General features: G+C 66.6%; 51 protein-coding genes (2 of these 51 cut by a window edge). 25 read left to right on the top strand and 26 right to left on the bottom strand.

The features are described 5' to 3' along the window. The 7 genes from hisE to HZF03_RS23710 form a co-directional block, all read left to right on the top strand. On the top strand, positions 1-155 hold the 3' end of the coding sequence (gene hisE, locus HZF03_RS23680) for a phosphoribosyl-ATP diphosphatase (protein ID WP_119019859.1). The gene continues 241 nt to the left of window position 1, outside the view; 155 of the gene's 396 nt are visible here — the last part of the coding sequence; the start codon falls outside the window, past its left edge; the stop codon is at positions 153-155. Between the two features lie 101 nt (positions 156-256). After that, positions 257-838: a YqaA family protein gene (locus tag HZF03_RS23685; RefSeq protein WP_011160238.1), complete on the top strand. Its 582-nt coding sequence runs from the start codon at positions 257-259 to the stop codon at positions 836-838. Positions 839-890: 52 nt separating this feature from the next. Beyond that, positions 891-1,553: a hypothetical protein gene (locus tag HZF03_RS23690; protein WP_119019860.1), complete on the top strand. Its 663-nt coding sequence runs from the start codon at positions 891-893 to the stop codon at positions 1,551-1,553. Between the two features lie 145 nt (positions 1,554-1,698). Continuing rightward, entirely contained in the window at positions 1,699-2,667 is a 969-nt protein-coding gene (locus HZF03_RS23695; protein ID WP_012497832.1) for an NAD(P)H-dependent flavin oxidoreductase, read from the top strand. A gap of 157 nt (positions 2,668-2,824) precedes the next feature. After that, positions 2,825-3,598, top strand: a complete 774-nt coding sequence (locus HZF03_RS23700; protein ID WP_119019861.1) for a thioesterase family protein — start codon at positions 2,825-2,827, stop codon at positions 3,596-3,598. 188 nt (positions 3,599-3,786) lie between these two features. Further along, the gene (locus tag HZF03_RS23705) at positions 3,787-4,041 is read left to right on the top strand and encodes a hypothetical protein (protein WP_107346244.1); all 255 of its coding nucleotides are present in this window, start codon (positions 3,787-3,789) and stop codon (positions 4,039-4,041) included. Between the two features lie 125 nt (positions 4,042-4,166). Continuing rightward, positions 4,167-4,895: a hypothetical protein gene (locus tag HZF03_RS23710; RefSeq protein ID WP_119019862.1), complete on the top strand. Its 729-nt coding sequence runs from the start codon at positions 4,167-4,169 to the stop codon at positions 4,893-4,895. Positions 4,896-4,948: 53 nt separating this feature from the next. On the opposite strand, the gene HZF03_RS23715 is transcribed toward HZF03_RS23710, so the two are convergent. After that, on the bottom strand, positions 4,949-6,697 hold the full coding sequence (locus HZF03_RS23715) for a tetratricopeptide repeat protein (protein WP_119019863.1): 1,749 nt from the start codon (positions 6,695-6,697) through the stop codon (positions 4,949-4,951). A gap of 244 nt (positions 6,698-6,941) precedes the next feature. Here HZF03_RS23715 and HZF03_RS23720 point away from each other — a divergent pair, with 244 nt between their 5' ends. Further along, positions 6,942-7,913, top strand: a complete 972-nt coding sequence (locus HZF03_RS23720; RefSeq protein ID WP_119019864.1) for a S8/S53 family peptidase — start codon at positions 6,942-6,944, stop codon at positions 7,911-7,913. Here HZF03_RS23720 and HZF03_RS23725 read toward each other — a convergent pair. The 5 genes from HZF03_RS23725 to HZF03_RS23745 all read right to left on the bottom strand — a co-directional run bounded on the left by HZF03_RS23725 (position 7,886) and on the right by HZF03_RS23745 (position 12,373). After that, positions 7,886-8,476 carry a DUF2478 domain-containing protein gene (locus tag HZF03_RS23725; RefSeq protein WP_011160246.1) on the bottom strand — a complete coding sequence of 197 codons (591 nt, stop codon included), beginning with the start codon at positions 8,474-8,476 and terminating at the stop codon, positions 7,886-7,888. The two genes, HZF03_RS23720 and HZF03_RS23725, sit on opposite strands and share 28 nt — an antisense overlap. A 147-nt stretch (positions 8,477-8,623) precedes the next feature. Beyond that, entirely contained in the window at positions 8,624-9,745 is a 1,122-nt protein-coding gene (modC, locus tag HZF03_RS23730; RefSeq protein WP_119019865.1) for a molybdenum ABC transporter ATP-binding protein, read from the bottom strand. After that, a complete protein-coding gene (gene modB, locus HZF03_RS23735; protein WP_119019866.1) occupies positions 9,742-10,428 on the bottom strand; it encodes a molybdate ABC transporter permease subunit in 687 nt (228 codons plus the stop codon). Before modB ends, modC begins: the two co-directional genes overlap by 4 nt. Positions 10,429-10,662: 234 nt before the next feature. After that, positions 10,663-11,436, bottom strand: a complete 774-nt coding sequence (modA, locus tag HZF03_RS23740; RefSeq protein ID WP_011160249.1) for a molybdate ABC transporter substrate-binding protein — start codon at positions 11,434-11,436, stop codon at positions 10,663-10,665. Between the two features lie 145 nt (positions 11,437-11,581). After that, complete coding sequence (locus tag HZF03_RS23745; RefSeq protein ID WP_011160250.1) at positions 11,582-12,373, bottom strand: TOBE domain-containing protein; 792 nt, start codon at positions 12,371-12,373, stop codon at positions 11,582-11,584. Positions 12,374-12,471: 98 nt separating this feature from the next. Between HZF03_RS23745 and HZF03_RS23750 the strand changes: the two genes are divergently transcribed. Continuing rightward, positions 12,472-12,681 (top strand): TOBE domain-containing protein, encoded by a 210-nt coding sequence (locus tag HZF03_RS23750; protein WP_011160251.1) that lies wholly within the window; start codon positions 12,472-12,474, stop codon positions 12,679-12,681. Positions 12,682-12,725: 44 nt separating this feature from the next. Here HZF03_RS23750 and HZF03_RS23755 read toward each other — a convergent pair whose 3' ends face one another. Beyond that, positions 12,726-13,295, bottom strand: coding sequence for a DUF2478 domain-containing protein (locus HZF03_RS23755; RefSeq protein WP_119019434.1), 570 nt, complete (start codon positions 13,293-13,295; stop codon positions 12,726-12,728). Between the two features lie 482 nt (positions 13,296-13,777). On the opposite strand from HZF03_RS23755, the gene HZF03_RS23760 reads away from it, so the two are divergent. The 5 genes from HZF03_RS23760 to HZF03_RS23785 all read left to right on the top strand — a co-directional run bounded on the left by HZF03_RS23760 (position 13,778) and on the right by HZF03_RS23785 (position 26,959). Next, entirely contained in the window at positions 13,778-18,766 is a 4,989-nt protein-coding gene (locus HZF03_RS23760; protein WP_119019435.1) for a 2-oxoacid:acceptor oxidoreductase family protein, read from the top strand. After that, positions 18,763-21,597 (top strand): sulfide/dihydroorotate dehydrogenase-like FAD/NAD-binding protein, encoded by a 2,835-nt coding sequence (locus HZF03_RS23765; protein WP_011160254.1) that lies wholly within the window; start codon positions 18,763-18,765, stop codon positions 21,595-21,597. The genes HZF03_RS23760 and HZF03_RS23765 overlap by 4 nt, the downstream gene beginning before the upstream one ends. A 238-nt stretch (positions 21,598-21,835) precedes the next feature. Beyond that, positions 21,836-25,165: a DNA polymerase I gene (gene polA / locus HZF03_RS23775; RefSeq protein ID WP_165858157.1), complete on the top strand. Its 3,330-nt coding sequence runs from the start codon at positions 21,836-21,838 to the stop codon at positions 25,163-25,165. A gap of 324 nt (positions 25,166-25,489) precedes the next feature. Further along, the gene (gene pyrE / locus HZF03_RS23780; protein WP_012497843.1) at positions 25,490-26,053 is read left to right on the top strand and encodes an orotate phosphoribosyltransferase; all 564 of its coding nucleotides are present in this window, start codon (positions 25,490-25,492) and stop codon (positions 26,051-26,053) included. 102 nt (positions 26,054-26,155) lie between these two features. Further along, positions 26,156-26,959 (top strand): DUF2865 domain-containing protein, encoded by an 804-nt coding sequence (locus HZF03_RS23785; protein WP_234832301.1) that lies wholly within the window; start codon positions 26,156-26,158, stop codon positions 26,957-26,959. 275 nt (positions 26,960-27,234) lie between these two features. Here the strand turns inward: HZF03_RS23785 and HZF03_RS23790 are convergent, their stop codons facing one another. Beyond that, on the bottom strand, positions 27,235-27,666 hold the full coding sequence (locus tag HZF03_RS23790) for a hypothetical protein (RefSeq protein WP_011160258.1): 432 nt from the start codon (positions 27,664-27,666) through the stop codon (positions 27,235-27,237). Between the two features lie 282 nt (positions 27,667-27,948). On the opposite strand from HZF03_RS23790, the gene HZF03_RS23795 reads away from it, so the two are divergent. The 4 genes from HZF03_RS23795 to HZF03_RS23810 all read left to right on the top strand — a co-directional run bounded on the left by HZF03_RS23795 (position 27,949) and on the right by HZF03_RS23810 (position 34,485). Beyond that, positions 27,949-30,495 carry a glycogen/starch/alpha-glucan phosphorylase gene (locus HZF03_RS23795; protein WP_165858158.1) on the top strand — a complete coding sequence of 849 codons (2,547 nt, stop codon included), beginning with the start codon at positions 27,949-27,951 and terminating at the stop codon, positions 30,493-30,495. A gap of 279 nt (positions 30,496-30,774) precedes the next feature. Further along, positions 30,775-31,608 carry an acyl-CoA thioesterase gene (locus HZF03_RS23800; protein ID WP_011160260.1) on the top strand — a complete coding sequence of 278 codons (834 nt, stop codon included), beginning with the start codon at positions 30,775-30,777 and terminating at the stop codon, positions 31,606-31,608. 55 nt (positions 31,609-31,663) lie between these two features. Further along, positions 31,664-32,647 (top strand): arginase, encoded by a 984-nt coding sequence (gene rocF / locus HZF03_RS23805; protein WP_119019438.1) that lies wholly within the window; start codon positions 31,664-31,666, stop codon positions 32,645-32,647. A gap of 218 nt (positions 32,648-32,865) precedes the next feature. After that, positions 32,866-34,485, top strand: a complete 1,620-nt coding sequence (locus tag HZF03_RS23810; RefSeq protein ID WP_011160262.1) for an ABC-F family ATP-binding cassette domain-containing protein — start codon at positions 32,866-32,868, stop codon at positions 34,483-34,485. A gap of 147 nt (positions 34,486-34,632) precedes the next feature. Here HZF03_RS23810 and HZF03_RS23815 read toward each other — a convergent pair whose 3' ends face one another. Then, positions 34,633-35,826 carry a DUF2125 domain-containing protein gene (locus HZF03_RS23815; RefSeq protein ID WP_119019842.1) on the bottom strand — a complete coding sequence of 398 codons (1,194 nt, stop codon included), beginning with the start codon at positions 35,824-35,826 and terminating at the stop codon, positions 34,633-34,635. Positions 35,827-35,986: 160 nt separating this feature from the next. Between HZF03_RS23815 and HZF03_RS23820 the strand changes: the two genes are divergently transcribed. Beyond that, a complete protein-coding gene (locus HZF03_RS23820) occupies positions 35,987-36,565 on the top strand; it encodes a gamma-glutamylcyclotransferase (protein ID WP_119019843.1) in 579 nt (192 codons plus the stop codon). Positions 36,566-36,581: 16 nt separating this feature from the next. On the opposite strand, the gene HZF03_RS23825 is transcribed toward HZF03_RS23820, so the two are convergent. The 4 genes from HZF03_RS23825 to ftsE form a co-directional block, all read right to left on the bottom strand. Further along, a complete protein-coding gene (locus HZF03_RS23825) occupies positions 36,582-37,391 on the bottom strand; it encodes a lysophospholipid acyltransferase family protein (RefSeq protein ID WP_011160265.1) in 810 nt (269 codons plus the stop codon). 13 nt (positions 37,392-37,404) lie between these two features. Beyond that, complete coding sequence (locus HZF03_RS23830; protein WP_119019875.1) at positions 37,405-38,130, bottom strand: YdcF family protein; 726 nt, start codon at positions 38,128-38,130, stop codon at positions 37,405-37,407. A gap of 155 nt (positions 38,131-38,285) precedes the next feature. Beyond that, positions 38,286-39,272, bottom strand: a complete 987-nt coding sequence (locus HZF03_RS23835) for a cell division protein FtsX (protein ID WP_012497851.1) — start codon at positions 39,270-39,272, stop codon at positions 38,286-38,288. Then, complete coding sequence (gene ftsE / locus HZF03_RS23840) at positions 39,265-39,924, bottom strand: cell division ATP-binding protein FtsE (RefSeq protein WP_011160268.1); 660 nt, start codon at positions 39,922-39,924, stop codon at positions 39,265-39,267. Before ftsE ends, HZF03_RS23835 begins: the two co-directional genes overlap by 8 nt. Before the next feature lie 143 nt (positions 39,925-40,067). On the opposite strand from ftsE, the gene HZF03_RS23845 reads away from it, so the two are divergent. Together HZF03_RS23845 and HZF03_RS23850 are read left to right on the top strand one after the other, a co-directional pair. After that, complete coding sequence (locus HZF03_RS23845; RefSeq protein ID WP_011160269.1) at positions 40,068-40,964, top strand: MJ0042-type zinc finger domain-containing protein; 897 nt, start codon at positions 40,068-40,070, stop codon at positions 40,962-40,964. 59 nt (positions 40,965-41,023) lie between these two features. Next, positions 41,024-41,404: a response regulator gene (locus HZF03_RS23850; protein WP_119019876.1), complete on the top strand. Its 381-nt coding sequence runs from the start codon at positions 41,024-41,026 to the stop codon at positions 41,402-41,404. 198 nt (positions 41,405-41,602) lie between these two features. Here HZF03_RS23850 and HZF03_RS23855 read toward each other — a convergent pair whose 3' ends face one another. Continuing rightward, positions 41,603-44,164 (bottom strand): TIGR02302 family protein, encoded by a 2,562-nt coding sequence (locus HZF03_RS23855; protein ID WP_119019877.1) that lies wholly within the window; start codon positions 44,162-44,164, stop codon positions 41,603-41,605. Between the two features lie 158 nt (positions 44,165-44,322). Here HZF03_RS23855 and HZF03_RS23860 point away from each other — a divergent pair, with 158 nt between their 5' ends. Next, complete coding sequence (locus HZF03_RS23860; protein WP_119019878.1) at positions 44,323-44,703, top strand: carboxymuconolactone decarboxylase family protein; 381 nt, start codon at positions 44,323-44,325, stop codon at positions 44,701-44,703. Between the two features lie 235 nt (positions 44,704-44,938). On the opposite strand, the gene lysA is transcribed toward HZF03_RS23860, so the two are convergent. From lysA to argH, 3 genes are read right to left on the bottom strand one after another with little or no spacing between them, the layout of a single operon-like run. After that, positions 44,939-46,204 carry a diaminopimelate decarboxylase gene (gene lysA / locus HZF03_RS23865; protein WP_104512956.1) on the bottom strand — a complete coding sequence of 422 codons (1,266 nt, stop codon included), beginning with the start codon at positions 46,202-46,204 and terminating at the stop codon, positions 44,939-44,941. Positions 46,205-46,212: 8 nt separating this feature from the next. Then, on the bottom strand, positions 46,213-46,494 hold the full coding sequence (lptM, locus tag HZF03_RS23870; RefSeq protein ID WP_012497857.1) for an LPS translocon maturation chaperone LptM: 282 nt from the start codon (positions 46,492-46,494) through the stop codon (positions 46,213-46,215). 54 nt (positions 46,495-46,548) lie between these two features. Beyond that, positions 46,549-47,946, bottom strand: a complete 1,398-nt coding sequence (gene argH, locus HZF03_RS23875) for an argininosuccinate lyase (RefSeq protein WP_011160275.1) — start codon at positions 47,944-47,946, stop codon at positions 46,549-46,551. A gap of 95 nt (positions 47,947-48,041) precedes the next feature. Here argH and tlpA point away from each other — a divergent pair, with 95 nt between their 5' ends. Next, positions 48,042-48,728 (top strand): thiol:disulfide interchange protein TlpA, encoded by a 687-nt coding sequence (tlpA, locus tag HZF03_RS23880; protein WP_119019879.1) that lies wholly within the window; start codon positions 48,042-48,044, stop codon positions 48,726-48,728. Positions 48,729-48,872: 144 nt separating this feature from the next. Here the strand turns inward: tlpA and HZF03_RS23885 are convergent, their stop codons facing one another. Continuing rightward, the gene (locus HZF03_RS23885) at positions 48,873-49,061 is read right to left on the bottom strand and encodes a hypothetical protein (protein WP_012497859.1); all 189 of its coding nucleotides are present in this window, start codon (positions 49,059-49,061) and stop codon (positions 48,873-48,875) included. Between the two features lie 108 nt (positions 49,062-49,169). Next, entirely contained in the window at positions 49,170-49,970 is an 801-nt protein-coding gene (locus tag HZF03_RS23890) for an NAD(P)H-dependent oxidoreductase (RefSeq protein WP_119019894.1), read from the bottom strand. Positions 49,971-50,064: 94 nt separating this feature from the next. Here HZF03_RS23890 and HZF03_RS23895 point away from each other — a divergent pair, with 94 nt between their 5' ends. Further along, the gene (locus HZF03_RS23895) at positions 50,065-50,979 is read left to right on the top strand and encodes a LysR family transcriptional regulator (RefSeq protein WP_119019880.1); all 915 of its coding nucleotides are present in this window, start codon (positions 50,065-50,067) and stop codon (positions 50,977-50,979) included. A 22-nt stretch (positions 50,980-51,001) separates the two neighbouring features. Here the strand turns inward: HZF03_RS23895 and HZF03_RS23900 are convergent, their stop codons facing one another. The 5 genes from HZF03_RS23900 to HZF03_RS23920 all read right to left on the bottom strand — a co-directional run bounded on the left by HZF03_RS23900 (position 51,002) and on the right by HZF03_RS23920 (position 54,667). After that, entirely contained in the window at positions 51,002-51,883 is an 882-nt protein-coding gene (locus tag HZF03_RS23900; RefSeq protein ID WP_119019881.1) for a 3-hydroxybutyryl-CoA dehydrogenase, read from the bottom strand. A gap of 165 nt (positions 51,884-52,048) precedes the next feature. Then, positions 52,049-52,993, bottom strand: a complete 945-nt coding sequence (locus HZF03_RS23905; protein ID WP_119019882.1) for an electron transfer flavoprotein subunit alpha/FixB family protein — start codon at positions 52,991-52,993, stop codon at positions 52,049-52,051. Next, positions 52,993-53,742 (bottom strand): electron transfer flavoprotein subunit beta/FixA family protein, encoded by a 750-nt coding sequence (locus HZF03_RS23910; protein WP_119019883.1) that lies wholly within the window; start codon positions 53,740-53,742, stop codon positions 52,993-52,995. The genes HZF03_RS23905 and HZF03_RS23910 overlap by 1 nt, the downstream gene beginning before the upstream one ends. A 105-nt stretch (positions 53,743-53,847) precedes the next feature. Next, entirely contained in the window at positions 53,848-54,420 is a 573-nt protein-coding gene (locus tag HZF03_RS23915; protein WP_119019884.1) for a cob(I)yrinic acid a,c-diamide adenosyltransferase, read from the bottom strand. A 52-nt stretch (positions 54,421-54,472) separates the two neighbouring features. Beyond that, entirely contained in the window at positions 54,473-54,667 is a 195-nt protein-coding gene (locus tag HZF03_RS23920; RefSeq protein ID WP_012497865.1) for a twin transmembrane helix small protein, read from the bottom strand. Positions 54,668-54,805: 138 nt separating this feature from the next. On the opposite strand from HZF03_RS23920, the gene HZF03_RS23925 reads away from it, so the two are divergent. Further along, complete coding sequence (locus HZF03_RS23925; RefSeq protein WP_011160284.1) at positions 54,806-55,699, top strand: YihY/virulence factor BrkB family protein; 894 nt, start codon at positions 54,806-54,808, stop codon at positions 55,697-55,699. On the opposite strand, the gene HZF03_RS23930 is transcribed toward HZF03_RS23925, so the two are convergent. Both HZF03_RS23930 and gluQRS read right to left on the bottom strand, forming a co-directional pair. Beyond that, the gene (locus tag HZF03_RS23930) at positions 55,626-56,843 is read right to left on the bottom strand and encodes an ATP-binding protein (protein ID WP_119019885.1); all 1,218 of its coding nucleotides are present in this window, start codon (positions 56,841-56,843) and stop codon (positions 55,626-55,628) included. The two genes, HZF03_RS23925 and HZF03_RS23930, sit on opposite strands and share 74 nt — an antisense overlap. A gap of 99 nt (positions 56,844-56,942) precedes the next feature. Next, positions 56,943-57,460: the 3' portion of a tRNA glutamyl-Q(34) synthetase GluQRS gene (gluQRS, locus tag HZF03_RS23935; protein ID WP_119019886.1), read on the bottom strand. The gene runs 364 nt beyond the window's last position; 518 of the gene's 882 nt are visible here — the last part of the coding sequence; its start codon lies off the right edge, out of view; the stop codon is at positions 56,943-56,945.

Genomic DNA, 57,460 nt, shown 5'->3' on the forward strand with positions numbered 1-57,460 from the left:
CTGAGGACGTCTGGGCCGAAATGCGCCGCCGCGAGAACCTGCTCGGCATCGCCGAGAAGCTGCCGAAATCGCGGATCGGCAAGCCGGCCGCGCCGCACGCGACGCGACGTCCCGTGATCCCGCAGGACACCCGCGCCGTGCGCAAGCATCGCTGAACTCACTTCCTCTCGCCCCGCGGTTTCCGGCATCCCGTTCTCCAGCATCTGTGCCTTTTGCGCCATGGACAAACCGGCGACGGAATGGTTGATCGCGCCCCATGCTGCGCAAAATCTACGACTGGTGCATCGACGCCGCCCACAAGCCCTACGCCCTTTGGATTCTGGGGATGGTCTCCTTCGCGGAGAGCTCATTCTTCCCGATCCCGCCGGACGTGATGCTGATTCCGATGTCACTGGCGCGGCCGCAACGCGCCTGGTTCTACGCGGCGCTGTGCACCGTCACCTCGGTGGCCGGCGGCGTCGTCGGTTACGCGATCGGCGCACTGCTGTACGACTCGGTTGGGCACTGGCTGATCCAGCTTTACGGCTATGGCGACAAGGTCGAGGCGTTTCGCGCCGGCTACGCCCAATGGGGCGCCTGGATCATCCTGCTCAAGGGCCTCACCCCGATCCCGTACAAGCTCGTCACCATCACCTCGGGCTTTGCCGGCTACGACATCTGGCTGTTCATCCTGTTCTCGATCATTGCCCGCGGTGGCCGGTTCTTCATCGTCGCGGTCGTGCTGAACCGCTATGGCGTGGTGATCCGCGAGCAGATCGAAAAGCGGCTCGGCCTGTGGGTGACGATCGGCGCGGTGGTGCTGGTCCTCGGCTTCGTCATCGCCTTCAAGCTGGTCTAGCGGGGACGGCGAATAGCCTTCTCTCCGCCGGCGCATCGGCGTAGGCTGGGCCATGCCTATCTCGAACCGCAGGTTGCGCCGGCGTCTCGTGCCGCGCCGCGTCGGCATTTTCACAGCCGCGATGCTCGCGACAGCCCTGCTCGGCATCCCCGCGCTGGCGCAGAATTACGCGCCCCCGCCGCCGGCCGACCGGCCGCCGCCACCTCCACCAGCGCGCACGGACAATCCGGGCCTGGTCGATGAAATCCAGAAGCTGCTGAAGACGCCGTCGTCGCTGCTGCCGTCGTTCGGCAGCGACAGCAAGGACGCGCCGCCGCCTCCCCCGCCGACCCCTCCGCCACCGCCCCAACAGAGTCCGGCAGGACCACCTGCATCGTCACAGACTGCTCCACCACCGCCTCCGCCGCCTATCGGCGGCAGGCCGCCGTCACCTCCGCCTGCGCCGCCTCCTCCGCCTGCTCCGGCCGCATCATCGGCACCGATCGTGCCGTCGATGGTCAGCGGAAGGCAGGTTTGTCCCGCGGCGCCGGGCAGCGGCGCCGACTGCCAGGCCGCGGCCGACATCCTGTGCCGGTCGAAAGGCTATGGCGGCGGCAAAAGCCTCGGCGTCGATGCGACCGAGAAGTGCTCGGCCAAGGTGCTGATCCCCGGACGGCCGCGCGAACCAGGCGATTGCCGCACGGAAAATTTCGTCACACGGGCATGGTGCCAGTAGTCGGCGGCTGATCACTGCGACGAAACGTGCGCTTGCGTCGAAAGGCTACGAATTCGCCAAATCCCACCTTGCAGGTCGGTTCCTCGCTTGCTTTTGTGTCGCCGCGGCCGCGCCGCCAAACACAACAAACAAGGAGAAACTCGAAATGCCCATGCCTGCGTTGTTCAAGGGCCGCCTCTCGGTCCCGGTGATCGGCTCACCGTTGTTCATTATTTCGGGTCCCGAGCTGGTGATCGCGCAATGCAAGGCCGGCGTAGTCGGGTCGTTTCCGGCGCTCAACGCGCGTCCCGCCGCGCTGCTCGACGAGTGGCTGCACCAGATCAAGGAAGAGCTCGCGGCCTACGACAAGGCGCATCCCGAGCGTCCGTCGGCGCCGTTCGCCGTCAACCAGATCGTGCACAAATCCAACAACCGGCTCGATGCCGACCTCGCGCTTTGTGAAAAGCACAAGGTCCCGATGCTGATCACCTCGCTCGGCGCCCGTGAAGAGCTGAACCAGGCCGCGCATAATTGGGGCGGCATCGTCTTCCACGACGTCATCAATCAGAAGTTCGCCCATAAGGCGGTCGAGAAAGGCGCCGACGGCCTGATCCTGGTCGCGGCCGGCGCCGGCGGCCATGCCGGCACGCAGTCGCCGTTCGCCTTCGTCACCGAAACCCGCGCCTGGTACAACGGCCCGATCGCTCTGTCCGGCGCGATCGCTAACGGCCGCGCGATCCGTGCCGCCCGCGTGCTCGGGGCCGACTTCGCCTATATCGGCTCGGCCTTCATCGCCACCAAGGAAGCCAATGCGGTCGACCGCTACAAGGAGATGATCACCACCTCCGGCGCCGACGACATCGTGTATTCCAACCTGTTCACCGGCGTGCACGGCAACTACCTCAAGCCGTCGATCGTCGCGGCCGGCATGGACCCGGACAATCTCGAACAGTCCGATCCGTCGAAGATGAACTTCGGCACCGACGAGTCCGGCGAGCGCGCCAAGCCGAAGGCCTGGAAGGAGATCTGGGGAGCGGGCCAGGGCATCGGCAGCATCGACGCAGTGCTGCCGGCCGGCGAACTGATCGCCCGCTTCAAGAAGGAATACGACGAGGCGATCGACCCGCCGCTGTGAGGCAATAACCGTCGTCTCCTCTGCTAACCCCGCTCATTGCGAGGGGTGAAACGACGAAGCAATCCAGCTCCGTGCACCGCGCTCTGGATTGCTTCACTTCGCTCGCAATGACGGGGAAAGCTCCGATCTCGCCAGCCCAGCTCGTGGAAGTCACCGCATGGACTCCATCTATCGCATCGACGGCATCAATATCGAAACCAGCCCGAACGCGGCGGGGCCGTGGGACCCGACGATGCAGCACGGCTCGCCGCCGTCTGCCCTGGTCACTTATCTCGCCGAGCAGATCCCGACGCCGTCGCCGATGCAGATCTCACGCGTCACCGTCGACCTGTTGCGGCCGGTCCCGGTGGGACCGCTGACCTACCAGACTGAAGTACTGCGCGAAGGCCGCAAGATTCAGCTCTGCGCCGTGCGGCTACTCTCGAAGGGCGTCATCGTGGTCGGCGCCACGGTGCTGAAGATCCGCGTCGCCCCACCTGATCTGCCGGATGACATCGAGCATCCGCCGCTCGACGTGCCGCATCCCGACGACTGCCCGGTCCTCGACCCCGGCTTCACCCGCAATCCGTTCGTCGGCGGCATGTCGCTGCGGAAGGTCTATGGCGGCTTCGGCGAGATCGGCCCCGGTGCCACCTGGTATCGTGCCGACCGCGCCCTGGTCGAAGGGCAACCGACCTCGCAGGCGATGCGCGCGGTGGTCGCCGCTGACTTCAGCAACGCGACCTCGTCGATCCTCGACTTCAAGCACTGGACCTTCATCAACGCCGACCTCAACGTGTTCTTCGCGCGGCAGCCGGTCGGCGACTGGGTACTGCTGAACTCCGAGATGTGGCTGGGGCCGGACGGCGCCGGGATCGCCTCGTCGAAGCTCGCAGACGTCCACGGTTATTTCGGCCGTGCGATCCAGAACCTCGTGGTCGAACAGCGCTGAGCTGATCACACCGGCCTGTGGATAGCAGGGATCACTCCAGGTATTTCAACGAGGCGACCAAGCCCTCAGAATCAGTTTAACACCGCATTAACCATCCTCGGCACATCAATAGGGCCGCCGCGATGCGGGCCCGTTCGATGACCGATCCTGCATCGTTGGCGTACACCACAGCCGAAGTGGACCTCGCCATGCTGCATGTCGAAAAGACTTCCGCGACCCTCGACGAACTCCGCATCCGGGTCGCGCACGCGCTGCATCGCCATCCGCTGTGCCGCGACGTGCGCTTCGAAATCGTCGGGACGCCGCGCACCCGCAAGGGCGGCAACTGGACAATTAGCATCCAGTCGGTCGCCCCCGACGCGCTGTGGGAAGCTTCCGAAATCGTCGCTGATATTCAGGAAGCCTATGAGCTGGCCGAGATGCCGATGTACGCGGCAGCCTGATCGACAGCCTCGGGCACCGGAACCAAGCACCCCGCGGAACTGCTCATAGTTACCACTAACAGCCATATTTCCTCTGCATTCTTGCGCGATACGAACATCCATTCGTCGCCGCGACGGAGATCAGCTTGACCAAAGCCGTCACTCTTTCTGCGCTGGTGTGCGTGCTCCTGGCGAGTGCGTCCGCCGCCAGCATTCTGGCCCGCGCCAGCGTTCCCGCCGCGGGACTGGCCGGCGTGGCCGCGGTCGAGCGTCCTATCAGCAACCGCGAATTCAAGGCCGACAAGCTCGAAGTCGCGCTGCAGCCGGACGAACCTGAAGTTCAGGCCGCGCAAGACCAGCCCGCCGACGATCAAGCCGCGACCACCACGGCGGACGCGACCGTGCCGGCCAAGCCGCTACAGCTCGCTTACGCGACCGATGATCTGCCGGTTGCCGCAATCCCGGAAGCGGCTCCTTCGGACCCTAGCGTCGCAGCGCCCAAAGCGGTCACCACGCTGCCGCCGGTGATCGCTACAACTCCGCTCCAGAAGCCGAAGCCCAAGCCTGCCGCGAAGGAAGCGCTGCTCAGCGACGGCCAGATCGCACAGATCAAGACTCGCCTCAATCTGTCGTCGTCGCAGGAGTATTATTGGCCGTCGGTCGAGCAGGCACTGCGCGCGATCGGCCGCAAGCTGCATGCGACTGCGCGCGGCCGCGACAGCAGCGCACCGCCGATCGATCCGGACAGCGCCGAAGTCCAGCAGCTCAAATACGCCGCGATGCCGCTGCTGTTTCAACTGCGCGAGGATCAGAAGCAGGAAGTCCGCAAGCTCGCCCGCGCCATGGGCCTCGAACAGGTCGCGCAGCAGATCTGACGCGCATAGCAGCAGGCGCGAATGCGCCTCTGATCCTGTTAGCCGGATCGATGCTACGCAGCGGTTTCGTGGGTTTCCCGCTCCGGCCAATCTGACGGCCGTCCCGGCACCATCTTGAGCCCCTGGACGAAGTGATCGACCCAGGTGCGATCGACGAACGGCAGCCAATCCAGAAATCGTTTGGAGAAATTCGGCTTGATGGCGAGTAGCTCGTCGCAGGCGATCCGTGCCGCGTCGAGCTGCCCGATCCGCGCCAGCGCGTTGATCTTCAGAACATGCGCGTACCAATAGGCAGGGCGCCGCGCCAGCGCCAGCGTGGCGTGCTCGATCGCCTCCGGCCACTGCCCCAGCATCGTATAGGCGAGCGCCAGCTCGCCCAACGAATAGAAGATGTTGGGATCATTCGACGACAGCCGCATCGCGGTCTTGAGCTGAACGATCGCCCGATCGGGCTCGCCGGCGAGGTTGAAGCAGCCGCCGAGCTGAGCGTGCGCCAGCGCCAGGCTCGGGGTGAGCGTGATCGCCTGCCTGAGCAGGTTCTTCGCCTCGAGCGGATGGCGCAGCCACATCTCGGCGATGCCGGCGAGCATGAAGCCGCGACCGTCATCGGGATCGGCCAGCATCGCCTGTTGCGACAGCTTGCGCATCCGCTGGACCTGATCCTGCGGCTGGCGGCCGGCCCAGATCGACCACGCCAGCGCCGCCGTTGCCTGGATCAAGGCTTCGGGCGAGTCCGGATCGAGCGCCAGGGCCTCAGCGAACAGCTTCTGCGCCATCTCGGAATCCGCGCGCGTCAGCCGGTTGAGATGCCAGCGGCCGCGCCAGATCAGATCGCAAACGCCGAGCTTGTCCTGGCGCTTGCCGCGGATACGGATCTGCTCGGCATGCTCGATCCGGCTTTCGAGTTGCGCCACCAGTTCGTTGACGAACTGCACGAGCTCGTCATGCGCCGCCGGGGATTGCAGCGTGAACCGCCGCGACCACAGCGAATAGCCGGTGATCGCCTCGGCCAGGGAGGCCGACACCCCATAGGAGTCGTAGGCGCGATACAGCCGGCCCTCGACGAGGTACTGCGCGCCCAGCCGCTGGCCGATCAGCTTGCGATCGTCGCTCTCGGTGAACGAGAAGCTCGAGTTGCGCGAGATCACCGGCAGCCAGCGGATGCGCGACAGCCCGACGATCAGCTCCTCGCCAATGCCTTCGGCCACATAGTCCAGCGTCTCGTCGCCGGTGGCGTTGGCGAATGGCAAGACCGCGATCGCGGGACGGCCGGCGAAGCCCACCGGCGGGGTCGAGATGTCGACGATGTGAGTCGGCAGCGTACCGGCGCCGCCCGTCACCGCCGAAACCACAACGTCTTGGGCCGGCGGCACCAGCGCATCGCGCTGCTCCCGCAGCCATTCGCCGAAGCCGCGCTCGCTCGAAATATCAAGTCCTTCGAGGAATTCGCCGTTTGCGCGGCCGGAGCGCGCCACGAACAGATCGATGTCGATCAGATCTGTACGGAGACGTACGCGATCGCGATCGCTGAGCAGCAGTTCGGCGCCGCCCGTGTTCAGCACCTTGCGCAGGTTCGACAGCTCGCGGCGCAGGCTGCCGGCGGCTTCCGCCTTGCGCCGACTACCCCACAGTCGATCCTGCAGCCAACCGCGGCTGCGCGCACCGTCGCGCGACAAGGCGAGCATCGCGACGACGGCGATGCCCTTCTTGCTGGTAATCTCGACCCGGCGCCCGCCGGGCGCCGTAAGCTCGAAGGGCCCAAGCAGCCGAAGCGCATATCGCTCCGAGTTTGCCGCCGTCATCCCGTATCCTTCCTGCCTCTCCGCTCAAACTAGCACTTTTCACGCGTCTATCACGCCATTTTCACGCTGGAGGCCGATCGATAAGGAGGCGGAACTAGACCCAATAAGGGAATATGCAAGATGTCTCTTGACCGATTGAAAAATTGAGGAACAAAGAGACATATACCGTCGGTTGCAGCGGGCGAGCGTGGCAACGATATGCGAGCGAATCGCATGTGAAACGGCGGAAGATACGGGCGGGGTTATGGTTAGCGTGTCTGGAAGCGAGCTCCACCAGGAGCTTCTGTTCGCGTTCGGCGGCGGCGAGCGCGATGTTACCGTGGCGTTGCTCGACGGATTGGTCGACCGCACCCATGACTGTTTCATCGGCGCGCCCCTCAAGCCCATCAACACCGCAGCCGCCCAGCGCGCCGGCGACGACGCCCCAGCGAGCGCGCAAGCCACCCATTTGGCCAGCCTCCTGTTCGGGCAGCCCTGCCGGTCGGTAGAGGGCCTCGCCCCGATGTGCAGCGGTTTGCTGGCGCCAATCTTCAGCCAGAACCGATCGGTGTGCGGACAAGCCGATCTTGCCGACGCGATCACGCGCTCACTCGATTTTGGTGCCGACATCATCTTGATTGGTGCCGGAGCATTCGAACGACCCTGGTATCCGGGCTTCGCGCTGGCGGACGCGATCGCCAAGTGCAACGCCAGCAATGTGTTGATCGTCACCAGCGCGGGCAGCAAGGGCTGCACCACGCTGCTGCGCCGTTGCGGCACCTTGAACTTGCTGCCGGTCGCAGCCCTCGACAGCGTCGGCCAGCTCCTCGGCGGCCAATGCCGCGACCTCGGCGATATCGGCATCGCCATTCCCGGCACCAGCGTATCGGGCGCGGCCCTGGAAGGCCGAGTGGTGCAGCGGAGCAACCCAAATGTGGCGGCGGGGATTGTGGCGGGGGCGGCTGCGGTGCTGTTGGGCGTGCTGTGCCGGGTGGGCGCCAGGCGCGATCCCGGCGCCGTCGCCGAGGCGATCCGGATGACCGCGACACCGCGGGGCGCGCTCGGCGGATCCGATTACCCGGCGACCTGGACCGGCCGCAAGAGCCTGGAGACGGCAGCCGCCTACCTGACGGGGCGCTACGAGAGCGCCTACGCGTCAAGCCTGTTCGAAACCTGGTATCGCGCCCGAGCGGGCGCGACCCGGTCGGATCACGCCGCGTTCCGCCCGCGGGCGTGATCGCGCCACCACGCTTCCAGCGCATCCGCCTCCGGCGGCAGCGACACCGACAGCCCCTGGGCGAAGTCGTTCCAGACGTCCTCGGCCTTCGGCGTCACCACGCACGCCACCGGCACGCCGGCCGCGATCGCCGCCTGAAACGCCGACATCAACCCGCCGCGCACCGCCTCCTGGCCGCCGAACCGGCTCAGCACCACCAGCGCCGGCTTGCGCGCCACCGCGCGTTCGACCGCCCCCGCCGCGAGCGCCAGCGACGACGAATTGAGATTGCAGGCCTGCGATCCCGAGCCGAGGTCCTGATGCATCGCGTAGCGGTCGCCGGTCGCGATATCGATCAGCTCGCTGCGGCACTCGCAGCCTTCGTGACCGCCGCCATGACCTTCACCATGCCCGTGTCCCTGATGACCGCTGCCGGCATCCTCCGGCGGCACGATCACGCCGACGACGTCGATGCCTTCGGCCTTGCGACGCAGCGCGAACGCGGTGAGCACGTCGGCGGCCGGCGTGCCGGGCCCGCCGCGCAGCGCCGCGATCGGCATCAGTTGATTGCTCTCAAACGACATTGTCGACTCTCCTCCATCAGATACGGACGCACGTCGTCGCTGACCCGACACGACTGGTAGTCGCGTAGTCGCCAGCGCCGCCGTGGCAGCGATCAGAATGGAGAATGCGAAGTTCGTGCCGACTCGCGGCGCGTCGTAGCCCGCCAACTACGCGTGGCCGTCGCGTCCCGGTGCAAGCGCGACGCCCTTGATCTGCGCATAGACGTCGACGCCCTCGGCCAGTTGCAACAGATCCCATGACCGCCGGCTCAGACGCGCCAGCAGCCGGCCGCCATGGCCTTCGCGCCCGAGCGCCAGCACCACCAGCATCTCGTTGGCACCGACCGGCGACGTGGTCACGATCCGCGCCGCGATCGCGTTGAGGATCGAGCTCGCCTGCGGCAGCTCGCGCGCCAGGCTGACGTCGCTGGCGGCGATGCGAACCCGGCGGAGTTCGCCGGTCGCGACCGGCGTCGATGGCACCAGCAATCGCCCGCCGTCGATCTGCAACCTCACCAGGCCGTAGTCGGCGTCATAGCTTTCGACCTCGGCATCGAAATTCACCGCCGCATCGCGTGCGATCGCCAGCGGCAGTTTCGGATCGCTCTGCAGCTCGGTGAGCGGACCAACCGCCAAGACCCTGCCTGATTGCATCAGCACCAGATGATCGGCGAGCCGCTCGATCTCGGTGATGTCGTGGCTGACATAGATCACCGGCAGCGACAGCCGCGCGTGCAGCCGTTCCAGGAACGGCAGAATCTCGTCCTTGGTGAGCCGGTCGAGCGCCGACAGCGGCTCGTCCATGAGCAACAGTTTCGGTTGCGACAGCAGCGCCCGGCCGATCGCGACGCGCTGGCGCTCGCCGCCGGACAGATTGCGCGGCGAGCGTGCCAGCAGCTTCGCAAGCCCGAGCAGTTCGATCACTTCGTCGAACTCGACCTCGTCGGCATGGGCCTTGCCGGACTCGCGCGGCGCGCCGTACAGCAGATTGGCCTTCACCGACAGGTGCTGAAACAGGCTGGCCTCCTGGAACACGTAGCCGATCGGACGATGATGCGGCTTCAGGAACGTCGCATCGTCCTGCCAAACCTCGCCGCCGACTTCGCAGCTACTTCCGGGCAGATGCTGCAGGCCGGCGAGGCAGCGCAACACGCTGGACTTGCCGCAGCCGGACGGCCCGAACAGCCCGGTGATGCCGGTGGCCGGCACCGTGAAAGCGGCATCCAGCGCAAAGCCGCCGAGCTGGCCGCGAAACGCTGCACGAATCGTGGGAGGTGTCAGCGCCCTCATGTCCGGATCCGCGCGGTTCGCTTTTCCAGCATCATCATCGTCAGGATCACCACGAAGGCGAACGCCGCCATGCCGCCGGCCAGGATGTTGGCCTCACGCCACTGCGAGGTCTCGACGTAGTCGTAGATCGCCACCGACAGCACCTTGGTGCTGCCAGGAATGTTGCCGCCGATCATCAGCACGATGCCGAATTCGCCGACAGTATGAGCAAAGCCGAGCACCGCGCCGGCCAGAAAGCCCGGCCGCGCCAGCGGCATCGCGACGGTCCAGAACGCCTTCAATGGCGAGGCGCGCAACGTCGCGGCGACTTCGAGCGGACGATCGCCGATCGCGTCGAACGCGTTGCGGATCGGCTGCACGACAAAAGGCATCGAATAGATCACCGAGCCGAACACCAGACCGCCGAAGGTGAAAGCCACGGTGCGACCGCCCCACAGCGACGCCAGCGCGCCGCCCGGTCCGTCGGGGCCCATCAGCACCAGAAGATAAAAGCCGAGCACGGTCGGCGGCAGCACCAGCGGCAACGCCACCACCGCCGCAATCCCTTCCTTCCACCACGCTTTCGACCGCGCCAACCACCATGCGATCGGCGTGCCGACGATCAGCAGGATCACCGTGGTAATCGCCGCCAGCTCGATGGTCAGCCGTACCGGCTGCCAGATATCGGGGGGAAGACTGGTCATGGGCGAGCCCTGCTTTGCGCGAGGCGCGCCGGACGAACCTCTCCCCGCGTGCGGGGAGAGGTCGACGCGCATCGCAAGGTGCGCGTCGGGTGAGGGGGCGCTTCGGCGCGGCCGAGAGGCTCAGGCTTGAGGAGAAGCCCCCTCACCCCGGCCCTCTCCCCGCACGCGGGGAGAGGGAGCAGTTGCCGCACAGCTCGAGTCATTCGCGAAACGCTCCGTCTCATGCGGATTAGTTCAGCTCGCCTTCGGCGTGGTGACTTCGTAGCCGAACTTCTCGATGATCGCGCGCGACTCCGGGCCCTTGAGGAAGTCGAGGAACGCCTTGGCGGCGGCGTTGGCTTCGCCCTTCTTCAGCAGCACCGCGTCCTGGGTGATCGGCTTGTACAGATTCTGCGGCACCATCCAGCGCGAGCCGTCCTTGTCACCGATCACCTGCGACAGCGCCACAAAGCCGATCTCGGCGTTGCCGGTCTGCACGAACTGATAGGCCTGGGTGATGTTGGCGCCTTCGACCAGCTTCGGCTTCAGGTCGTCATACAGCTTCAGCGCCTGCATGGTCTCGACCGCGGCGGCGCCGTAGGGCGCGGCGGCCGGATTGCAGATCGACACCTTGGCGATCGAGGCCTGCTTCAGGGTCTCTTCACCCTTCACCACGCCCGGCGACTTGCTCCACAGCACCAGCTTGCCGACCGCGTAGGTGAACACGCTGTCCTTCACGCCGAGACCTTCTTCGGCGAGCTTCTTCGGCCGCGCCGAGTCGGCCGACAGGAATACTTCGAACGGCGCGTCCTGAGTGATCTGGGTGTAGAACTGACCGCTGGCGCCGAACGACAGCACCACCTCGTGCCCGGTCTTGGCCTTGAACGCCGCGGCGATCTCTTTCACCGGCTCGGTAAAATTCGCCGCGACCGCGACCTTGGCGGAGTCGGCGAGCGCCGGAGCGGACGCGAGGCCGGCAGCGAAAGCTGCGCCGAACAGAGCGAGCTTGAGAGTGGCAATGGCTTTCAAGGGAAGTCTCCTACTGGTTGAAGCACGCATTGATCGTGATTGCGGAAAAAGGCGAGCGGCGCGACGCGGCCCCGCGCCTCGTTTGGTGATGATGTCGCTCCGCTCGGAAGGATGAGATCGGGACGAACATGGTCGGTGCATCGCGTCAGTCGATCGCGACGATGACGTGAGCGGCGTCGAACACCGCGCAGGCCGGATCACCGGGAGCGAGCTTGAGGTCGTCGGCGCTGCGCGCCGTGACCGAGGCCGCGAGCGTCTTGTCGCCGCCGATGTCGAGCACGATCTCGGCATTGACGGCGGAGATGTCGGCGCGGCGCACGATGCCGCGCACGCAATTGCGCGCCGACACCAGCGGCGGCTGGTGGCCGGGCGCGATCATCACGAACGGCGCCTTGATCAGCACAATCGCCTCGCGGCCGACCACGAGGCCGAGGCTGCGCACGCTCTCGGCGGTCAGCAGCGCGTAGATCGTCGTCTCGGGCGACACCGTCACGGCAACTTCGGCGCTGAGGGTATCGGCCTTGATGTCCGTGATGACGCCGCGAAGGGCGTTGCGGGCGCTGGTCTTCATAAAGAATCCGGAGACGAGATTGATCGGGGTGATGCCGCTGCCGGCGAGTTCGGGTTCGAGGTTGCGAAACACCCGTGCCATCTCGGCCTCGAGCCGGCCGAACGCTTCGATCACCTTGACGCCGGTCGGCGTCAGCTGGGCGCCGCCGCCGGCCTTGCCGCCGGTGCGGGTTTCCAGCAGCGGACGGCCGAACAGGTTGGTCATCGCGTCGAGCGCGTCCCAGGCGGCCTTGTAGCTGAGGCCCGCCGCCTTGGCGCCGGCCGTGATGCTGCCCTCGCGCGCCACCGCCTGGAGCAGCCGGATGCGGTCGCGACCGACCCCGGAAATCTCCTTGGTCTTCAGCGTGACGGTTGCCTCTATGGACATTCAGGCAGCCTCGTCATTTGGTCGGACTGGTCGTCATATATAAGAACTATATAACGGTAAACTCAATCCGGCCAACCTCGACTAAGGAGACGACAGCCATGAAAATCAGCGCCCGCAATCAGCTCAAGGGCACCATCGTCGACGTCATCAAGGGTGCGACGACCTCGCATGTGCGCATCGATATCGGCGGCGGCGCGATCGTAACCGCTTCGATCACCAACGAATCCGCCGAAGAACTGAAGCTCGCCAAGGGCCAGCCGGCGATGGCGCTGATCAAGGCGTCCGACGTGCTGGTCGCCGTCGACTAAGCGGTTCGCGACCGATCCAAGCGACAACAGGTCGCGCCCACCCATTACTTCAGCGCCTCGCAGATGCTGACGTGAGGGTGGGCGGGACGGCGAAAGCTGCGACCATGCAGCTTGCCCCACCATTGATCGAGCGCGCGCCGCTCGCACTTCAGCCGCACGCTCATGCCGTCGGCGAACTTGATCCAGGCGTCGAAGCGATGGCTCGGCACGGCGATCACGAGCGGAATGTCGGCGCTGAGCGCCTCGACGATCAGATGCAGCAGGCCCTTGCCCTCGCTCTCCTGCTGACCGAACCGGTTGATGATCAGAAGGTCGGCGCCCTGCGCCAGGGCGCAGGCAACCCGCGCGCCGGCGTCGAGCAGGCGGCTCGGATCGAGCCGGCAGCCTTCGGCCATCGGCCCGAGATCCTGATACAGCGAGACCTGCTCGCCGGAATGCACCAGCCGCGCGGACAGTCCGCGGGTCTCATCGCCGCGAGGCCCGACCTGCAGCAGCCCGACCGCACGGTATCCCTGTGAATTGAGATCGGCAGCAAATTCGCCGAGCACGCGGTCGGGGTCTTCGCCGCGCTCATAGACCAGCGCAGCCAGATCGCATTGCGAGTCGAAGGTCATCGGCCCATCGCCGCGGCCTGGCGGCGCTCCGCTGTCGAGAGAGCACGAGCGGCTGGCAGATACCCCTGCGCGCCGCCATCGTTATATATCATAGTATATAGCGAGCGTGTAGCAGAAGAAATTCTGCTTTCGGACCAATGGAAAAGCTGCGACCGCGGATCGTCTGCAAAAGCAACTGGCACCGCCTGTTGTTTGAGCGGTGCGTAATTTTATTGCTCTCTAATCCATATTTTTTGCGCTTTGATGCGCGTCAAATGTGGGGTTCCGGCTGCGTGCTACTGCACCGCACACAACGCAACGTCTCTGCTGGCGAGGCCCCGATACCTCGCGAGCAGTCAATCTAAAAGGCCACGAGGAGGTTCTGCCCGGCCGCTGCTCAGCAGCCGCCCGGCATCGATACACCTTTCCCCAAAATGGCCAACGCAACACGGCGGGTTCGCTCCGCCGATCCAACGCAGACACGCAAGAACGGAACGGACCCCATGAACGCAAAATATCCTGGCATTCCCTCAGTGATCCACGGCAACGGCGCGGTGGCGCAGGTGATGGGGCATGTCTGCGGCGGCGTCATCGGCTACCCGATCACGCCCTCGACCGAGATCTCGGAAATCTATGAGGCGTTCCGCTCGTCCGGCGGCTGCAACGTCTGGGGCAAGCATCCGTTCTTCTTCGAACCGGAAGGCGAGCACTCGGCGCAGTCCGGCGCGCTCGGCGCGGCGCTGACCGGCGGCAAGTTCATCTCCAACGCCTCCTCATCCCAGGGCATCCTGTACGGCCTGGAATCGCACTACGTCACCGTCGGCAAGAAGGTCGGCGGCTTCGTGCTGCAGGTCGCCGCCCGCGTGGTGTCGAAGCACTCGCTCAACGTGATGGCCGGCCATGACGACGTCTATGCGCTGCTGTCGTCGGGCTACACCATCCTGTTCGGCTCCAATCCGCAGGAAGCCGCCGACCTCGCCGCGATCTCCTACAAGGTCGCCGCGATGTCGCTGATCCCGGTCGCCAACGCGATGGACGGCTTTGCGACCTCGCACATGCTGTCTGAAGCGCTGATGCCGGAGCCGGACCTGCTGCGCGAATTCCTCGGCGACCCCGCCGGCCGCATCCCGTGCCCGACCGTGGCGCAGGACATGCTGTTCGGCGCCAAGGGCCGCGTGTTCCAGCTCAAGCAGTACCTGCTGCGGCACGAAGCCGACTTCATGCCGACCGAGCTCGCGGCGCTCAAGAAGTTCCTCGACGACAACGCCGACACGATCGAGACCGACAATGCCGGCACGATCGTCGCCGAGACCCAGCGCTGGGTGCCGGAAGAACTGCGCGGCCAGTGGAAGCGGCAATGGATCAATGCGCCCGAGAAGGGCACCCGGCAGCTGGTGCCGGCGCTGGTCGACATCGACAATCCGGGCCTGACCGGCGGCGTGCAGAACCAGCCCGACTTCCAGGCCGGCGCGGTCGACCACCGCACTCACTTCGCCAATGCGGTGCCGCACTTCGTCAAGGAAGCGATGGCCGAATACGCCGCGCTCACCGGCCGTGAATACAAGCCGGTGATGACCTACATGTGCGACGACGCCGATCACGTCGTGGTCGGCCTCGGCTCGGTCACCGATGATGCCGAAGCGGTCGCGGCCTACTTGCGCTCGCAGGGCAAGAAGGTCGGCGTGGTGTCGATCAAGATGCTGCAGCCGTTCCCGGAAGCCGAGCTGGTCGAAGCGCTGAAGGGCAAGACCGCCGTCACCGTGCTGGAGCGCTCGGAAGTCACCGCGCTGACCCAGCTCGTGACCCAGGCGCTGTGCAAGGCGCGCGAGAACGGCGACGCCGGCGTGCGTCACGCCGGCATCCCGGCGCTGACCAAGCTGCCGAAGATCACCACGGCGATCTTCGGTCTCGGCGGCCACGACCTGCAGCCGCGCGACCTGATCGCCTGCTACGCCAATATGGAGAAGCAGGACTCGGCGCCGTTCGTGTATCTCGGCACCAAGTTCTTCACCGAGAATCCGTCGCCGCGCATGGAGGCGCTGCAGAGCCGGCTGAAGGCGGCCTATCCGGAAACCCAGTACATGGCGCTGGAGACCGGGACCAACCCGAACCTGCTGCCGCCCTCCGCCTTCCGCATCCGCTTCCACTCGATCGGCGGCTACGGCACCATCGCGTCGGGCAAGCTGCTGACCGACATCCTGGCCGGTGCGCTCGACATGCATTCGAAGTCGGCGCCGAAATACGGCTCGGAAAAGAGCGGCGCGCCGACCAATTACTACATCACGCTGTCGCCGGAGCCGGTGAAGATCACCAACGCCGAGCTGGAAGACGTCGAGATCGTGATCTCGCCGGACCACAAGGTGTTCGTGCACACCAACCCGCTGCGCGGCCTGGTCGCCGGTGGCACCTTCATCCTGCAGACCAACCTGTCGCCGCTCGAAGTCTGGCGTGACATGCCGGCCAAGGCCCGCCAGACCATCCGCGACAAGATGATCAAGTTCTACGTGATCGACGCGTTTGCGGTGGCCAAGCGCCACGCGCCGACCGCCGAACTCGAAACCCGCATGATGGGCATCGCCTTCATCGGCGCGGTGTGCGGCAACGTCGACCGCGTGGTCGCCGACGCCTCGCAGGACGCGATGCTCAACAAGATCCGCCAGCAGATCTCGAAGAAGTTCGGCGCCAAGGGCGGCGACATCGTCGAGGGCAACATGGCGGTGATCCGCGAGGGTCTCGAAGCCACCCACAAGGTCGATTACGACGCCGCCGAGTTCAGCGAGGACGCCATCAAGGCAGCCCCAAAGGCCAAGCGCGACGCTTCGATCTCGGCCTCGATGTGCCGCGTCGCGGCGCCTGCGTCGGCTGCGGGCTTCCTCGATCCGGAGTACTACGACGACGTGCTCGCCGCGCCGTTCCGTGACGGCACCATCGCCGAAGCGCCGGTGCTGCCGGGCATCGGGATGTTCATGCCGGCCGGCTCCGCCGCCGCCAAGGACAAGGGTCTGTTCCGCCGCAACGTGCCGGAATTCAAGGCCGACCTCTGCACCGGCTGTATGGAGTGCGCGCTGGTCTGCCCCGACGCCGCGATCCCGAACGCGGTGCACGACATCCACGAACTGCTGCTGACCGCCATCAAGCAGCTCGACATCGCGCCCGCTCAGCAAGACGCGCTGCGGGAGAAGGTGCCGGCGCTGACCGAAGCGATCCGCGACGTGTATCGCGGCGGCAAGGACGACAAGCCGTTCAACGAGATCGTGGCGCAGGCCGCGGAGGCGCTGAACGTCGACAATGCCACGCTGAACCGCAACTTCGGCAAGCTGTCGGCGGCGCTGTCGGTGTATCCGGTGGCGCGCACCCGGCCGTTCTTCGACGCGATGGAGAAGAGCCAGCCGGGCACCGGCGGTCTGTATTCGGTGAGCGTCGACCCGTGGAAGTGCTCGGGCTGTCTCGAATGTATCGACGTCTGCGGCCCCGGCGCGCTGGTCGATCGTGAGCAGGACGAGCCGATGCTGGAGCAGCTCCAGGCGCGGTTCGAATTCCTCAGCCGCACCCCGAACACTCCGGCGCGGTTCACCGAAAGCGCGACCAAGCCGGAAGGCGAGACCAAGCGGCTGATGCTCGATCGCGCCAATTACTACGCGACCACCGGCGGCCATGGCGCCTGCCGCGGCTGCGGCGAAGTCACCGCGATCCGTCTGGTCACCTCGACCAACCACGCGATCCACGACAAGCGCCGCAAGGACCACATCCGCGAGCTGGAGACCCTGATCGACCAGCTCAACGCCAAGCGGGCTCTGGTCGCCGGCGACGACGCGCGCGCCGCCCGGATCGACCAGACCCTGAAGACGCTGGAGAAGCGGCTGTATCTCTACGAGAGCGGTCCGACCGGCAACGGCCCGTCCGGCATGGTGATCGCCAACGCCACCGGCTGTTCGAGCGTCTATGCGTCGACCTTCCCGTTCAACCCCTACACCGATCCGTGGGTGAACAGCCTGTTCCAGGACACCCCCGCGGTGGCCAAGGGCATCTTCGAAGGTCTCACCGCCAAGGCGTCCGAGGACTTCCGCGCGCTGCGCATCGCCAAGCTCGAACTGGCCGACGCCTATGATGCGGCCAAGCACGACGGTTACTTCCGTTACTTCGGCTGGAGCGAATTCACGCCCGAAGAGCGGTCGATGCTGCCGACCGTGCTGAGCATGGGCGGCGACGGCGCCACCTACGACATCGGATTCGGCGCGCTGTCGCGTCTGCTCGCCACCAAGACTCCGATCAAGGTGGTGGTGCTGAACACCGGCGCCTACTCCAACACGGGCGGCCAGACCTCCACGGCGAGCCTCACCGGCCAGGACAGCGACCTGTCGCGGTTCGGCATCGCCCAGCACGGCAAGCAGGAATCCCGCAAGGAACTCGGCCTGATCGCCTCGTTCCATCCCAACGTGTTCGTGGTGCAGACCGCGACCGCGCTGCAGGGCCACTTCCTGAAGAACGTGATGGAGTTCCTGAACCACACCTCGTCGCCGGCGGTGCTCGACGTCTATACGCCGTGCCAGGCCGAGCACGGCATCGGCGACGCCGTCGCCAACCGCCAGGCGCGTCTGGCGGTCGAAAGCCGGATGAATCCGGTGTTCGTCCACGACCCGCGCAAGGGCAGCAAGCTCAACAACTGGTTCTCGCTCGACGGCAACCCCGAGGCCGACCAGGACTGGGCGACCAAGACGATCGAGTACGTCGACGCCGACGGCAAACCGCAGCTTCTCAAGGCCAAGCTGACGCCGGCCGACTTCGCCCACACCGAAGTCCGCTTCCGCAAGCAGTTCAAGGCGCTGAAGAAGGACGAGGGCGCGCTGCCGATCGACGAATACGTCGCGCTCGATCCGGCGGCCCGCGCCGGCAAGACGCCGTTCATCTACGCCACCGATGCCGACAAGAAGCTGATCAAGCTGTCGGTCGGCGAGACCGTGGTGGCGCTGGTGGAAGAACGGCGGAAGTACTGGCGCACGCTGCAATATCTCGGCGGCTTCGACGTCCGGGCGCTCGACGAAGCGCACAGCGCCGAACTGGCCGCGCTGCAGCACCAGTACGACGAACAGGTCAAGGCCCGCGAAAGCTCGCTCGATCAGATCGCGCGCGGCATGAGCGAGCTGGCAGCCTCGTCGAACGCGCCGGCGGCCGGTGGCTTCGGTGCGCTGATGAACGGCTTCGCGGCAGCTCCGGCAGCCGCGGCGCCGACCAACGGCGCCAAGACCGCCAATGGCAACGGCGCCGAGCCGATCCACATCGACGATGCGGATCTCGGCAAGTGCACCAACTGCAAGAGCTGCTACCAGGACGTGCCGGAAGTGTTCGAACTCACCAAGATCGTCGTCGACGGCGCCCCGAAGGACGTCGCCCACGTCATCCCCGGCGTGTTCGGCAAGCTCAAGGTCACGCCTGAACTGTCGGCCAAACTGAGCCGCGCGGCGGCCAACTGCGATGCGGAGATCATTCGATGAGCGACGTCACCGGAACGGTCTCCAGCGACGTGCTGCGCTACCAGCAGGCGCGCAGCACGCTGGAAAGCTCCAAGAGCGAACTGGAAGAGCTGCAGAACAGCGAAGCTGTCGGCGTCTTCCAGAAGCAGCTCGCGCTGCTGCAGAAGCGCCTGGTCAACGACCCGGCGTCGCTGCGGAACATGTTCATCGCGGACGGCACCCAGGCGATCGTCTGGGAATTCCAGCAGCCGGAGCTGGGTGAAGCCTTCACCACCACGCTGTGGAATCTGCTCGCCCGCGGCGACGACATGTCGATCATCCTGCAGCGCTTCATCTGGGCGCTGCCGCTGAAGTTCAAGCGCAAGTTCATCAAGGCGATCGACGTGCACCTGCGCGGTCGCTACCCGATGTTCGAGAATCTGTCGGAAGGCTGGCCGGGCGAAGCGTTCATCCCGCCCTACATCCGTCCGGCGGAAGAGCGCGCGATCGACTTCGAACTCGTGAACCAGGGCTATCTCGGCTACCAGTCGATCGGCTACTCGGTGCGCGAGTGTGAGCTGTTCGTCTGGCTCGAGGTGATGCGCGACAAGCAGTGCGACGACAAGCCGTGCGAACTCGGCGTGCTGATCCAGGGCAAGAAGGAAGCCAAGGGCGGCTGCCCGGTGAAGATCCACATCCCCGAGATGCTGGACCTGCTCGGCAACGGCAAGCATCGCGAAGCCTTGGAGCTGATCGAGAGCTGCAACCCGCTGCCGAACGTCACCGGCCGCGTCTGCCCGCAGGAACTGCAGTGCCAGGGCGTCTGCACCCATACCAAGCGGCCGATCGAGATCGGCCAGCTCGAATGGTACCTGCCCGAGCATCAGAAGCTCACCAACCCGAACGCCAATGAGCGCTTCGCCGGCCGGATCTCGCCGTGGGCTGCGGCCGTGAAGCCGCCGATCGCGGTGGTCGGCTCCGGCCCGTCGGGTCTGATTAACGCGTACTTGCTGGCGGTCGAGGGCTTCCCGGTCACGATCTTCGAGGCGTTCCACGACCTCGGCGGCGTGCTGCGCTACGGCATTCCGGAATTTCGCCTGCCCAACACGCTGATCGACGACGTGGTCGAGAAGATCATCCTGCTCGGCGGCCGCTTCGTGAAGAACTTCGTGGTCGGCAAGACCGCGACGCTCGAAGACCTCAAGGCCGAAGGCTTCTGGAAGATCTTCGTCGGCACCGGCGCGGGTCTTCCGACGTTCATGAACGTGCCCGGCGAGCATCTGCTCGGGGTGATGTCGGCCAACGAGTTCCTAACCCGCGTCAACCTGATGCGCGGCCTGGATGACCGCTACGAGACCCCGCTGCCGGAAGTCAAAGACAAGAACGTGTTCGTGATCGGCGGCGGCAACACCGCGATGGACGCGGCGCGCACCGCCAAGCGGCTCGGCGGCAACGTCACCATCGTGTATCGCCGCACCAAGAGCGAGATGCCGGCCCGCGTCGAGGAGCTGCATCACGCGCTGGAAGAGAACATCAATCTCGCGGTGCTGCGCGCGCCGCGCGAATTCATCGGCGACGACCACACCCACTTCGTCACCCACGCGCTGCTCGACGTCAACGAGCTCGGCGAACCGGACAAGTCCGGCCGCCGCAGCCCGAAGCCGACCGGGCAGATCGAGCGGGTGCCGGTCGACCTCGTGATCATGGCGCTGGGCAACACCGCCAACCCGATCATGAAGGACGCCGAGCCCGGCCTGAAGACCAACAAATGGGGCACCATCGAGGTCGAAGAAGGTTCGCAGCGCACCTCGATCAAGAACGTCTACACCGGCGGCGACGCTGCGCGCGGCGGCTCCACCGCGATCCGCGCGGCCGGCGACGGCCAGGCGGCGGCGCGCGAGATCGTCGGCGAGATTCCGTTCACGCCGGCCGAGATCAAGGACCGGGTCGAACGCGCCGCCAAGTACACCGAGCTCGGCCAGATCGAACAGACGATCGTGGGCAAGGTGCCGCTCGCCGGCGGCATCGTCGAGTTCACCGTGCGGGCTCCGATGGTGGCGCGCTCGGCCAAAGCCGGCCAGTTCGTGCGCGTGCTCCCCTGGGAGAAGGGCGAACTGATCCCGCTGACGCTGGCCGATTGGGACGCCGAGAAGGGCACCATCGATCTGGTGGTGCAGGGCATGGGCACCTCGTCGCTGGAGATCAACCGGATGGCGATCGGCGATGCGTTCTCTGGCATCGCCGGACCGCTCGGCCGCGCCAGCGAGCTGCACCGCTACGAGGGCAACCAGACCGTGGTGTTCTGCGCCGGCGGCGTCGGCCTGCCGCCGGTGTATCCGATCATGCGCGAGCACCTGCGGCTCGGAAACCACGTCACGCTGATCTCCGGCTTCCGCGCCAAGGAGTTCCTGTTCTGGACCGGCGACGACGAGCGCGTCGGCAAGCTGAAGAAGGAGTTCGGCGACCAGCTGTCGCTGATCTACACCACCAATGACGGCTCCTACGGCGTCAAAGGCTTCGTCACCGGCCCGCTTGAGGAGATGATGAAGGCCAACCAGGAGGGCAAGGGCCGCAGCATCGCCGAGGTGATCGCGATCGGCCCGCCGCTGATGATGCGGGCGGTCTCCGACCTCACCAAGCCGTATGGCGTCAAGACCGTGGCGAGCCTCAACTCGATCATGGTGGATGCCACCGGGATGTGCGGCGCCTGCATGGTGCCGGTGACCATCGACGGCAAGATGGTGCGCAAGCACGCCTGCATCGACGGCCCGGAAATCGACGCCCACATCATCGACTGGGACAAGTTCCTGCCCCGCTTTAACGCCTTCAAGGCGCAGGAACTGGAGAGCAAGAAGAAGCACGGCTTCGCGTAAGCGCGACCTATCTTCTGTTCTTCTGTCATTCCGGGGCGCGCGGAACGCGCGAGCCCGGAATCCATAACCACCGCGGGGAGTATGGATTCCGGGCCTGCGCGCAAGCGCGCATCCCGGAATGACGAACGATGGTGTCTTCGAGTGGCCGGGTTCGCCCGGCCTTTTTCGTTGGCGTCCCCGGCGGATCTGGTGGCTGGAAAGGGGTGTCAAACGCCGCGGGACCGCCTAGATTGCGGCCATGCCGAAAACGACCAAGTCCGCCGCTGCGACGCCTGCCGCTTCCTCCGCCACGCCCCCTGCCCCCGTCGGCGTCAAGCCGCCCGGCAAGGGCGACCACATCTTTCTGGTCGACGGCTCGTCGTACATCTTCCGGGCCTATCACGCGCTGCCGCCGCTGAACCGCAAGTCGGACGGGCTGCAGGTCAATGCCGTGCTCGGCTTCTGCAACATGCTGTGGAAGCTGCTCCGCGACATGCCGCCGGAGAACCGGCCGACGCATCTCGCCATCATCTTCGACAAGTCGGAAGTCACCTTCCGCAACCATCTCTACCCCGAATACAAGGCGCACCGGCCGCCGGCGCCTGAGGATCTGATCCCGCAATTCGCCCTGATCCGCGAGGCGGTGCGGGCGTTCGACCTGCCGTGCCTGGAACAGTCCGGCTTCGAGGCCGACGATCTGATCGCCACTTACGTGCGAGAGGCGTGCGAGGCAGGGGCCACGGCGACGATCGTGTCGTCCGACAAGGACCTGATGCAGCTCGTGACCGACTGCGTGGTGATGTACGACACCATGAAGGACCGCCGCATCGGCGTGCCCGAGGTGATCGAGAAATTCGGCGTGCCGCCCAACAAGGTGGTCGAAGTCCAGGCGCTCATAGGCGACTCGGTCGACAATGTGCCAGGGGTTCCAGGAATAGGTCCTAAAGCTGCAAGCACGCTCATAAACGAACTCGGCTCACTCGACCGAATTCTCTCGGCTGAGCAAGATCCCGAGACGGTGGAGGCACAATTAAAGTCAAATCTGGCGGCGCTGGAGGCGCGAATCTCCGAGATAGCTGGAGAACCTGTAAAGCTGAGCTCTGGAGCGCAGGTTGGACGCATCTTGGAAGAGAAGTTTGGCCAAACCGCACTTCCAAAAGACAAGAAAGGAAACTCATCCGCAGATACAGCCACGATCGAACGGCTGGCGGGCGAGGGCAATGAATTCTGCAAGCTAATTCTAAATGCTCGGAATTTGTCCCGGGCAATAGGTGGCACGGTAGCAAAGATCGTCGCGAACAAGGACCTTGCTATCATCTCCCGCAAGCTGGTGCTGCTCGACGACCATGTGCAATTAGAGGTGCCGCTGGAAGAGCTGGCCGTGCACGAGCCCGACGCGCGAAAACTGGTGGCGTTCCTCAAGGCGATGGAATTCACCACGCTGACGCGGCGCGTCGCCGACTACGCGCAGATCGATCCGTCGGATGTCGAGGCCGAGACGGCGTTGAAGTCTGCCGTTCCGCCGCTTGCGAAGAGCGCGCCCCCGAGCGGCGACCTGTTTGCGGGCCAGGAGCCCTCACCCCAGCCCTCTCCCGCAGGCGGGGGAGGGAGCGCGCCGAGTCCGGGCCAAGGTGGTCCGCTGAATGCCGGGCGCGGGCGCGACGGCAGGCCGGGCGTCGTGCTGTCGCCGGAGGCGCTGGTGGCGGCGCGGGCCGAGGCCGCCCGCAAGATTCCGGTCGACCGCACTGCCTACAAGACTTTGCGCAGCCTCGACGAACTGCACGGCTTCATCGCCCGCATCCACGACACCGGCGTCGTCGCGCTTGAAGCGGCCGCGACCTCGATCGATCCGATGCAGGCGGAGCTGATCGGCCTCGCTTTGGCGCTCGGCCCGAACGACGCCTGCTACATTCCGCTCGCCCACAAGCAGAGCGGCGACGGTGACGGGCTGTTCGCCGCCGGCCTCGCGCCCGACCAGATCGGCCCCCGCGACGCGCTCGATGCGCTGCAGCCGATCCTGGAATCCGCAGGCGTCGCCAAGGTCGGCTTCGCGATCAAATTCGCCGCGGTGCTGCTGGCGCAGCACGGCCTGACCTTGCGCAACATCGACGATCCGCAGCTGATGTCCTACGCGCTCGACGCCGGCCGCGGCAGCCACGCGCTCGATGCGCTCTCCGAAAGCAATCTCGGCCACACCCTGCACACGCTCACTGAGCTGACCGGCACCGGCAAAAACAAGATCGGCTTCGATCAGGTGCCGGTCGACCGTGCCACCGCCTACGCGGCCGAACGCGCCGACGTGAGCTTGCGGCTGGCCCGCGTGCTGAAGCCGCGCCTCGTCGCAGGCAGCATGACGGCGGTGTACGAGACGCTGGAGCGCCCTCTTGTCGGCGTGCTGGCGCGGATGGAGCGGCGCGGCATCTCGATCGACCGACAGGTGCTGGCGCGGCTGTCGGCGGATTTCGCCCAGACTGCGGCGCGGATCGAGGCCGAGATCCGCGAGCTCGCCGGCGAGGACATCAACATCGGCAGCCCGAAGCAGCTCGGCGATATCCTGTTCGGCAAGATGGGCCTGCCGGGCGGCAGCAAGACCAAGACCGGCGCGTGGTCGACCTCGGCGCAGGTGCTGGACGAACTCGCCGAGCAGGGCCACGAATTCCCGAAGAAGATTCTGGAGTGGCGGCAGGTCAGTAAGCTGCGCTCGACCTACACCGACGCGCTGCCGAATTACGTTCATCCGCAGACCCACCGCGTCCACACCACCTATGCGCTCGCCGCCACCACCACCGGTCGGCTGTCGTCGAACGAGCCGAACCTGCAGAACATCCCGGTGCGCACCGAGGACGGCCGCAAGATCCGCCGCGCTTTCGTGGCGACGCCCGGCAACAAGCTGGTGTCGGCGGACTATTCGCAGATTGAACTGCGGCTCTTGTCCGAAGTCGCCGACGTGCCGGCGCTGCGCAAGGCGTTCCAGGACGGCATCGACATTCACGCGATGACGGCGTCCGAGATGTTCGGCGTGCCGGTCGAGGGCATGCCGTCGGAAATTCGCCGCCGGGCGAAAGCGATCAATTTCGGCATCATCTACGGCATCTCGGCATTCGGCCTCGCCAACCAGCTGAGCATTCCGCGCGAGGAAGCCGGCGCCTACATCAAGCGCTACTTCGAGCGCTTCCCCGGCATCCGCGCCTATATGGACGAGACGCGGGATTTCTGCCGGTCGCACGGCTATGTCACCACGCTGTTCGGCCGCAAATGCCACTACCCGGACATCAAGGCATCCAATCCGTCGATCCGCGCCTTCAACGAGCGCGCCGCCATCAACGCAAGGCTGCAGGGCTCCGCCGCCGACATCATCCGCCGCGCCATGGTGCGGATGGAAGACGCGCTGGCCGAGAAGAAGCTCTCGGCGCAGATGCTGCTGCAGGTCCACGACGAACTGATCTTCGAAGTGCCGGAGGCCGAAGTCGAGGCGACGCTGCCGGTGGTCCGCGCGGTGATGCAGGACGCGCCGTTCCCGGCTGTGCTGCTGAATGTGCCGCTGCAGGTGGATGCACGGGCGGCGGACAATTGGGACGAGGCGCATTAGTGCCAGCCCTTCGTTGTGACGCACTGATCCGCAGCAGGCACTGAGCAACCTCTCCCGCGTGCGGGAGAGGTCGGATCGCGCAGCGATCCGGGTGAGGGCACTCCCCTCCACGAAACGCGGACTCACTGCTTGGAGCGCCCTCACCCCAACCCTCTCCCGCGGGCGGGAGAGGGAGCGCGCTGTGCTGGGGGCGCTGCTGCGGTCCTGGAATGCAGCGCGGATGAGGCGACGACGGTTAATACCTCCACCGCGCCGCTGGCATCGGCGCGGTCTCGGGGATAAATTGCGGCGTTTTCCGCAAAGCTGAAGCTAGAGAGTCCGCCCGTGTCCAAATCCGCGTCCCGCGCCCGCCTTGCCGACATCATCCGCACCCGTTCGTTCGGCCGGGGAGAGATCACGCTCGCGTCGGGTCGCAAGAGCGACTTCTACTTCAACCTGAAGCCGACGATGCTCGATCCCGAGGGCGCGGCGCTGCTGGCGGAATTGACCTACGAGACGCTGCGCGACGAGAAGGTCGATTATGTCGGCGGGCTGGAGATGGGCGCGGTGCCGCTGGCCGGCGCGATCGCGCAGCTGTCCTGGCTGAAGAACCATCCGATTTCGGCATTCTTCGTGCGCAAGAAGCCGAAGGAGCACGGCGCGCGGCTGTCCGTCGAAGGGCTGGCGAAGGGCGAGAGCCTGGCCGGCAAGCGCTGCGTCATCGTCGAGGACGTCACCACCACCGGCGGCTCGGCCATCAAGGCGGTCGAAGCGGTGAAGGAATCCGGCGCCGAGATCGTGCTGGTGCTGACCATGGTCGACCGCGAAGAAGGCGCGACCGAAGCGTTCGCCGCAGCCGGCTTGCCGTTCCGGTCGCTGTACAAGGCCAGCGAGTTCCTCAACGTCTGAGTGCAGGCGCGGCCGCCGGAAACCCGGCGTTTACCATCCCATCCTAAAGTCGCGACCAACAGCGGCCTTGCCGCAGGGTGGTCGCGTCGGTGGAGTGGGCGTTTGCGTCATTTGCTTACCAGTTCGCGCCTGCGGCGCAGCGCCCTCGCTCTCGGGGCCGTGCTCGCCGTCCCGATGATCGCCGCGCCCGAAATCGCCTCAGCCCAGAACCTGCTGGATTTCCTGTTCGGCGGCGCCGGCCCGCAACGGCCGCAGGAACGCGGGGCCCCGGCTCAGGCCAATTTCTTCGCCGACCCGTTCGGCCTCAATCAGCAAAACCAGCAGCCGCAACCGCAGCGCCAGGCGTCCGCCGGCGGCGGCCCGGCGTTCTGCGTGCGCAGCTGCGATGGCAAGTACTTCCCGCTGCAGATCCGCGCCGGGGCCAGCCCGGCCCAGATGTGCCAGGCGTTCTGCCCGGCCGGCAACGCCAAGGTGTATTACGGCAGCCAGATCGACGGCGCCCGCGCCGCCAATGGCGAGCGCTACGCCGACTCGCCCAACGCCTTCGCCTATCGCAAGGCGCTGAAGGAGGACTGCACCTGCAACGGCCGTGATCCGGCGGGCCTCGCGCAGATCGACCTGTCGCAGGACAACTCGCTGCGCGCCGGCGACATCGTCGCCACCGCCAACGGCCTCGTCGCCTATACGGGCGTGCGACTGGGTGTCGAGCAGACGCCCGACTTCACCCCGGTTGCCGACTATCCGGGCCTAACCGCCAGCCTGCGCGCCCGCCTCGGCGAGATGAAGGTCGCTCCGGTCAACGAGCAGATCGCCGAACAGGCGCCCCCCGCGCTCGGCCGCGACGTCTCGCTGCCGGTCGAGCCCCCGAAGCCGATCCCCCACGGCCGCCGCGCCGGGATCGAGTAGTCTCTCTCTCTCACTCACCGTCATTCCGGGACGCTCGCGCCAGCGAGCGGACCCGGAATCTCGAGATTCAGGGTACTTCGGCGGCGCAGCTGGGGGAGACGCCTCGGACAAATAACCGCGAGATTCCGGGTTCGCTCACTTCGTGAGCGCCCCGGAATGACTCCCGTAAAGGCTTCGCTCGCCCCGGAATGACACCTAGGGCTTGAGGGCTTCGCGCGCTGGAAAGACTTGGACGACTAGGAGCTAGAAACCTAGAAGCCTAGGAGCCTCGACGCCTACCTGCCGACGATCACCCCGATCACGTTCGGGGCGGCGAGGTAGGATTCTTCGAGGTGGGCGCGGGCGGCGGCGCGGTTTTCGGCGGTGAGCAGGCCGCGGGCTTCGGCCAGGATCATCCAGCAATAGCCCCACCAGTCGGTGAGCATCCCGGTGTCGTCGACCAGGTCGTAGCCGTGCTCGGCGGCGAAGATCCGCGCGGTGCCCTCGTCGAGGGTGTCGAGCCAGCTCAGATCAGCAGGATCGAACATCTCGTCGACCAGATCGTCCGGGCAGTAACCCCAGATCGACACACACACCGCGTTGAACTCGCGGTCGAGCTGATCGTCATCGACCCATTGCCGGCGGGCGAGCTGATGCAGCCGCGACAGGGAGCGGGCGAAATCGGCGATCCGGGTGAGCGCCGTCTGATCGAAGGCGATGGTGGACATCTCGTCCTCGGAAGCTTGCTGAGACCATACATATAGACGGCGCACCGCGCCGAATCGCAATGATAACTCAAGACCTTGCAGAATGTTCTAAATTTGTTCTTATCGTCCCCGCCGGGCCTCGCCGCGGCACCCTGCGCCGAGCCTCGCCTCGTCCGTTCCCGCCGCGAAACTTCGCGCCGCCTCTGCGGCAGGCAACCTGACTCGCGCGTTTTTGCACAAAAGCCGGGCATCCCGCCGCAACGATGCCCTCGTCATGGGTTTCGATCCGGGACTATTGTTTGTATGGTCGTGGTCTCATCCGCTTGGAATGGTCACTTGCCCGTGCAGTCGCTACCAGAAAAAAATTCCTCCCAGTCGGCGCCTCTGGATGAGCTGGCGCTCGCGGAGATCAAGAGCGCAATCCTCGCCAAGCTGACGCTGGCGATCGGCAAGGAAGCCGCGCACGCGACCAAGCACGACTGGTACAAGGCCTCCGCCTTGGCGCTGCGTGACCGGATCGTGCACCGCTGGCTGGTGTCCGAGAAGGAGAGCTACGACGCCGGTCGCAAGCGGGTGTATTACCTGTCGCTCGAGTTCCTGATCGGCCGGCTGTTCACCGACTCGCTGAACAATATGGGCCTGCTGGCGCAGTTTGACGCCGCGCTCGGCGACCTCGGCGTCGGCCTCAACGACCTGCGCAAATGCGAACCCGACGCAGCGCTCGGCAATGGCGGCCTCGGCCGGCTCGCCGCCTGCTTCATGGAGAGCATGGCGACGCTGGAGATCCCGGCCTACGGCTACGGCATCCGCTACGATTACGGCCTGTTCCGCCAGATCATCAATCACGGCTGGCAGCAGGAATTCCCCGACGAGTGGCTGAGCTTCGGCAATCCGTGGGAGTTGCAGCGGCCGGAGGTCGTCTATCAGGTCAAGTTCGGCGGCCATGTCGACCAGGTCACCGACGCCAAGGGCTACACCCGCGCGGTGTGGACGCCGGGCGAGACGGTGCAGGCGATCGCCTACGACACCCCGATCGTCGGCTGGCGCGGCGAGCACGTCAACGCGCTGCGGCTATGGTCGGCGCGCGCGCCGGACCCGCTCTTGATCGACGTGTTCAACACCGGCGACTATCTCGGCGCCACCGCGCACGAGGCGCGCGCCGAAGCGATCTGCAAATTCCTGTATCCGAACGACGAGAGCCCGGCAGGCCGCGAGCTGCGGCTGCGCCAGGAGTACTTCTTCGTCTCCGCCTCGCTGCAGGACCTGATCAAGCGCCACCTGGATTCCGACGGCCAGATCCGCAACCTCGCCAAGAAGGCGGCAATCCAGCTCAACGACACCCATCCGTCGCTGGCGGTCGCCGAGCTGATGCGGCTCCTGGTCGACGTTCACGGCCTGCGCTGGGACGACGCCTGGCAGATCACCGTCGCGACGCTGAGCTACACCAACCATACGCTGCTGCCCGAAGCGCTGGAGACTTGGCCGCTCGACCTGTTCCAGCGCACGCTGCCGCGCCACCTCGAAATCATCTACCGAATCAACGAGGTGCATCTCGGCCTCGCCGAGGCGCGCAGCCCCGGCGATATCGAATTCCGCGCCTCGGTGTCGCTGATCGACGAGAAGGCCGGCCGCCGGGTGCGGATGGGCCACCTCGCCTTCATCGGCTCGCACCGCGTCAATGGCGTCTCGGCGATGCATTCCGACCTGATGAAGGAGACCGTGTTTCACGATCTCAACTTCCTCTACCCCGGCCGCATCACCAACAAGACCAACGGCATCACCTTCCGGCGCTGGCTGACGCTGGCCAATCCCGGCCTGACCGAGCTGGTCCGCTCGGTGGCCGGCGACGAGGTGCTGGACGATCCGACCCGGCTGGAACGGCTCGAAGCCTTCGCTGGCGACAGCGCGTTCCAGCAGCAGTTCCGCAGCGTCAAGCATCGCAACAAGGTGGCGCTGGCGCGGCTGATCGGCGAGCGCAACAACATCCGGATCGATCCGAGCGCGCTGTTCGACGTCCAGATCAAGCGCATCCACGAATACAAGCGGCAGCTGCTCAACGTGCTCGAGACCATCGCGCTGTATCAGGCGATCAAGGACGAGCCGAACCGCGACTGGGTCCCGCGCGTCAAGATCTTCGCCGGCAAGGCCGCGGCGAGCTATCGCTACGCCAAGCTGATCATCAAGTTGATCAACGACGTCGCCGAAGTGGTGAACAACGACGCCTCGATCGGCGGCAAGCTGAAAGTGGTGTTCCTCGCCGACTACAATGTCAGCCTCGCCGAGGTGATCATTCCGGCCGCCGACCTGTCGGAGCAGATCTCGACCGCCGGCATGGAAGCCTCCGGCACCGGCAACATGAAGCTGGCGCTGAACGGCGCGCTGACGATCGGCACGCTCGACGGCGCCAATATCGAGATCCGCGATCTGGTCGGCCCGGAGAACATCGCGATCTTCGGCATGGAAGCGCTTGAAGTGGTGGCGCGCCGCGCCCAGGGGCTCGACGCCACCGACGTCATCAACCGCTCGCCGCAGCTTGCCAACGCGATCCGCGCGATCGACTCCGGCGTGTTCTCGCCCGACGACCGTGCCCGGTTCGCCTCGGTGGCGCACGCGCTGCGCCACCTCGACCACTACATGGTGAGCGCCGATTTCGACAGCTACTACGAGGCCCAGCGCGGCATCGACGCGCGCTGGCGCGCCGGCTCCGCCTGGACCCGCGCCGGCATCCTCAACGTCGCCCGGATGGCGTGGTTCTCGTCCGACCGCACCATTCGCGAATACGCCGAAGAGATCTGGAACGTGCCGACCAAGCCGGCGACCCAGCCCTCCCCGGCACGGCAGGCGGGATAGCAGTCGCTCAGCCGAGCGTCGCGCACTTCTCCTCAGCCCGTCATTCCGGGGCGCGAGCATCGCTCGCGAACCCGGAATATCGAGATTCGGGGCACTCCTTTTTACAACACCTGCGAGATTCCGGGTTCGCGCGTTTCACGCGCGCCCCGGAATGACTTGCGTGTGGGCGCGCCGACGCCGCCCTCCATCATCACATGATGACCGACAGCCATTGCGCCCGGCTGCGCCGCGGTGCAAGCTGGCGGTGCATAACAAGAGCAACAACACGGGAAGCGCACCATGGACGCCAAGGTCGAGCACACTCCGCATCCGTTCGACGCCGCGACGCAGGTCGAACTCGACGGCGGCCGCTGGCAGGGCGCGACCAGCGACGATTACCATGCCTTCGTCGGCCAGTTCGGCGGCGCCACCGCGGCGACGCTGCTGCGCGCCCTGATGCAGCAGCCGGAGCGCGCCGGCGATCCGCTCGCCTTCACGGTGAATTTCTGCGCGCCGATCAGTGCCGGCAGCTTCGAACTGACGCCCCGGCTGATCAAGGCGACGCGCTCGACCCAGCATTGGGGCATCGAACTCAGCCAAGGCGACGCCGGCGTCGAAGTGTTCGCCACCGCGGTGTTCGCGCAGCGCCGAGACACCTGGACTCACCGGCCCGCCGAGATGCCGAAGACCGCCGCTTACGACGAAGCCCCGGTGTATGCGCGCGCCGGCGCTGCGGCGTCGTGGATCCGTCAGTTCGAGTTTCGCTTCGTCGAGAACGAGCCGAACTTCGGCGAGGGACCGCTGCCGGAGCCGGCGAGCCCGCATACCAAGGCCTGGATCGGCCACGCCGTGCCGCGTACGCTGGATTTGTTGTCGCTGTCAGCGATCGCGGATGCGTTCTTCGCGCGGATCTTCCACGTCCGCGGCGAACTGTTGCCGATCGGTACGGTATCGATGACGACGTATTTCCACGTCGACGCCGCCGATCTCGCCGCCGAGCCGATCACCGCGGTGCTCGGCGTCGCCGACGCCAACGTGTTTCACAAGAGCTTCTCCGATCAGACCGGCGAATTGTGGTCGCCGAGCGGGCGGCTGCTGGCGACCACGCATCAGATCACCTATTTCAAAGCCTGAGTTGGCGCAGCGCTCCGGCGCGCGCCGCGCGCGCATTTGAAGGGGCGTCACTCCCATGTCGCAGACCGACGTCGCTCACAGCGAGTCCGCACGCCGCGTCGCGCTGCTCGGCGTGCCGATCGAGATCGGCGCCGGGCTACGCGGCACGCTGATGGGACCGGCCGCGCTGCGCACCGCCGGCATCGGCCGCGTGCTCGATCAGCTCGGCTTTGCGGTCGAGGATCACGGCGACATGACGCGCCCGGCGCTGGACGGCGGCAACGATCCGGTGCCGGCCAACGCCAATTACTACAGCGAGGTGCGAAGCTGGGTCGGCGCGATCTCGGCGCGCGCCTACGAGCTGGCGCAGGCCGGCGCGGTGCCGCTGTTCATGGGCGGCGATCACAGCCTGTCGATGGGCTCGGTCAACGGCGTCGCGCGCTATTGGCAGAGCCAGGGCAAGCCGCTGTTCGTGCTGTGGCTCGACGCCCACGCCGACTACAACACCCCGGCCACCACGCTGACCGCCAACATGCACGGCATGTCGGCGGCGTTCCTGTGCGGCGAGCCGGGACTCGATCATCTGCTCGGCGACGAGCCGCGGGTGTCGATCCCGCCGAGCCGGCTCGATTTGTTCGGCATCCGCTCGATCGATCCGCTGGAGAAGGAACTGGTGCGGCAACGCGCGATCCCGGTGGTCGACATGCGGGCGATCGACGAATTCGGCGTCGCCGTGCTGATCCGCCGCGTCATCGACCGCGTCCGTGCCGCCGGCGGCGTGCTGCATCTTTCGTTCGACGTCGACGTGCTCGATCCCGCGGTCGCGCCCGGCGTCGGCACCACCGTGCCGGGCGGCGCCACCTATCGCGAGGCGCATCTGGTGATGGAGCTGCTGCACGACTCCGGCCTGGTCCGCTCGGTCGACATCGTCGAGCTCAATCCGTTCCTCGACGAACGCGGCCGCACCGCCCGCGTCGCGGTCGAGCTGCTCGGCAGCCTGTTCGGCATGCAGATCACCGACCGGGTGACGCCGAGCAACGCCGTGCTGCCGGAGGGATGAGGGCCCTCCCCGCGATGGTCATTCCGGGGCGCTTGCGCAGCAAGCGAACCCGGAATCTCGCAGTGGTGGAACGATAGAATCGCAAAACTCCTCGGGATTCCGGGTTCGCGCAGCTTCGCTGCGCGCCCCGGAATGACGCCGCGTTGGGCCGTCGAACTGGTATCGCTCGGCCATATCGGCTAAACGCGCCGCAGCATTTCTCCCCCCCGCGTGAGCCCATGATCCGTCTCGACAACATCTCCAAGCAGAACGGCCACCAGATCCTCTACATCGAAGCCTCCGCGACGCTGCTGCGGGGCGAGAAGATCGGGCTGGTCGGGCCGAACGGCTCCGGCAAGACCACGCTGTTCCGGATGATCACCGGGCAGGAACAGCCGGACGAAGGCCAGGTGTCGGTCGATCGCGGCCTGACCATCGGCTATTTCAGCCAGGACGTCGGCGAGATGAGCGGCCGCAGCGCGGTCGCCGAGACCATGGAGGGCGCCGGCCCGGTCAGCGAAGTCGCGGCCGAGCTGAAGGAGCTGGAGCACGCGCTGGCCGATCCGGACCGCGCCGACGAGATGGAACAGATCCTCGAACGCTACGGCGAGGTGCAGCACCGCTTCGAGGAACTCGACGGCTACGCGCTGGAAGGCCGCGCCCGCGAGGTGCTGGCGGGTCTCTCGTTCAGCCAGGAGATGATGGACGGCGACGTCGGCAATCTGTCGGGCGGCTGGAAGATGCGCGTCGCGCTCGCCCGCATCCTGTTGATGCGCCCCGACGTGATGCTGCTCGACGAACCGTCGAACCATCTCGACATCGAAAGCCTGATCTGGCTGGAGCAGTTCCTCAAGGGCTTCGAGGGCGCGCTCTTGATGACCTCGCACGACCGCGCCTTCATGAACCGCATCGTCAACAAGATCGTCGAGATCGATGCCGGCACGCTGACCAGCTACACCGGCGACTACGAATTCTACGAGGGCCAGCGCGCGCTGGCCGATAAGCAGCAGCAGGCGCAGTTCGAGCGGCAGCAGGCGATGCTGGCCAAGGAAGTGGCGTTCATCGAGCGCTTCAAGGCGCGCGCCTCGCACGCCGCCCAAGTGCAGAGCCGCGTCAAGAAGCTGGAGAAGATCGAGAAGGTCGAGCCGCCGCGCCGCCGCCAGATCATCGCGTTCGACTTCCTGCCGGCGCCGCGCTCGGGCGAAGACGTCGCCAGCCTCAGCCATGTCCGCAAGGCCTACGGCAATCACGTCATCTACGAGGATCTGGATTTCGCGATCCGCCGCCGCGAGCGCTGGTGCGTGATGGGCATCAACGGCGCCGGCAAGTCGACGCTGCTCAAGCTGGTCGCCGGCGCCACCGCGCCCGACGACGGCAGCGTGACGATCGGCGGCAGCGTCAAGATGGGTTACTTCGCCCAGCACGCGATGGATCTGATCGACGGCGAACTCACCGTGTTTCAGTCGCTGGAAGAATGGTTTCCGCAGGCCGGCCAGGGTAGCTTGCGCGCGCTCGCCGGCTGCTTCGGGTTCTCCGGCGACGACGTCGAGAAGCGCTGCCGCGTGCTGTCCGGCGGCGAGAAGGCCCGGCTGGTGATGGCCAAGATGCTGTACGACCCGCCGAACTTCCTGGTGCTCGACGAGCCGACCAACCACCTCGACATCGCCACCAAGGAAATGCTGATCAAGGCGCTCGCCGATTTCGAAGGCACCATGCTGTTCGTCTCGCACGACCGGCACTTTTTGGCCGCGCTGTCGAACCGCGTGCTGGAGCTGACCCCCGAAGGCGTCCACAAATACGGCGGCGGCTACACTGAATACGTCGCCCGCACCGGCCACGAGGCGCCGGGGCTGCATTGAGCAGCCGACCCCAACAACGTCGTCATGCGCGGGCTTGACCCGCGCATCCATCAAGCGCGTAGCGCGTCTTCAAACAGTTGTTGCAAAGACGATGGATGGCCGGGTCGAGCCCGGCCATAACGCTTGACGATGTGGAGTCCCATCGCCTCAGAACACCGGCCGCGTCTGCCCCACCTTCAGCGGGCCGAGCATCACGGCGCCTTCGACGAAGCGCAGCGGGAAGGCGCGGGCGGGGCGGCCTTCCAGGGTCGTCTCCTGGCCGAGCGCGTCGATGCCGGCGACGGCGGCGACGTTGGCGTTCTTGCGCACCACCTGGCCGAGGCCCGGAATGGCGCGGTCGAGCGCGCCGAGCACGTTGTTGACGTCCTTGGCGCGGACGCCGGGCGCGAGGCGATCGAGCGTCGATTGCGACACGCCCTGCTCCAGCATCTTGTCGATGCCGAGCTTGGGGATCACCTGGTCGAGCCCGGTGGCCACCATCTGCAATTCGCCGTCGACATAGCCCTGCGCGGTCAGCCCGAGCGAGCCGGTCGCAACCGCCACCATGTCGCCCTGCTGGATCCGCGCCTGCTCGAACTGGATGCGGCCGCCGGCGGCCTGGATCTCGCGGAAGCGCTGCGGCCACGGCTTGGGGCGGAAGTCCTTCAGGCCGCTGATCAGCAGACGCAGATGCGCGTCGAACGGATCGGCGAGCAGCGGATGCAGGTCCTGCACCGAGGTGCCGTCGAGGCTGAGATCGACCTCGAGCTGGCGCGGCTCGGCGCCGGCGGCCTCGCGCTGCCGGCCATGCAGCTCGGCGTGGCGGGCGCGCGCCAGCGGCACGCGGGTGTCGCCGCGGAAGCCATCGAGCGCCGGCTCGTCGAACACCAGCGCGACGCGCTCCGGCGTGCCCGGCAGCCCGGCGACGCTGCTGCGGGCGGTCTTCCAGTTCAGCTGCATCGACACCGGCTGGCCGCGGTCAGCGAAGCTCGCCGGCCCCTTGAACTCGGCAATCAGCAGGCTCGGCTGATACAGCGACGCCACCACCAGGATCTCGGCGAGCTTCGCCGTCAGCGGGGTCTGCGTGGCAGCCTGCTGGGCGGTCTGCGAGGTCAGCGCGACGGTGGCGTTCTCGCAGCGAACCTCAAGGCGGAACGGAAAGCCCGCCACCGAACGCTGGCCGCAATCATAGCTGCGGCCGGCAGCGGCTTCGCGCGCCCGCCACTGGTCGGCGATGCGGTCGACCTGACTGGCCGAGAATAGCCAGAACGCGCTCCAGGCGAGCGCCGCCAGCACCACCACGCCGGGGAGCAACAGCACCGGCCAGAGCGGGCGACGGGGGGAAATCGTGGAATCTGCCATCGCGCCTACTTAAGGGGAGAAGCCCAAAAAGGGAATCCGCGACCGCCTGCCGCACGCCATGCCGCGGACACGCGGCCGACCCGCGCGGCAAACCGCTCACGCTTCCAGGCCCGATGCGGTAAGGACTGAATTTGTCATTTGCACGATTGCCCCTGCACGCATGTCCACCAAAACACTCTCCGAACACGAACTGACCGCCGGCGACCTTTGGGTGTTCGGCTATGGCTCGCTGATGTGGAATCCCGGCTTCGACTTCGTCGAGCGGATACCGGCGCGGCTGATCGGCGAGCACCGGGCGCTGTGCGTGTATTCGTTCGTGCATCGCGGCACGCCGGAACAGCCCGGCCTGGTGCTCGGGCTCGACCGCGGCGGTGCCTGCCGCGGCATCGCGTTCCGCGTCGCCGATGCGCAGCGGATGCCCACGGTCGCTTACTTGCGCGAGCGCGAGCAGGTCACCAGCGTGTATCGCGAGGTCAAGCGCTCGGTGTGGCTGGAGGACGACGCGCGGCGGCGGATCAGCGCACTCACTTACGTGGTCGATCGCGGCCACGCGCAATATGCCGGCCGGCTGTCCTACGCCGAACAGCTTCGTCATGTGCGCCAGGGTCACGGCCGCTCCGGACCGAACCGCGATTATGTGATCGCCACCGTGAAGGCGCTGGAAACACAGGGCTGCCGCGACGTGCCGCTGCACCAGCTCGCCGAGGCGCTGCGCGACGAGGCGCCGGCGCCGCGCTGACCGAGGCGAGAGGCGATCAGCCGACCTGCTCGCTCTCCGGCTTCGGCGCCGGCTCGACCTGAGGCGGCACCGCGCTGGGTACGCGGCCGAACAGCTCCGCCTGCTCTTGGCGGGCCTCGGCGACCAGGCGGTTGGTGGCGGTTTCGACCACGTCGCTGAGCTGCCTCAAGAACTCGCGGCGGTCGAGGCCGGCCGGCAGCGGATCGAGGAATTCGACTACGATCGTGCCCGGATAACGCATGAACTGGCGCCGCGGCCAGAACAGCCCGGCGTTCAGCGCCACCGGCAGGCACGGCACGCCGCAGTCGACATAGATCTGGCCGACGCCGCTCTTGTAGTTCGGCGGCGCGTCGACCGGCCGGCGGGTGCCTTCCGGGAAGATGATCAGCTGCCGGCCGCGGCGCACTTCCTCGCGGGCGCGGCGCGCCATCTCGACCAGGGTCTTGACGCCGGCGGCGCGGTTGATCGCGATCATGCCGCCGCGCAGCAGGAGCTGACCGAACACCGGGAGCCAGGTCAGCTCGCGCTTGAGGATGTACAGCGGCTCGTCGAAGAACTGCAGCAGCGCGAAGGTTTCCCACATCGACTGGTGCTTCGGTGCGACGATCAGCGGCCCTTGCGGGATCTTCTCAAGGCCGCGGAATTCGACCTTGGTGCCGCAGATCAAACGCATCAGCCAGATGCTGTTCTGGCCCCACATCTTGGCGACCTTCACCACCGCCCGGCCGGAAAACAGTGCCGCCACGGTTGCGGCCAGCACCCAGCCCACCAGCACGATGTAGAACAGCACGTTGAAGATTAACGAACGCAGGAAGATCACGAACATCGGAACGGTCCGATCAGTTGGCGGCAGCGGTCGCCGGCTTGCGGGCGCCGGTCGGGTCGGTCTGCTCGGCCGGTTCGGGCATCACTTCGATGCCGAGCTTCGACAGGCGCACCCGCAGCTCGACCGCGAGGTATTTGGCGTATTCCGATAGCAAGAGCCGCAGCGTTCCGCCACTGGTCCACCACGGCTCGTCGCGCCACTTGTCGCCGATCACCGCGAACGGAATCAATTCGACGTCCGGCATGGCGTGGGACATTTCGGCGATCGCCCGCGGCATGTGGTAATTCGACGTCACTACGATCAGCGAGCGGAAGCCGCGCTCCTGCACCCAGCGCCGGGTTTCGGAGGCATTGCTGCGGGTATCGACTGCAGAGCGGTCGAGATCGACGCAGCAACTGAACCAGTCGCGGCTCTCCGGCACCGAGCGTGAAATGTCGCGGGCGCCATTGGTGCGGTGAACGCCGGAGATCAACAGCCGCTTGCCGTAGCCGGCCGCGAGCAATTCCACCGCGTCCGACACCCGCGACGAGCCGCCGGTCAACACCACGATGCCGTCGGCGTTGTGTCGCGGCTTCTGCTCGGCGCCGCGCAGTTGCGACAGAAACACCACGAAGCCACCCGCACCGACGAGGAAGCCGAGCGCCAGCACCGCCACGATGGTCGCGCGCAGCCGCCCGCTGCGTCGGACCGGGCGGTCAGACGACGGGGAGATCGGGTTGCGATCGGGCGACAGCTCCATGAGACGTGCGATAGACCTCGTTTGCGCGCCTTTCGCAGTCATCGCTGCGGCGGCGGAAGATGCCCGGACTCTAGTGCGATTTCGGGCGAAAGGGAGTCCGCCGGATGGTCGAACCGCCGGAGCGGTGCGGCGGTAGCGCGCCGGTCATCGGCGGCTCATTCGATCGAGTTCAGCGTGCTGAACAGCGTACGGCGCGAGGCCAAGGCGGTGATGCCGGCGATCAACACCGCCATGCCGGCGAGCGCCAGATAGCCGGTCGGGCGCAGCGAGAAGGTGCCGAGCAGCGCCGCGAACTGGTCGCCGACCGGCGTGCCGGAAAACCACGTCGCGACCGACTCCGAAAAGCCGAACACGAAGATCGCAGCGCCACCGCCGATCAGCCCGCCCTGCAGGCCGAGCAGCAGGAAGTGGCGGAAGAACCGATTGGCGATGTAGCTGTCGCTGGCGCCGACGAAATGCAGCACTTCGACGATCGGCCGGTTGGCCGCCATCGCGCCGCGGGTGGCGAACGATACCGAGATGACGGTGGCGACGATGACGAGGCCAAGCACGCCGATGCCGGCGAACACTGTGGCGCCGGTCATCGACCGCATCCGCTCGATCCAGGCACGATGGTCGTCGACCGTCGCGCTGGGCGCAGCCTCGGTGACGCGGCGGCGCAGTTCGGCAAGATCGAGCCCGCTGCCCGGAGCCGCGCGCGCCACGATCACCCGCGGCACCGGCAGATCGTCGAGCGACAGCCCGGTGCCGAGCCACGGCTCCAGCAGCTTGGCGGATTCGTCCTTGGTGAAGGTCCGGACCTCGACGACGCCGGGCTGGCTGCGCACCACCTCGGCGACGCGGTCGGCGTCGCGGTCGAGATCCCGGCCACGCAGCGAGCGCACCTGCACGGTGAGCTCGCTCGACACTTCGGACTGCCACTCCGCCGCCGAGGCGCTGATCAGCATCACCACGCCGGTGGTCATCGAGGCGAGGAACGTCATGATCGCCACCACGGCGACCAGCGCGCGGCCGGAGATCGACGCGCGCGGCACGATCGGCGACGCATTGCGCGCCTTCGGCGGCACCTGCGGGCGTTCGTGCCCGAGGTCCACCATGACGTCGCGTTCGTCGGCTCTGCGCAACGGCCCCTGCCTATTCATAAACGTGCAGCCGGCCCTGGTGCAGCACCAGGCGGCGCGCTTCGTACTGATCCATCAGATTGATGTCGTGGGTCGCGATCACCACCGCGGTCCCGGTCTTGTTCAATTCCACGAACAGCCGCAACAGCCGGCGCCCGAGCGTCGGATCGACGTTGCCGGTCGGCTCATCGGCGAGCAGCAGATGCGGCCGGCCGATCACCGCGCGGGCGATCGCGGCACGCTGCTTCTCGCCGCCCGACAGCACCGGCGGCAGCGCGTCCATCCGGTCGCCGAGCCCGACCCACTTCAACAGGTCGATAACCTCCTTGCGATAGCTCGACTCGTCGCGCCCGGTGACCCGGAACGGCAACGCCACGTTTTCATAGGTGGTCATGTGGTCGAGCAGGCGGAAGTCCTGCAGCACGATGCCGATACGCTGGCGCAGCGCCGCGACCTCGTCCTTGCCGAGCAGCGACACGTCGTTGCCGAACAGATTGACCAGACCGCGGGTCGGCCGCAGCGACAGGAATAGCAAGCGCAGCAGCGAGGTCTTGCCCGCGCCGGACGGTCCGGTCAGGAACTGGAACGAGTGCGCCGGAATTGCAAAGTTGAGGTCGCGGAGGATCTCCGGACCAAGCCCATAGCGCAGGCCGACATTTTCGAAGCGGACCACGTTCAGCTCCGATTTCGATCGGCGCGGGGAGAAAGGGCACGCCACGCCATCTGCCCGTGCCGCCGTTGTGAGGCGGTTATGGTTTCCGATTCGTTAACGGACGGCCGGTACGATCGGACGAACCTTATAGCCAGCGATTCGCCATGCATATCGTCTGCCCGCATTGTACGACATCCTATGCGATCGATCCGGCCAAACTGGGAGATGCCGGCCGGACGGTGCGTTGTTCCCGGTGCAAGGAAGTCTGGCTGGCACGGCCCGAAGACGTGCAGAGCGACGTCCGTGTCGCCGCCATGACGGTCGAAGAACAGCAGCCGGCCACCAACGACCTCGCCAATGATCCCGGATGGGGCGTGACCGAGGACGAGCAGGACACCCCGGTCGTCGAGAGCCCGCCGATCACCGCCGACCTGCCGGGGCAAGGCGACCAGGATCCGTTCACGCGCGCGCTCGCCAACGAGCCGGCACCGGGCGACGACGAGGAGCCGCTGCCGCCGCGACGCAAACGCAAGCCGTCGTTCGGAAGCAAGCGTAAGCCGCGCAGCATGAAGGAGCGGCTGACCGAGCTGCGCAAGGAGCCGCTGAAAGCCGCCAAGGGACTCTTGAACGCGCCGCTGGCGATCGCAGTGTTCGGTTCGGTGGCGCTCGGTCTGTTGATCTGGCGCGCCGACATCGTCCGGCTGATGCCGCAGACCGCGGCGTTCTATCGGCTGATCGGCTTCGAGGTGAACCTGCGCGGGCTGGCGATCAAGGACGTGCGGATCAGCCGCGAGACGGTGGAATCCAAACCGGTCCTGGTGATCCAGGGCGTGATCATCGGCCAAGCCAAAAAGACGGTCGACGTGCCGCGGCTACGGTTCTCGGTGCGCGATGCCAAGGGCACCGAGATCTACGCCTGGAACGCGGTCCTCGAACAACAGGCGCTGCGGCCGGGCGAGATCGCCTGGTTCAGAACGCGCCTCGCCTCGCCGCCGGCGGAGGCGCGCGCGATCGACGTGCGCTTCTTCAACCGGCGCGACATTGCCGCCGGCGGGGCCTGAGGGCATGATCAGTGTGGTTGCACGCGGCCCGGCGCCGGCCGCGACGAGGGAATAGAACAATGGCGCGCATCCTGATCGCCGACGACGAAGAATCGATGCGCCTGCTGGTCGCCCGCGCGATCGGCATGGACGGCCATGAGACGGTCACGGCCGAAGACGGCAGCGAAGCGCTGGAAATTCTCACCAGCCAGAACGGCAAGTTCGACCTGCTGCTGACCGACATCAAGATGCCGATCATGGACGGCATCGCGCTGGCACTCGCCGCGGCACGCGACTTTCCGGACCTGACGATCCTGTTGATGACCGGCTTCGCCGATCAGCGCGAACGCGCCTTCGGCCTCGACGCCATCGTGCACGACGTCGTCACCAAGCCCTTCTCGGTCGCCGACATCCGCACTGCGGTCGCCGATGCGCTGTCGGCGAAGAAGAGTAGTAGTTGACCCCCTCGCGGCGGACGATCAACGCACGCCCTAAGTAGCAGCGCGCTCCCTCTCCCGCCTGCGGGAGAGGGTTGGGGTGAGGGCGACGCGCGCAGTGAGTTTCCTATTTGGGGGAGCCGCCCCGCGCTCCAACTTCTGGATTCCGGGTTCGCTCGCTGCGCGAGCGCCCCGGAATGACGTGGCTGGCAAGGAGCCGACTTAGTAATCCTTCAGCAGCCGCTCGATGTAGTCGAGTTCGATCTGCGGGCGGCCGGAGTCGCCGAGGCGGCGGCGGAGTTCTTCGAGGATGCGGCGGACGCGCTGCACGTCGATTTCGCCGGGGATCTTCACGGTGAGATCGTCGCCCAAGTCGCGGCCGCGCAGCGGACGGCCGAGCGGATCGGTCTGATTGGCACCGCTCTGCTGACGGCCGGGGCGGTTGCCCTGGCCATCGCCCTGCCCGTCGCCATCGCCCTGCTGCATCGCTTCGGCGAGTTTCTGTGCGCCCTGGCGCAGCGCTTCCAGCGCGCGGCCTTGTGAGTCCACCGCACCGTCGGCATTGCCGTCGCCGAGCCGGCCTTCGGCATCGCCCATCGCCGAGTCGGCCTGGTCGAGACCGCCCTCGCCTTGCTGGCCCTGCTGCCCTTGCTGACCCTTTTCGCCCTTTTCGCCGCCGGGGCTCTGGCCGAGGCCGCGCTTGGCGAGCTCCTGCTGCAGCTTGCGCAGCCGGTCGTGCAGGTTCTGCTGATCCTGCTGCAGGTCGCCGAGGTTCTGCTCGCCGTCCTGGCCGCGCATCCGGTCGCGGCGCTGATCCTGGCCCTGCTTGTAGGTCTTGTCGCGGAGCTGCTGCTGTTTGCGGATCATGTCGCCGAGCTCGTTGAGCGCCTGCTCCATGTCGCCGCTGTCGCCGCCCTGGCCGGGCTGCGCCATCTGCAGGTTCTCCAGCATCTGCGCGAGCTGATCGAGCAGCTGCTTGGCGGCTTCCTTGTCGCCGGAACGCGACAGCCGCTCCATCCGCTGGATCATGTTTTCCAGATCCTGCTGCCGCATCACCTTGGTGTTCGGATCGAGCGGGCGGGCGAGCTGCTGCGGATTGTTGCGAAGCTGCTGAGCGAGCTGGCGCATATAGGTATCGAGCGCCGCGCGCAGCTTGTCGGTGAGCTGTTTGATTTCGTCGTCGGACGCACCGCGCTCCAGCGCGTCTTTGAGTGCGTCCTGCGCGGCACGCAGCGCCTTCTCGGCATCCGATGCATCGCCGTCTTCGATCGAGACCGCGAGCGACCACAAATTGCCAACGACTTCGCGCAGCGCATCGTCGGTACGGGCGCGTTCGAGCTGATCGGCGATGGTGTAGAGCCCGAGATACTGGCCGGCATCAGGCGTGAACACTTCCGGCGCGATCAGCAGCGCATCGAGTGCGGCGTACACCTGGCTATTCGCATTGGCATCGAGCGCCAGGATGCGGCGCTGCTCGATCAGCGCGCGCGCCAGCGGCTTGGTGAACAGCCGCTCCGGCAGCCGCATCGTGAACGGCTCGCTGTGGCCCTGATTGCTGGCCTCGTCCTTGGCGGTGAGCGTCAGCGTCACTTCGGCGCCCGCATAGGGATCTTCGCTGAAGTCCTTGACGGTCTGACCGACGCCTACGCGGGTGCGGGCATTCGGCAGCACCAGCTTGAACTGCGGCGCTTCGAACAGCGGCCGCGGCGCATCCCCCGGCTTGGCGCCCGGGGCCTTGGCGGGCGGCGCGGCGACGAATTGCGCCTCGGCCTCGGTGACCCCGTAATCGTCTTCGAGCTTGTAGGACAGTTGCAGCGAACCGCGCGCCTGGCGCTGCGGCTCCTTGGCGAGCGCAATCGCCGGCGGCTTGTCCGGGGTGGCGGTGAAGCTCCACGGTGCTTCGCTCGACGGCGCCCGGACCCGCGCGGTGCCGTCACCGGTGATGCGGAAATGCCGTTCGCTGGTGCCCTTCGGCGCGTCGCTGTCCGGCTTGACCTCGACCACGCCGCCGCCGACCGCGATGTCGAGATCACCGCCGCTGGAACGTACCAGCAGGGTCGAGCCGACCGGCACCGGCAACGGACCGCTGCCTGGGGTGCCCGGGTCCTTGTTGGAGGCGGCGGTGAGAATGATCGGCGGCTTGTTGGTATAGACCGGCGGCGTCACCCAGGCATCGACCCGGACGGTCGAGGGCGACATCGCGCCCTTCCAGTCGAACGCCGCCATCACCCGCGCGGAGCGCTCCTCGCCGGCGGCGAAGAACGTCGCGACCAGCAGGATCACCACCAGGGCGCGGAGCCCCCAGGGATCGTGGATCGGCAGCCGCGGCGACGGCAGGCCGGGCTTGAGGCCGCGGATCGTCGCCAGGGTGCGGTCGCGCTGCGCCTGCCACAGCGCCCGTGCGACCGGATCGCCGGAGGCCAGCGTGTCGCCGAGCGCCGTCGCCGGCCGGTGCTTCAGGCCGGTATTACCGTCGAGCCGCGCCAGCGCCTCGTCGCGGCTCGGCCAGCGGAACCTGATGGCGGGAATCAGCGCGGCAAGCGCCAGGGCCGACAGTAGTACCAAGCCGGCGATCCGCGCCGAAAACGGCAGGGCCAGCCACAGCCCAGCCCAGGACAGCGCCAGGAACAGGCCGACGACGCTCATCACCCGCGCCAGATGCGGCCACGCGCGCTCCCAGGCAATCGCCAGCGTCGCGCGCCCGATCGCCTTGTCCAGGTGCAGCCGCGCGACCGCCTCTTCATCGTGCGGGGCCTGCGACGGATCGGGAATGCTGCCGCTCAACCATCTCTCCGGGTTGCTGCTCACACGAGCGTAGCACAACGGCGGCAATGAGGCACCGCCCTGCAACCACGCCCGGCGCTCACGCCGCGACACGAACGCGTGACGGCACCGAGCGCGCCCCGTAGTGTTCCGGCGAACTTCCCACCAGAGGACGCGCAATGGACAAGACGACGCACGACAAGGGCTTGGAGATCCGCAAGGCGGTGCTGGGCGAAGCCTATGTCGAGAACGCGCTGAAGAACGCCGACGACTTCAACCAGCCGTTCCAGGAACTCGTGACCGAGTACTGCTGGGGCGCGATCTGGGGGCGCGACGGGCTACCGAAGAAGACCCGCAGCATGCTGAACCTGACGATGATCGCGATCCTCAACCGGCCGCACGAGCTGCGCGCGCACATCAAGGGCGCACTCACCAACGGCGTCACCAAGGACGAGATCCGCGAGATCTTCATGCAGGTCGCCTGCTACGCCGGCATCCCGGCAGGCGTCGACAGCTTCCGGATCGCCCGCGAAGTGTTCGCAGAACTCGACAAGGCTTGAGGCGACAATTGGTAATTAACAACCGGCGCGGCGGTGCAAACTGCCGCGTTAAGGTTGAGTGGTTAGGTTAAAAAACACTTCAAATTGCTCGGATTCGCCGGATCGCTACGGTCGGCCGTCGCGCGCGCGGCCGGCGAAGCCGCATGTTCACGGCCGCGGATTTTAAGCGCGATTGGGACCGCCAGTATTGTACGCCGCGTCTGGCGGTCCCACCCCCTCTCCAGGGGCAGGTGCATCACAGCCAGGGCGCCGGCTTGTCCATCGCGATCAGTTGCTCGACTTCGATGCGCGGACGCACCACCGCAACCTGATCGTCCTTCACCAGCACTTCCGGCACCAGCGCGCGGGTGTTGTAAGTACACGCCTGCACCGCGCCGTAAGCGCCCGCCGTCATGATCGCGATCAGATCGCCGGCCTTCAGTTCAGGCAGCTTGCGATCGAGCGCGAGGTAATCGCCGGTCTCGCACACCGGGCCGACGACGTCGGCCACCATGGTGGCTACGCCGGGCGCGGGCGCGGCCACCGGCAGGATCTCGTGATACGCCTCGTACAGCGTCGGGCGGATCAGATCGTTCATCGCCGCATCGATGATCACGAAGGTCTTGCCGTCGCCGTGCTTCACATAGATCACCTTGGCGACCAGGATGCCGGCATTGCCGACGATCATCCGGCCCGGCTCGAACAGCAGCGTGCAGCCGAGATTGTGGGTGACGCGCTTGACCATCTCCGCATAGGCGAACGGCTCCGGCGGCGCGTCGCGATCCTCGTAGTACGGGATGCCGAGGCCACCGCCGAAATCGACATGGCTGACCGTGTGACCGTCGCCGCGCAGCACGTGGATGAATTCGGCAACCTTGCGGAACGCGGCTTCCATCGGCGCCAGGTCGATGATCTGGCTGCCGATATGGACGTCGACGCCGGTGACCTGGATGCCCGGCAGCTTGGCGGCGCGGGCATAGACCTCGCGGGCGTGGCGGATCGGAATCCCGAACTTGTTCTCCGACTTGCCGGTGGAGATCTTGGCGTGGGTGCCGGAATCGACGTCTGGATTGACCCGCAGCGAAATCCGCGCCGTGCGGCCGGTCTCGACCGCGATGCGCGACAGCTGTTCGAGCTCGGGCTCGGATTCGACGTTGAGGCACTTGATGTCGTGGGCGAGAGCGGCACGCAGCTCGGCCTCGGTCTTGCCGACGCCGGAGAACACGATCTTGCTCGGCGGAATGCCGGCCGCCAAAGCCCGCTGCAGTTCGCCGCCCGACACCACGTCGGCGCCGGCACCGAGCTTGGCCAGCGTGCGCAGCACCGACTGATTGGAATTGGCCTTCATGGCGTAGCACACCAGCGCATCGAGGCCGGCGAAGGCCTCGGTGAACACCCGGTAGTGCCGCTCCAGCGTCGCACTCGAGTAGCAGTAGAACGGCGTACCGACGTCCTGCGCGATCGACGCAAGGCTGACGCCTTCGGCGTGCAGCACGCCGTCGCGATAGTCGAAATGACGCATCTTGGCGCTTAGTCCAGCAGCGGATCGAGAATGGTGCTTCGCTTCCGCCCCTTGGCGGCGGAGGGCGGGGCGTTGGTGCCGTAGGACGAGTCGAACACGTCGCCTTTGGCCTCCGGCTTGGTCGCCGGCGCGGCCGACGGCGTGTCGGCAGCCCCCGGCGGCAGATCGAGGCCGCTTTTACGGCCGCAGCCCGAGAGCGCCAGCGTCGCCGCCACAATCACCAGAAGCGCCCATCGCGATGGGTTGGTCACGCGATTCACGTCGAATATCCCCAATTGGCGCGGCACCATACCGAGATTGCACCGCGCTGGCGAGCCCCCGAAACCGCCGGGCGCCGGCCGCCCTCAGCGCGTCTTCGTGTCCTTGGCGAGCCGCTTGAGCCAGGCCTTGGCCTGGCTGCGGACGTTCTTCGGCGCGGTGCCGCCGTAGGAGGTGCGGCTCTTCACCGAGGATTCGACGCTGAGAACCGCCAGCACATCCTTGGTGATGCGCTTTTCGACCGACTGCATCTCGGCGAGCGGCAGCTCGTGCAGCGCCACGCCCTTCTTGGCGGCGAGACCGACGATCCGGCCGGTGACGTGATGCGCCTCGCGGAACGGCATCTTCAGCGTGCGCACCAGCCAGTCGGCCAGATCGGTGGCGGTGGCATAGCCCTCGCCCGCAGCAAGCTTCATCCGCTCCGGCTCCGGCTCGAGATCGCGGACCATGCCGGTGATCGCGCGGATCGCCAGCGACAGAGCCGCGAAGCCTTCCATCGCGCCCTGTTTGTCTTCCTGCATGTCCTTTTGATAGGCGAGCGGCAGGCCCTTCATCACGATCAACAGGCCGTTCAGCGCGCCGATCACCCGGCCGGTCTTGGCGCGGACCAGTTCGGCTGCGTCCGGATTGCGCTTCTGCGGCATGATCGACGAGCCGGTGGTGAACTTGTCCGACAGCCGGATCAGGCCGACCAGCGGCGAGGTCCAGATCACGATTTCTTCGGCAAAGCGCGACAGATGCACGGCGCAGATCGACGCCGCCGACAACGTCTCCAGCACGAAGTCGCGGTCCGACACCGCATCGAGCGAGTTTGCCATCGGCCGGTCGAAGCCGAGCTTGGCGGCAGTGGCGTGGCGGTCGATCGGGAACGAGGTGCCGGCCAGCGCCGCGGCGCCGAGCGGGCTTTCGTTCAGCCGCTTGCGGGCGTCCTGGAACCGGCCGCGGTCACGCGCCACCATCTCGACATAGGCCATCAGGTGATGGCCGAAGGTCACCGGCTGCGCGGTCTGCAGATGGGTGAAGCCGGGCATCACGGTGTCGGCCTGCTCGAGCGCGCGTTCGGCGAGCGCCTGCTGCAATGCCGCCAGCGCCGCGTCGGTCTCGTCCAGCACGTCGCGGACGTAAAGCCGGAAGTCGGTCGCGACCTGATCGTTGCGCGAGCGCGCGGTGTGCAGGCGCCCCGCAGCCGGGCCGATCAGTTCGGCGAGCCGGCTCTCGACATTCATATGGATGTCTTCGAGCGCACGCTTGAACGTGAATTTGCCGGCGGTGATCTCTGACAGAATCGTGTCTAGACCCTTGCCGATATTTTTCGCATCGTTCGCGGTGATGATGCCCTGCGCGGCCAGCATGGCTGCATGCGCCTTGGACGCCGTGATGTCCTGGGCGTAGAGATGGCGATCGACGTCGATCGAGACGTTGATCTCTTCCATGATCGCGTCGGGGCGATCGGTGAATCGGCCGCCCCACATCTTGTTGCTCATCTGTCGCCGCTCACGATCATGCTCGCGTCCCAATCACATCTCATCACCGGCAGCCGCCCGCGAACCTGCGCGGCCTGCCGTTTTCTGATTGTTCGATGACCGAATCCCAGCCGAATTCCGTCCCGCCGCGCCGTGCCGGCCGCCTGACCATCCTGTTGGCCACGATTGCCGTGCTCGTCGTCGCTGGCGCCGCCGGGATATACGGGATTGGCGGGCTGCAGCGCAATGCGGGCGGCGACCCGGTGTGCCGGCCGGCGGTGGCGCTGGCGCAGCAGCTCAAGCCGCTAGTGCGCGGCGAGGTCGCGGCGCTGACACCTGCGGCGGCGCCGCTGCGGCTGCCGGACCTGACGTTCGCAGACGATGCCGGCCAAACCAGAAAGCTGTCGGACTTCCGCGGCCGCACCGTGCTGGTCAATCTGTGGGCGACCTGGTGCGTGCCGTGCCGCAAGGAGATGCCGGCGCTCGACAACCTGCAGGCCAAGCTCGGCAGCTCGGACTTCGACGTGGTGGCGATCAACATCGACACCCGCGATCCGGCCAAGCCGAAGAAATTCCTCGACGACGAGAAGCTGACGCATTTGTCGGTGTTCACCGACGCGTCCGCCAAGGTGTTTCAGGATCTCAAGGCGGTCGGCCGCGCGCTCGGCATGCCGACCTCAGTGCTGGTCGACCGCGAAGGCTGCGAGATCGCCACCATCAATGGCCCCGCAGAATGGGACAGCAACGACGCCACCACGCTGATCAAGGCCGCCGTGAAGCCGGCGGCGGCGGGGAAGCCGTAGCTACCTTGGCGTCATTCCGGGGCGCGCGCGCCAGCGCGTGAACCTGGAATCCAGAGGTTGTTGAGCACTCGGCCGTTTCCATCACATCGAGATTCCGGGTTCGCGCCTGACGGCGCGCCCCGGAATGACTGCTCAGTAATCCGATTACGCGCTGATATTCAGATTGCCGCCGACGCCGGGGCCGACATTGGCGAGCGAAGGCGAGCCGCCCTGCCCGATACCGAGCAGCGTCTGCACCGTCTCACGCTCGGTGCGCGCGGCCGACGCTTGAATCGTCGTCGAGATCTGCATCTGCGTGCTGCTGGCCTGCATGGCGAGCGCCGCGCTGATCATGCTCATGTCCATCGGCGCAGTCTGGCAGCAAACCGTTAACAATCCAAAGCGAGGCGGCGCGCATTCGATGAAATTGCATCGATCGCGCCTCTGCCTGGACGGCCGTGGTCAGGCCGTGGAACCGGCCCCATCGCGCAGATGGACCGCAAAGCCTTCGGCACCGGGCGTGCCCAGCTCCGGCCGCAGCTCCATGGCCGGGATCAGGTAGTCGCCGCCGTTCTGGCGCCGGTACGGGATCGGCGGCGTTTCGGCCAGCGTGCGCATCCGCTCCCGCATCCGTTCGGCCGCGGTTTCGAACCCGACGGAATCGAGACGACCCGCCTGATACAGCACGTAGGGCGGCAGCACCTCGCAGCCCGGATAGAACAGAATGCCGTGGTGGATCGGAAACAGCAGGTCGTCGATCGGCCCGTTGATGCCGCGCGGGCCGTAGTGCTGCTCCCAGCCGCCGGTCGTCACGATCAGCATCGCGCGCTTGCCAGCCAGAACGCCCTCGCCGTAGCGATTGCCCCACCGCTTGTCGCTGTGCTCGCCGACGCCGTAGGCGAAGCCGCAGGCAAACACGCGCTCGACCCAACCCTTCAGGATCGCCGGCATACTGAACCACCACAGCGGGAATTGCAGGATCACGGCGTCGGCCCAAAGCAGCTTGTCGATCTCGTCGCGGACGTCCTGGGTCAACTCGCCGGCGTCGAACGCCGCCTTCGACGCCTCGGTCGGCAGCAACCGCTCATCGGACGCCAGGTTCGGAAAATCGGCGCGGTCGATCGCCGCTTTCCAACCCATCGCATAGAGGTCGGAGACCAGCACCTCGTGGCCGAGGCGCTGCAGCTCGGTGACCGCGACGTCGCGGAGCGCGCCGTTCAGCGAGCGCGGTTCAGGATGGGCGAATACCAGAAGAACTTTCACGGCCAGGCTCCCTGACATGATGATCAGAGCCTCCTGCTAGCCTTGCCGCGACTATTCCAGTAGCCGTCGATTTTCGATATGATTGTTCCGAAAAATGGATAAATCGACCGTCACGATCGAGCGCATCCGCACCTTCGTTCGCATTGCCGAGCGAGGCAGCCTGTCGGCGGTCGCGCGTGATCTCAACGTCGGCCAGTCCACCGTCACCCGGCAGCTGCAGGAGCTCGAGGCCGCGGTCGGCGCGCCGCTCTTGAGCCGCACCACCCGCCGGGTGACGCTGACCGAGGAAGGCAGCCGCTATTACGCGCGCTGCGTCCAGATCCTGCGGCTGCTCGAACATGCCGGCGACGAAGCGCTCGGCGCTTCGGGGGCCCCCGCCGGCACGATCCGGATCTCCTGCACGGCCTCGTTCGGCGTGCTGCACGCCAGCCGGCTGATCTTCGCGTTCCAGGATCGCTATCCGGACATCGGGATCGACTTCGGCCTCACCGATCAGCGCGTCGATCTGGTGCGCGAGGGCGTCGACTTGGCGATCCGGCTGGCTCCGCTCACCGACAGCTCATTGAAGCTGCGGACGCTCGGCCACAGCCATCGCCTGCTGGTCGCCTCGCCGGACTATCTGGCGGCGCACGGCAGGCCGACGTCGCCACAGGATCTGTCAAACCATCAGGGCGTCCGCATGGTGAACGTCGCCGGCAGCGACCTGCTAATCTTGCAGGGACCGGATCAGGAGATCCACCGAGTGCCGTTCGGCGGCCGGCTCAGGGTCGATCACGGGCTCGCAGCCCGGGAGGCGATGATCGCCGGTCGCGGCATTGCCGCCACTCATCGCTGGCTGGTCGACGACTTGCTGGCGGTGGGGCGGCTCGAGGTGCTGCTGCCGGAGTACAGGCTGCCGCCGGTGCCGCTTAATCTGTTGATCGTGCCGGAGCGCGCCGGCATCGCGCGCGTGCGGCTGCTGATCGACTTCCTGGCCGAGCAGATCCGGAGCGTGCCCGGGATCGCGTGAACGCGCTCAGGCGATCAGGCGATCAGCGGGTCGGAACCGGCTTGTCGCCGCGGTAGTCGTAGAAACCGCGCTGGGTTTTGCGGCCGAGCCAACCGGCTTCGACGTACTTCACCAGCAGCGGGCACGGCCGATACTTGGAGTCGGCGAGGCCTTCGTGCAGCACCTGCATGATCGACAGACAGGTGTCGAGGCCGATGAAGTCGGCCAGCTCCAGCGGGCCCATCGGATGATGCGCGCCGAGCTTCATCGCCATGTCGATGGCTTCGACGTTGCCGACGCCTTCGTACAGCGTGTAGATCGCCTCGTTGATCATCGGCAGCAGGATGCGGTTGACGATGAACGCCGGGAAATCCTCGGACACCGCGATCTGCTTGCCGAGCTTGGTGACGAACGCCTTTGCGGTCTCGAACGTTGCGTCGTCGGTGGCGATGCCGCGGATCAGCTCGACCAGCTCCATCACCGGCACCGGATTCATGAAGTGAATGCCGATGAAGCGCTCCGGCCGGTCGGTCGAGGCGGCCAGGCGGGTGATCGAGATCGACGAGGTGTTGGAGGCGACGATCGCCTCCGGCTTCAGCACCGCGCACAGCTCGTTGAAGATCTTGCGCTTGGTCTCTTCCTTCTCGACCGCGGTCTCGATCACGAGGTCGCAGTCGGACAACCCGTCCAGCTTCTCCGTCGCGGTGATCCGCGCCAGGGCCTGCTTGCGGGCGTCTTCGGAGATGAGCTTCTTGGCGATCTGGCGCGACAGGTTGCCGTTGATGGTGGCCATCGCCGATTTCAGCCGGTCGGCAGAGACGTCGTTCAGGATCACTTCGAACCCGCCGAGGGCGGCCACGTGGGCGATGCCGTTGCCCATCTGTCCCGCGCCGATTACGCCGACTTTTTTGATTGCTGCCGCCATCTCTCATCTCGTTCGGAGCACAGCCGCATCGCGCGGCCGGTGCATCTTCGCACATTCCCGCGCCGCTGTCCGTGGTTCGGCGCCCGGACAGTTAGCCGGTGAACGCTTAAGGCTTCTGCAACGAACCCGGCCCGAGGGCCGGGTTCGTCCGCCGCGAGGGCGTGTTTACTTGCCGAGCTTGCCGAGCTCTTCCGTCAGCTCCGGAACCGCCTGATAGAGGTCGGCGACCAGGCCGTAGTCCGCAACCTGGAAGATCGGCGCGTCTTCGTCCTTGTTGATCGCGACGATCACCTTGGAGTCCTTCATGCCGGCGAGATGCTGGATCGCGCCGGAGATGCCGACCGCGATGTACAGCTCAGGCGCCACAACCTTGCCGGTCTGACCGACCTGCCAGTCGTTCGGCGCGTAGCCGGCATCGACCGCGGCGCGCGAGGCGCCGACGCCGGCGCCGAGCTTGTCGGCGAGCGGCTCGATGTACTTGGTGAAGTTCTCGCGGCTCTGCATCGCGCGGCCACCCGACACGATGATCTTGGCCGACGACAGTTCGGGACGATCGCTCTTGGCGACTTCCTCGCCGACGAAGCTCGACAGGCCCGGATCGGCCGCCGCCGCAACGGTCTCGATCGCCGCGCTGCCACCCTCGCCGGTCGCCTGGAAGGTCGAGGTGCGGACGGTGATGACCTTCTTGGCGTCCTTCGACTTCACGGTCTGGATCGCGTTGCCGGCGTAGATCGGACGCTCGAAGGTGTCGGGCGCGACCACCTTGATGATCTCCGACACCTGCATCACGTCGAGCAGAGCGGCGACGCGCGGCATCACGTTCTTGAACCGCGAGGTCGCCGGGGCGACGATCGCGTCGTAGCTGCCGGCGAGCGAGACGATCAGCGCGGCCAGCGGCTCGGCGAGATCGTGCTCATAGGCGGGCGCTTCGGCGAGCAGCACCTTGGCGGCACCCTGCAGCTTGGCGGCGGCATCGGCCACGGCCTTGCAGCCCTGGCCGGCAACGAGGACATGCACCTCGCCGCCGAGCGCGGCGACCGCAGTCATCGCCTTGTTGGTGGCGTCCTTGAGGTGTGCGTTGTCGTGTTCGGCAATCAGCAGCGTGGCCATCAGAGTACACCCGCCTCGTTCTTGAGCTTCGAAACCAGTTCGGCGACGTCCTTGACCTTGACGCCGGCCTTGCGGCCACCCGGCTCGACGGTCTTCAGAACTTCCAGGCGCGGCGAAACGTCGACGCCGTAGTCGGCCGCGGTCTTCTCCGCGATCGGCTTCTTCTTGGCCTTCATGATGTTCGGCAGCGAAGCGTAGCGCGGCTCGTTGAGACGCAGATCGGTGGTGACGATCGCCGGCCCCTTGAGCTTGACGGTCTGCGAGCCGCCATCGACTTCACGCGCGACGGTGAAGTCCGAGCCGTCGACTTCGAGCTTGGAGGCGAAGGTCGCCTGTGCCCAGCCGAGCAGCGCGGCCAGCATCTGGCCGGTCTGGTTGCTGTCGTCGTCGATCGCCTGCTTACCGAGAATGATCAGTCCCGGCTTTTCCTCGTCGGCGATGCCCTTGAGGATCTTGGCGACCGCCAGCGGTTCGACGACGCCGTCGACCTTGACCAGGATGCCGCGGTCCGCGCCCATGGCGAGGCCGGTGCGCAGGGTTTCCGACGCCTGCGCCGGTCCGATCGAGACCACGACGACTTCGGTCGCCTTGCCGGCCTCTTTGAGGCGCAGCGCTTCTTCGACGGCGATCTCGTCGAACGGATTCATCGACATCTTGACGTTGGCGAGTTCAACGCCCGACCCGTCGCTCTTGACGCGGATCTTGACGTTGTAGTCGACCACGCGCTTGACCGGCACCAGAACCTTCATCGATCCTCTTTCGTGTTGCGGTGGGTAATTGTTTGTTGTGGCGGCGGAACCTAAAGCCCCTCCTAACCGCGGTCAACGCGGCAAAGCCAAAAACCGCCTTGTTCCCTAGCGGTTCTGGCCCGGCACCCAAAGCACGTCGCGGGCGCCGCCGTCGTTCACCGTGCGGGCGGCGACAAACAGGAAGTCGGACAACCGGTTGACGTATTGGACGGCCGCCGGGGTGATTTTCTCGTCCGGCTTGGCCGCCAGTTCCACCATGGCACGTTCCGCACGGCGGCATATCGTCCGTGCCACATGCAGGTAAGCGGCTGCCGGCTTGCCGCCCGGCAGCACGAAGGACGTCAGCGGCGCAAGGCTTTCGTTGAGCTGATCGATATCGCGCTCCAGGCGCTCCACCTGGCTCGACAAGACCCGCAGCCGTTCGGCCTTGCCCTCACGTTCCGGAACCGCCAGGTCGGCGCCGAGATCGAACAGATCGTTCTGAATACGCCCGATCATGGCGTCGAGTTCCGGCAGCTCGGACAAATGCAGCCGCACCACGCCGAGCGCCGCATTGGTCTCATCCACCGTGCCGTAGGCGGCAATCCGCGGATCGGACTTCGGACGCCGCTCGCCCGAGCCGAGGGCGGTGGTGCCGTCGTCACCGGTGCGGGTGTAGATTCGATTGAGAACGACCATCGCGCGGGGATCCTGCTGCGGGAAACCAAGTGATCCGGAAGCTCGTGGGCAGCTAACGGCCCAGCGCCCAGATCGCAAGCATGGTGATGACGATGGCGACGAATTGCAGCAACACCCGCCAGCGCATGAGGGTCTGCGAACGGTTCGGGGAGCCGCCCCGCATCATGTTGATCAGACCGAGCATGAGCACCAAGGCGACCGCGCAGAGCGCGACCGGCAGGGCGATTGAACTCAGGAAGGATGCCATCTAGGTTTCATAACACCGCCGCTGATCCCGCGCTATCCCCGCAGCATGGTCGGGCGCAACGATCCCGGGTGGAGGCGGTTAGTATCGAATGCTAAGGTTCTGCCATCCCGCCGGCCGCAACGCATGACAAGGTGACCCGTGAGGCAGATCCGCTACGCCTATGCGGTCGCAGTCGATGCGCTCTATACGTTCCTGGCCGACGACGGATGGGCGATCGCCAGCCATATCGCGCTGTCGACCCTGATGGCGCTGTTTCCGTTCCTGATCGTGCTCACCTCGCTGGCCGGCTTCGTCGGCTCGCGCGAACTCGCCGACAGCGCCGCCGAGCTGTTGCTCGATGTCTGGCCGGCGCAGGTCGCCAGCACGCTGTCAGGCGAGATCCACGACGTGCTGACCACCACCCGCGGCGGGGTGCTGACCATCGGCCTGGTGCTGGCGCTGTATTTTGCCTCCAACGGCGTCGAGAGCCTGCGGGTCGGGCTCAACCGCGCCTATGCGGTGATCGAGCCGCGGCCTTGGTATCTGCTGCGGCTGGAGTCGATCGGCTACACCCTGGTGGCGGCGTTCACCGCGCTGGCGATGGGGTTCCTGATCGTGCTGGGGCCGCTGATCGTCGCCACCGCGCGGCACTACGTGCCGCTGCTGGTGCACGATAACGAGCCGCTGCTGACGTTCGCGCGCTACGGTATCGCGATCACAGCGCTGACCGTGGCGCTGTTTCTGCTGCACGCTTATCTGCCGGCGGGGCGGCGCTCGTTCCGGCAGATCCTGCCCGGCATCGTCTTCACCATCACGGCCTCGCTGATCTCCGGCATGACCTTCGGCATGTATCTGGCGCGGTTCGCCAATAACTACGTGTCGATGTATGCGGGCCTGGCCTCGGTGATCATCGCGCTGGTGTTTCTGTATTTCATCGCCGCGATCTTCGTTTACGGCGGCGAACTCAACGCCGCGATCATCAAGTCGCGGCTGCCCGAGGGGACGACGCTGCAAGAAGCGCAGTTGCGAGCGCCCGGGGCGAAACCGGTTTGAGCAGGAAGGCGTCGGCACCGGCCTGACGGGCCGCGGGCTCGTCCTGATCGCGCCCGGAGACGCCGATGATCGGGATCGCGCGCAGCGGCGGCGGCAGCGCCCGGATTTGCCGGATCGCCTCGACGCCGCTGATGCCGGGCAGCACCATATCCATCAGCACCGCATCGAACTCGGCTTTCGCCAGCCGCTGCGGAACCGCCTCGCCATTGCCGACGAATTCGCAAGAATGGCCAAGCTCGGTCAGGATCGCATTCAGCACCACCCGTCCGAACGGATTGTCCTCGACGCTGAGGATGCGCAGCCGCCCTCCCCCCGTGGCGCGGATCGCGCCGTCCGGCGTCGACATCTGCGGCGGCTTGGCCCGATCCAGCGTCACCGTCAGGGTGAAGACGGTGCCGCCACGCGGCCGCTGCGCCACCGTGACGTCCCCGCCGAGGGCCCGGGCAATTTGCCGCACCGACGACAGACCGAGGCCGGCGCCGCCGAACCGCGACGCGATGCTGACATTGGCCTGGGAAAACGGCCGAAACAGCCGCTTGATCTCGGTGAGCGACAGCCCGATGCCGCTGTCGGACACCGCGAACGACACCTGCGCCTTGCCGCGACCGGCCGCTGCGGCGGAGACTTTCAGCGTCACGTCGCCGCGCTCGGTGAACTTCACCGCGTTGTCGATCAGGTTTTCCAGCGCGGCGCGCAGCCGCACCGCGTCGCCGATCGCAAAGCCCGGCAGCCGCTGCGAGATCGTCACGGTGGCGCGCAACCCCTTGGCGGCGGCGCGGCCGGACAGCGAGTCACCGGCATGACGGGCCAGCGCCCGCAGATCGAAGAACTCCGAGCGCAACCCGAGCCCGGTAGTGCCGAGCCGGGCGGCGTCGACGAACAGCGTCGCAAGGCCGGACAGGTGCTCGGCGCCGGCTTTGATGGTGTCGACCCAGCGCCGCTCGCGCTCGTTGAGATCGGAGGTCGCCAGCAATTCGCTGACGGCCAGGATACCGGTGAGAGGGGTGCGGACCTCGTGCGCGAAGGTCGCCAGCACGGTCTCGATCATGCCGGAAGACGCAGGCTTCTTGCGACGGACGCGTTTCGGCGGCGTCCGCTTGACCTGCGTCCGCCCGCTGCGCAACGCGCGCGATTTCACCGCCATGAGTCCCCCGAGCCGTCCCGACTACAATGCCACGCTCGCGGCGAAGAAGTCACGCCGGGAGTACGTTTCGGGATCGTTGCAGGCGGCATCAGGCGGCGTTCAGACAGGCGCCGCAAGCCCGACCATCGTCCGGATTTCGGCGGGCGTGACGCCGGCCGCGCGCAGCTCGCGCAGGCCGGTCGAGCCGGTCGATTTCGACAGCTTGCGGCCCTCCGCGTCGCGCTGTAGCGCGTGGTGCCGATACACCGGCGACGGCAGGCCGATCAGATGTTGCAGCAGCCGGTGCACCGAGGTCGACCAGAACAGGTCGGCGCCGCGCACCACCTCGGTGATGCCTTGCAGCGCGTCGTCGATCACCACCGACAGATGATAGCTGGTCGGCGTTTCCTTGCGGGCGATGATGACGTCGCCCCACGCTTCCGGCCGCGCCATGATGGTGCCGGTCTCACCGTCCGGCCCACTGCCGAGTTCCTGCCAATTCAGCTCGCCGGCCAACTCAACCGCCGCCGCCATGTCGAGCCGCAACGCATAAGGCACGCCGGCGGCGATCAGCTCGGCGCGCTGGGCTGCGGAAAGCTGCTTGCCGATCCCCGGATAGTGCGGCGCGCCGTCGGGAT

Source organism: Rhodopseudomonas palustris, assembly GCF_013415845.1.
Taxonomy (GTDB): domain Bacteria; phylum Pseudomonadota; class Alphaproteobacteria; order Rhizobiales; family Xanthobacteraceae; genus Rhodopseudomonas; species Rhodopseudomonas palustris_F.

Coding starts and splice junctions, on each gene's coding strand:
- HZF03_RS23685 (WP_011160238.1), top strand. CDS start 257: ATGCTGCGCAAAATCTACGACTGGTGCATCGACGCCGCCCACAAGCCC.
- HZF03_RS23690 (WP_119019860.1), top strand. CDS start 891: ATGCCTATCTCGAACCGCAGGTTGCGCCGGCGTCTCGTGCCGCGCCGC.
- HZF03_RS23695 (WP_012497832.1), top strand. CDS start 1,699: ATGCCCATGCCTGCGTTGTTCAAGGGCCGCCTCTCGGTCCCGGTGATC.
- HZF03_RS23700 (WP_119019861.1), top strand. CDS start 2,825: ATGGACTCCATCTATCGCATCGACGGCATCAATATCGAAACCAGCCCG.
- HZF03_RS23705 (WP_107346244.1), top strand. CDS start 3,787: ATGCTGCATGTCGAAAAGACTTCCGCGACCCTCGACGAACTCCGCATC.
- HZF03_RS23715 (WP_119019863.1), bottom strand. CDS start 6,697: ATGACGGCGGCAAACTCGGAGCGATATGCGCTTCGGCTGCTTGGGCCC.
- HZF03_RS23720 (WP_119019864.1), top strand. CDS start 6,942: ATGGTTAGCGTGTCTGGAAGCGAGCTCCACCAGGAGCTTCTGTTCGCG.
- HZF03_RS23725 (WP_011160246.1), bottom strand. CDS start 8,476: ATGTCGTTTGAGAGCAATCAACTGATGCCGATCGCGGCGCTGCGCGGC.
- modC (WP_119019865.1), bottom strand. CDS start 9,745: ATGAGGGCGCTGACACCTCCCACGATTCGTGCAGCGTTTCGCGGCCAG.
- modB (WP_119019866.1), bottom strand. CDS start 10,428: ATGACCAGTCTTCCCCCCGATATCTGGCAGCCGGTACGGCTGACCATC.
- HZF03_RS23745 (WP_011160250.1), bottom strand. CDS start 12,373: ATGTCCATAGAGGCAACCGTCACGCTGAAGACCAAGGAGATTTCCGGG.
- HZF03_RS23750 (WP_011160251.1), top strand. CDS start 12,472: ATGAAAATCAGCGCCCGCAATCAGCTCAAGGGCACCATCGTCGACGTC.
- HZF03_RS23755 (WP_119019434.1), bottom strand. CDS start 13,295: ATGACCTTCGACTCGCAATGCGATCTGGCTGCGCTGGTCTATGAGCGC.
- HZF03_RS23760 (WP_119019435.1), top strand. CDS start 13,778: ATGAACGCAAAATATCCTGGCATTCCCTCAGTGATCCACGGCAACGGC.
- HZF03_RS23765 (WP_011160254.1), top strand. CDS start 18,763: ATGAGCGACGTCACCGGAACGGTCTCCAGCGACGTGCTGCGCTACCAG.
- polA (WP_165858157.1), top strand. CDS start 21,836: ATGCCGAAAACGACCAAGTCCGCCGCTGCGACGCCTGCCGCTTCCTCC.
- HZF03_RS23790 (WP_011160258.1), bottom strand. CDS start 27,666: ATGTCCACCATCGCCTTCGATCAGACGGCGCTCACCCGGATCGCCGAT.
- HZF03_RS23795 (WP_165858158.1), top strand. CDS start 27,949: ATGGTCGTGGTCTCATCCGCTTGGAATGGTCACTTGCCCGTGCAGTCG.
- HZF03_RS23800 (WP_011160260.1), top strand. CDS start 30,775: ATGGACGCCAAGGTCGAGCACACTCCGCATCCGTTCGACGCCGCGACG.
- rocF (WP_119019438.1), top strand. CDS start 31,664: ATGTCGCAGACCGACGTCGCTCACAGCGAGTCCGCACGCCGCGTCGCG.
- HZF03_RS23810 (WP_011160262.1), top strand. CDS start 32,866: ATGATCCGTCTCGACAACATCTCCAAGCAGAACGGCCACCAGATCCTC.
- HZF03_RS23815 (WP_119019842.1), bottom strand. CDS start 35,826: ATGGCAGATTCCACGATTTCCCCCCGTCGCCCGCTCTGGCCGGTGCTG.
- HZF03_RS23820 (WP_119019843.1), top strand. CDS start 35,987: ATGTCCACCAAAACACTCTCCGAACACGAACTGACCGCCGGCGACCTT.
- HZF03_RS23825 (WP_011160265.1), bottom strand. CDS start 37,391: ATGTTCGTGATCTTCCTGCGTTCGTTAATCTTCAACGTGCTGTTCTAC.
- HZF03_RS23830 (WP_119019875.1), bottom strand. CDS start 38,130: ATGGAGCTGTCGCCCGATCGCAACCCGATCTCCCCGTCGTCTGACCGC.
- HZF03_RS23835 (WP_012497851.1), bottom strand. CDS start 39,272: ATGAATAGGCAGGGGCCGTTGCGCAGAGCCGACGAACGCGACGTCATG.
- HZF03_RS23845 (WP_011160269.1), top strand. CDS start 40,068: ATGCATATCGTCTGCCCGCATTGTACGACATCCTATGCGATCGATCCG.
- HZF03_RS23850 (WP_119019876.1), top strand. CDS start 41,024: ATGGCGCGCATCCTGATCGCCGACGACGAAGAATCGATGCGCCTGCTG.
- HZF03_RS23860 (WP_119019878.1), top strand. CDS start 44,323: ATGGACAAGACGACGCACGACAAGGGCTTGGAGATCCGCAAGGCGGTG.
- lysA (WP_104512956.1), bottom strand. CDS start 46,204: ATGCGTCATTTCGACTATCGCGACGGCGTGCTGCACGCCGAAGGCGTC.
- lptM (WP_012497857.1), bottom strand. CDS start 46,494: ATGGTGCCGCGCCAATTGGGGATATTCGACGTGAATCGCGTGACCAAC.
- argH (WP_011160275.1), bottom strand. CDS start 47,946: ATGAGCAACAAGATGTGGGGCGGCCGATTCACCGATCGCCCCGACGCG.
- tlpA (WP_119019879.1), top strand. CDS start 48,042: ATGACCGAATCCCAGCCGAATTCCGTCCCGCCGCGCCGTGCCGGCCGC.
- HZF03_RS23885 (WP_012497859.1), bottom strand. CDS start 49,061: ATGATCAGCGCGGCGCTCGCCATGCAGGCCAGCAGCACGCAGATGCAG.
- HZF03_RS23895 (WP_119019880.1), top strand. CDS start 50,065: ATGGATAAATCGACCGTCACGATCGAGCGCATCCGCACCTTCGTTCGC.
- HZF03_RS23900 (WP_119019881.1), bottom strand. CDS start 51,883: ATGGCGGCAGCAATCAAAAAAGTCGGCGTAATCGGCGCGGGACAGATG.
- HZF03_RS23905 (WP_119019882.1), bottom strand. CDS start 52,993: ATGGCCACGCTGCTGATTGCCGAACACGACAACGCACACCTCAAGGAC.
- HZF03_RS23910 (WP_119019883.1), bottom strand. CDS start 53,742: ATGAAGGTTCTGGTGCCGGTCAAGCGCGTGGTCGACTACAACGTCAAG.
- HZF03_RS23915 (WP_119019884.1), bottom strand. CDS start 54,420: ATGGTCGTTCTCAATCGAATCTACACCCGCACCGGTGACGACGGCACC.
- HZF03_RS23920 (WP_012497865.1), bottom strand. CDS start 54,667: ATGGCATCCTTCCTGAGTTCAATCGCCCTGCCGGTCGCGCTCTGCGCG.
- HZF03_RS23930 (WP_119019885.1), bottom strand. CDS start 56,843: ATGGCGGTGAAATCGCGCGCGTTGCGCAGCGGGCGGACGCAGGTCAAG.